The following is a 57,671-nucleotide window of genomic DNA, read 5'->3' as shown; positions in this document are numbered from 1 at the left end:
ACAATTGCTCCGGATTCATTTCCCCCAGCCCTTTATAACGCTGCAGGTTAGGCTTTGGAGTACTTGGCAAACTTGCCATGATTTCTTCAAGCTCGCGGTCATTATAAGCATAATCCACTTTTTTCCCTTGCTGAATCTTGAAAAGTGGCGGCTGAGCAATATATATATATCCATACTCGATGATTTTTCGCATATACCGGTAGAAGAATGTCAACATCAGTGTTCTGATATGGGCACCATCCACATCCGCATCGGTCATGATAACTATTTTATGGTATCTAGCTTTTTCAGTATTGAATTCATCACCAATCCCTGTTCCAAGTGCTGTGATGATCGTTCCTATTTCTTCATTATGCAGGATTCTGTCCAATCGCGCTTTTTCAACATTAAGGATTTTACCCCTTAGCGGCAAGATAGCTTGGAAATGGCGGTCCCGCCCTTGTTTTGCCGATCCTCCCGCAGAGTTTCCTTCAACGATGTATAATTCGCTGATACTCGGGTCCTTAGAAGAACAATCTGCCAATTTACCTGGTAGATTGGATACTTCCAAAGCACTTTTCCTCCGGGTCAATTCACGTGCTTTCTTCGCTGCCAATCGGGCTCTCGCTGCCATTTGCCCTTTATCTACAATTTTTCGGGCCACGGCAGGATTTTCGTATAAGAAGGCATCAAGTCGTTCCGAAAGAATGGAATCAGTAACCGTTCTTACCTCAGAGTTTCCGAGTTTGGTTTTCGTCTGACCTTCAAATTGTGGATCAGGATGCTTAATCGAAATGATTGCCGTTAAACCTTCCCGGACATCTTCACCTGAGAAATTGGCATCAGCTTCTTTTAAAAGACCATTTTTCCGTGCATAATCATTGATGACACGGGTCAAAGCAGTCTTGAATCCTGATTCATGTGTACCGCCTTCATAGGTATGGATATTATTGGCAAAAGAAAAGACATTACTGATATAACTGTCATTATATTGCAAAGCCAATTCAACGGAAATTCCATCTTTCTCGCCTTCCATGAAAATCGGTTCCTCATGCAATACCTCTTTAGAACGGTTCAAATGCTCAACATAAGATTTGATACCGCCCTCATAGTGGAACTCCCTGATTTTTTCTTCTTCTTCACGTTTATCTTCAATGATCAGCTTCAACCCTTTATTCAGGAATGCAAGCTCACGGATTCGTGTGGCTAATGTATCGAAGTCATATTCCAGGGTATCCGTGAAGATTTCACCATCAGGAATGAAGTGTACAGTCGTTCCGGTATGATCGGTTTCCCCGATGATTTTCAAATCTTCTTTTGGGATACCGCGGTTAAATTGCTGATAATGGATTTTACCTTCACGATGAACGTAAACTTCCAATACCGTGGATAAGGCATTAACTACTGATGCCCCCACACCATGCAGACCGCCGGAGACCTTATAACCTCCGCCACCAAATTTACCGCCCGCATGAAGGACCGTCATGATTACTTCTACAGCTGGGCGTCCCATTTTTTCATGGATCCCCACAGGAATTCCCCGACCATTATCGACTACGGTTATGCTATTGTCTTCTTCGATCGTCACTTTGATTTCCGTACAGAAACCGGCTAGTGCCTCATCAATACTATTATCGACAATTTCCCAAACAAGATGGTGAAGTCCTTTTGCAGAGGTAGTGCCGATATACATCCCCGGACGTTTACGAACTGCTTCTAAGCCTTCTAAAACCTGTATCTGATTCTCATCGTATGCCTGAGCTTGTACTTCTTTTTGTTCCATTGTCATACGTATCACCTACACTTTTCTTTTGGCATTATCAATTTTAAGGAGTAATTATAACGTTTAGCTACAATTCAAAGAATATCTATATCATCGATTAAGAGCGATGGCTGCAGTGAACGCTTTTTCAAAGTGGACGACGCAAGCGGTGAATAATATACCTGTTTGTCCGTCACTACAATCGATTTAACCGAGTTTTTTGCTAAATGGGAAGTTACATCAGATTTTTTCTCCAAAAATTCACTCATGATTGGAGAGGCCTGGAGCAGCTTCTTATCTAAAATGGCTATGACATCGTCCGTTTTCACAAGAATGTCTTCACCAATATGGAGATACATACATTCACCTCATCATTTAACCTTTTTTATACTTCCTTGACTAACATAAAAGGTGGACGCTTCTCTTAGGGTTTGATGATCGATTCCATCAACGGAGGGTGTCGTCACGAATGTTTGCACTTTCCCTTGTATCGTATTCAGTAAATGGGATTGACGGAAATCGTCAAGTTCCGATAACACATCATCCAATAATAAAATGGGATACTCGCCGATTTCTTCATGGATCAGCTCAATTTCGGCAAGTTTCAAAGACAGGGCCGTTGTGCGCTGTTGTCCTTGTGAACCGTATGTCTGGACATCACGGTCATTCACAAAAAAAACCAGGTCGTCACGATGAGGACCTACCAGTGTTACACCCCGTTCAATTTCCCTTGTTTTTATTTTATCAAATTTTTCTGTGTATACTTCTATCATTTTCGTCAAATCCATAGATTCTGATACATCAAGCGACGGTTTATATTGGATTTTCAATACTTCTAGATTTCTGGAGATCCCCGAATGAATCGGCTCTGCCCATTGCTGGAGCTTTAAAAGAAACTCGTATCTTCTTTCGACAATTTTCGCTGCATACTGAATAAATTGGTCGGTCAGCACGTCAAGCATCGTCGTATCCGTTTGTTTCCGGGTCTGCAGAAGCTTTAAGTAATGATTTCTTTGTTGAAGTATTTTATGATATTGGCTCATATCATGAAGGTATACGGGAGAAACCTGGCCAATTTCCATATCTATAAAACGGCGTCTGACTAGAGGACTTCCCTTTACAAGGTTTAGATCCTCAGGCGCAAACATGACCACATTCATATTTCCGACATATTGACTCAACTTTCTTTGTTCAATATGGTTGCACTTCGCCTTTTTCCCTTTTTTTGAAATGGTCAGCTCAAGTGGTATTGAGGTATTTCTCTTTCTAACTCTTCCCTCTATTTTAGCATACTCTTCATCCCAGCGAATAAGTTCTTTATCATTTGAGGTGCGATGAGATTTTGCCATTGCTAAAACGAAAATAGATTCCATGACGTTTGTTTTTCCTTGAGCATTTTCGCCGAGGATTACATTGACTTTATTCTCAAAAGTCAGATTCAATTCGGTATAGTTGCGGTAATTTTTCAAACTTATATTTTCAATATACATATTCCGCTCTTCCCTTATGTTTTAGCTTGTAATTGTGTAGGTGCCAAATCCAGGAATCTCTATTTTATCACCTGATCTTAATTTTCTGCCTCTTCTCACGTCTAATTCGCCATTAATGTAAACTTCGTATTCACTTAAGAACCATTTCGCCATTCCGCCGCTTTGGATTAAATCGGCCAATTTCAGGAATTGTCCAAGCGTAATATATTCAGTATTGATTTTTATGGAGTCCATTTCATGCCTCACTCATTTCTAAGTAGTCTTTAATATTTCATTTTACTAAATTAATCCCATTAAGACAAAGTATAGCTTTTTCAGTTCTTATTTTTAACGATTCAGCGTTCCGTACATCATTTAAAAAACGCCAAAAACCCTTTGGAAATCTATCTTTAAATATAAAAAAATTAAAGACCTGCTACACAAGCCTTTAATTTTTTTGAAATATTATTTTAGCTTAGTAAGTTCTTACCGGGAGAATTAATTGCAGCATGGAATCGTCATGTAGCGGACGAATGACAAACGGACGCATTGCACCTGTGAAATTAATTTTTATATCGGAACCTTCCAATGCCTTTAGAGCATCCATTACAAATTTGGCACTGAATGAGATCTTCAGGTCTTCACCTTCAATGGCTTCTGCCTGAACTTCCTCAATTACTTTACCAATTTCAGGAGTATTGGAAGAGACTTCGATTATACGGCCTTCCAGGGTTGTCAATTTAACGACATTATTTCTTCCTTCTCTGGCCAATAAAGAAGCCCTGTCGATCGCTTGAAGGAAATCCTTGGTGTGAACAGTCACATCGGTTTTGCTATCTGATGGAATCAATCGTGATGTATCGGGATAATTGCCTTCAAGAAGTCTTGAGAAGAATAATAAATTTTCAGCTTTGAAAAGTACTTGGTTTTCGGTGATGACGATTTCAATGAGTTCATTTGTATCATCAAGGATTTTACTTAACTCATTCAGACTTTTACCTGGGATGACAACGCTATAGGTCCCGTTAATTTTATTTTCTATTTTGGCTGTTCTCATTGCAAGCCTATGACTATCTGTTGCAATACAGGTCAATTCGTCATCTTGAACCTTCAAGTTTACACCTGTTAAGATGGGGCGTGTTTCTGACGTGGACACTGCAAAGCCAGTTTGGCGGATAAGGGTCTTTAAAAGGTCCGTTGGAAGTTTGAAAATATTTTCTTCTGCAATGATCGGAAGATGCGGATATTCCTCAGGATCCAGTCCATTTAGATTAAATTCAGCTTTACCCGAGCGAATAATCGTTTGAAAGTTATTCTCCACTTCAATTTCTACAGTATCCATCGGCAGCTTTTTGACAATTTCACTGAAAAAACGGGCATTCAGGACAATACCGCCGCTGCTTTTAACTTCAACAATCTCATCACCGTCAACCTCAGCGGGAATGAATGATTGGATGGAAATATCTGAATCACTACCTGTTAGAGTGACCCCCTCACTAGTAACGCTTATCTTTATCCCTGTTAGGATCGGAATCGTCGTTCTTGATGTGACTGCTTTCATTACTTCTTGGACACTATGAACTAATCGATCTCTTTGGATTATAAATCTCATGTTTCATCCTCCAATTTTTTTATTGCCGAATAGGCATATTTATTAATAATTTTTATTAAAAAAGATAGTAGTAATAGTAGTAGGTCCTGTTGATATGTGGATAAGTCCACTCAACCTAAGGAAAAACAGTCTATCCACATGTGGACAGACTGTGTGTAAGTAGTCGCCAGTTATTCACATTATCCAGAATCCATTATACCCTCAGCTGGTCCTGGATTTCTTTAACCTGACGTTGAAGCTGGGTGTCCGTTTGCATGAGTTTAGAGATTTTTTCATGCGCATGGATGACGGTCGTATGATCGCGGCCTCCAAATTCATCACCTATCTTGGGCAGGGAAGAGTCCGTCAATTCCCTGGAAAGATACATGGCAATCTGTCTTGGAAAGGCCACGGATTTAGTCCGTTTTTTCGCCTTGAAATCCTCAAGTTTGACACTATAATGTTCACCGACCGTCTTCTGGATTTCCAAGATGGTGATTATTTTAGGTTTTGAGCTAGGAATGATGTCTTTTAATGCTTCAGCTGCCAAATCGGCATTTATATCTTTATTGATCAATGAAGAATAAGCGACGACACGAATAAGTGCACCCTCAAGCTCACGAATATTGGAATCGATTTGGTTGGCTATATAGAGCATGACTTCGTTCGGGATATCAAGACCCTCAGCTTTTGCCTTTTTACGCAATATGGCAATCCGCGTTTCCAGATCAGGCGGCGTGATATCCGTGATCAAGCCCCACTCAAACCTTGAACGGAGGCGATCCTCTAGTGTAGGTATCTCTTTTGGCGGGCGGTCACTCGAGATGACGATCTGTTTGCTTTCTTCATGCAGCGCATTGAATGTATGGAAAAACTCTTCTTGAGTTTGTTCTTTTCCCGCAAGAAATTGAATATCATCAATTAATAAAACATCCACGCTTCGGTATCTATCACGGAATTCCCCAGCTTTATTGTCCCGGATCGAGTTGATGAATTCATTCGTGAACTTTTCAGACGATAAATAAACGACCTTCGCATTCGGATTATGCTCTAGAACATAATGCCCGATTGCATGCATTAAATGAGTTTTTCCAAGGCCGACGCCCCCATATATGAATAAGGGATTATAGGCTTTGGCAGGAGCTTCTGCGACAGCGAGAGACGCGGCATGGGCAAAACGATTGCCGGAGCCGATGACAAATGTATCGAATGTATTTTTCGCATTAAGCATATGCTGTGGAAATGCAGCATGCTCTTTATCCTGTTTTTTTATCTTTTTAGGCTGAACAGGAACGGCAAAATCATCATCTTCTTGATTGGGGGGAATGATGAATTTTGCTTCCAATTCCTCACCGGTAAGTTCAAACAATACATCGGAAATAAGATGGGAATAGCGTTCTTCAAGCCAATCCCTGGCAAATTCATTGGGAGCGGTGACTGTTAATGTATCACCTTGCAGTAAATAAGCCTTGGTTGATTTAAGCCAAGTTTCAAAGCTTGGTTTACTGATTTTCTTTTCGATTTTTCCGAGCGCCTGGTTCCAGAGGCTATCGATGTTATCCAAACTTATCCCTCCTTTGCAAAAAAAATTTTAATCATTTTATTTAAATGTATAGGCACAAATAAACTCATCGATTGCCGTCTTCATATTAATTTTGACAGCAAAGGTTCGGTGAGCTGTATTAAGGAATTTTTGTGTTGTGTAATGTGAAGTGCCCAAAACTATATCTTGCGCTGTACAACCTTTGTACAGACTACATCTGGTGAGCCAGTGTAGATTTGAATGTTTATTCATCAACAGGTATTTTAAGAAATATATAATAAAGAAGAAAAAAGGGTTTTCGACAATATCCACCATCTGTGGACAGATTAATATACACAGGTCGGATAAACTATCCACAAGTTATTCACAGTCTGTGGATAAACGTTACCTGTTGATAAAGTTATTCAGAGTGAAAACACAAATATAATATCAGAAATTCAGGCGTCTTGCAATGGGTTAGAAAACTTTATCCACAACTTACCGAGCTTGTGGGAAAAACTTTTCCACAGGCCATTGTTATGTGCAAAAGTCTCTAAAATGAGATGTGGATAGAAAAAAACATGTCGAATTTTATCCACAGACGGTGATTATAGGCTCGAATTAATCTGATATGAACCAGGTGTTCAAGCCGGAAGACCTCCATGGGGAAAGATCGAAAGTGATTCAGGGTCATTCTTATAATTTGTCGAATGTTGTGTCGGAAAGGAGGATTACTTGCGAATCTCATATTCGTGCTCATGGATAAAATGATGGAAATTTCCCTTTCCCCAAAAATTTCTATATCAGTTCGGGGCAAAATCATTTACAATAGGCTAGGTAGTAAAAAAAGGCCTACTGGACATTGAGCATTAAAAAAGAAATTTTTTATGGATGAGGTTGACAAGTAGAAACCTCCATCTATATAATTGTAAAGACTGTCTTTAACTGTTATTCCTCAGGGAGGTGTCATATAATGAAAAGAACTTATCAACCGAATAACCGCAAACATAGTAAAGTTCACGGTTTCCGTGCACGTATGAGCACGAAAAACGGACGTAGAGTAATCGCTGCACGTCGCCGTAAGGGCAGAAAAGTATTATCTGCATAGACCACTGAAAAGTCTCAGTGGTCTTTTTTCGCAAAATAAGGGATTTACTGAGACTCAATTCATGTAATGAAGGTGTAAAAATGAAAAAAAAGTTAAGGATTAAGAAAGAGGATGAATTTCAGCTTGTGTTTAAAAAAGGTGAATCTTCTGCTAATCGGCAATTCGTTGTCTATGTCCTTGAAAAGCCGGGTCAGGATCATTTTAGGATCGGCCTTTCTGTCAGTAAAAAAATCGGGAACGCCGTTGTAAGGAACCAAATCAAAAGATACATACGGCAAGCGTTTTTGGAATTGAAAGAAGATATAGAAGAGGGTAAGGATTATATTGTGATTGCTCGAAAACCAGCGGCGGAGATGGACTTTTTCCAGGTGAAAAGCAGCTTGATTCATGTCCTGAAGCGTTCTAAATCACTAAACTTTAAAATGAAAAAACAATAAAGTCCCCTTAATATCGAATAAGCACTCCTCGTATCATATTGTTACTTGAGTAAGATGACATAGAAAATTCCGATTGTAACTGTGGTAAAAGTGGATTACTTTTCCTTGAAATCTTCTTATAAACAGTTCACAATTGTTTCAAAAAAGATTGATTGCAGTTAGGAGGAAATTACGGTTGAAAAAACGAATATTACTCATTATTGGACTAGCCTCGATAATGATGCTGTTGGCAGGGTGTACGGAAATTAAAGAACCTATTACTGCGGATAGTGAAGGTTTTTGGAATTCATACATTGTCTATCCATTATCAGCCCTGATCATCTGGCTTTCTGAAGCATTCGGCGAGAACTATGGTTTGGGAATCATCGGCGTTACACTAATCATTCGCCTGGCATTACTTCCATTAATGATCAAACAGGTGAAAAGCTCGAAAGCCATGCAGGCCATTCAGCCTGAAATGAAAGAACTTCAAGCTAAATACAGCTCAAAAGATGCTGCCACACAACAAAAACTACAGCAAGAAACAATGGCTCTATTTTCGAAATATAATGTGAATCCATTGGCGGGATGTTTGCCGATATTGGTGCAAATGCCGATTTTGATCGGATTTTACCATGCAATCAGCCGTACGGAAGAAATTGCTTTACATAGTTTTCTTTGGTTTGATTTAGGTTCCCCGGATCCTTATTATATTTTACCGGTCGTTGCAGGTATCACGACTTTCATCCAGCAAAAGATGTCCATGGTTGGAATGAACTCCAACCCACAAATGGCTGCACAAATGACGATGATGCTTTACATCATGCCAATCATGATTGTTGTATTTGCTATTAATTTCCCCGCTGCTCTTTCTCTTTACTGGGTAGTTGGTAACATCTTTGGTATCGTGCAAACATATTTCATCAAAGGTCCGGATCTTAGAAAAGCAGCTGCGGAAAACGCGGGAGGGGCAAAGAAAAAGTGAAAAAAGTGACTGCTACAGGACAATCTGTCGAAGAAGCAGTAAATTTAGCTTTAGCTCAATTGAACAGCACGAAGGATCGCGTGGAAATTGAAGTAGAAGATGAAGGCAAAAAAGGGTTTTTTGGTTTATTTGGTGCAAGGAAGGCAATCGTCCATGTTACATTGCCTCCGGATCCCATTGAAGAGACACTTGGATTTTTGAAGAATGTCTGCGTCGAAATGGAAGTCAATGCACAAATAGACGTCACCCGTAAAGGTAAGAACGTAACATTCCATTTATCAGGTGATAAAATTGCATTATTGATTGGAAAAAGGGGTCAAACACTAAATTCACTTCAGTATTTAGCACAGCTGGTAGCTAATCGATATTCGAAGCAGTTTTTGAATATTACCGTAGATGCAGAAGATTATCGAAGCCGCCGCAATGACACCTTAATCCAATTGGCTGAAAGAATGGCAAATAAAGCCACGAAAACAGGTAAAGCTGTTTCATTGGAGCCGATGCCATCCTATGAACGTAAGGTCATCCATAATGCTCTCCTGGATTATCCAAAAATAAAAACAACCTCAAGTGGGACGGAGCCATATCGTCACTTGGTCATTACTCCACTAAAATGAACCTTCTGCTTTTAAGCAGGGGTTCTTTTTTTTAGGCATTGTATGTCGAATATTTTTTTTGCGAATTTTCCATTCAACAATAAGTGACAAACTTTTTATATTTTCTTGATCCGTAAAGGGGATGGAAGAAAATGAAGCGGGCGATATTTGTTATTCACATGTGGATAAGTTAAAATGGTTGTTACAGAATATGGATTAATGGCGTGTGGATAACTCTTGGAAGGAAGGAGTATCTACTTTTTTTCATGAATATACTGTGGTATTGTAGTAATTTAGGGATTCGACGATTTTATTATCAGAAAAAAATAGAACCATCAATATATAAGAGGTGAAAGCATGGAATTCGATACAATCACCGCTATCTCTACTCCCTTAGGGGAAGGGGCAATCGCCATCGTTAGAATCAGCGGTGATGAGGCCATAGAAATAGCCGATAGGATCTTTAAAGGACCAGGTGGAAAAGGATTGCTTGAAGTGAAATCACATACGATTCATTATGGCCACCTTATCCAGCCTAAAACAGGTGAAATCATAGAGGAAGTCATGGTTTCGGTCATGATGGGTCCAAAGACATTTACAAGGGAAGATGTAGTTGAAATAAATTGTCACGGTGGAATCGTTTCGGTCAATCGGGTACTGCAGCTTATTCTCTCACAAGGTGCTCGTTTAGCGGAACCTGGTGAATTTACGAAACGGGCCTTTTTGAATGGCAGGATCGATCTTTCCCAAGCTGAGGCCGTTATGGATTTAATCCGTGCCAAAACGGATAAAGCCATGAATGTTGCATTAGGTCAAATGGAAGGCCGGCTTTCGAAATTAATCCAAAATCTGCGTCAGGAAATTTTACAGACCCTCGCTCAAGTCGAGGTAAATATAGATTATCCGGAATATGATGATGTCGAAGAAATGACGCATCGTTTATTTTTGGAAAAAGGCAGTTATGTGAAGAATGAAATAGAGAAACTGCTTCACACGGCCCAACAGGGGAAAATCCTTCGGGATGGGCTTGCGACCGTTATCATAGGTCGTCCTAATGTCGGAAAATCTTCATTGCTTAACAGCTTAGTTCATGAAAACAAAGCGATCGTCACTGATATTCCAGGTACAACACGTGATGTTATTGAAGAGTATGTCAATGTTCGCGGTGTACCGCTTAAACTTGTCGATACAGCAGGAATTCGCGAAACGGAAGATATCGTTGAACGAATTGGAGTTGAACGGTCTCGTGCAGTATTAAAAGAAGCGGATTTAATATTGCTTGTATTGAACTATTCCGATGATTTCACTACTGAAGATGAGAAACTATTCCAAGCGGTTGAGGGAATGGATGTTATCGTTATCATCAATAAAACAGACCTTCCACAAAAAATCGATATGGCAAAGGTTAAGGAAAAGGCGGCATCCCATAAAGTTGTTACGACTTCATTACTGGAAGATCGAGGGGTCGATGAATTGGAAGAAGCGATCGCTTCTTTATTTTTCGAAGGTTCTTTAGAAACGGGAGACCTGACCTATGTTTCCAATGCAAGGCATATAGCTTTGCTGGGACAGGCATTACAGGCAATCGAAGATGCAATTGATGCTATTGAAATGGGTACACCGGTTGATTTGGTTCAAATCGATTTCACGAAAGCATGGGAGTTACTTGGAGAAATCATTGGCGAAAGCGTTCAGGATAATTTGATCAACCAATTGTTCTCTCAATTTTGTTTAGGAAAATAAACGTAAAAGGAGGAAAAGGATATGCAATACGAAGCAGGTAGCTATGATGTCATTGTTATTGGTGCCGGTCATGCTGGCAGTGAAGCAGGCCTTGCAGCTGCAAGAGTCGGAGCTAAAACGTTGATGATCACCATTAACTTGGATATGGTCGCCTTTATGCCATGCAATCCCTCCGTCGGCGGGCCGGCAAAAGGGATAGTCGTTAGGGAAATTGACGCTTTAGGCGGGGAAATGGGAAGAAATATCGACAAGACCCATATTCAAATGAGGATGCTCAATACGGCAAAAGGTCCGGCCGTTCGTGCTCTACGGGCGCAGGCAGATAAATTTCTTTATCAGCAAGAAATGAAAAAGACGATAGAAGACCAAGAAAATTTGACATTGATTCAAGGAATGGTAGAGGAATTAATTGTTGAAAACGACGTATGTACGGGTGTCATCACTAAAACAGGTGCGGTGTACCGTGCGAAAACTGTCGTAATCACGACGGGAACATATTTACGCGGTGAAATCATTTTAGGGGAACTGAAATATTCAAGCGGCCCTAATAATCAGCAGCCCTCCATCAGGCTTTCCGAACACTTGGAGCAGTTAGGATTTGATTTGGTCCGTTTTAAAACAGGAACGCCTCCACGTGTGAATAGTTCTTCTATAGACTACAGCAAAACGGAAATTCAGCCTGGCGATGAAGTGCCTCGTGCCTTTTCTTATGAAACAACAAAGTTCATAACGGATCAATTGCCATGCTGGTTAACGTATACGAATGAGGGTACACATCAGCTCATTGATGAGAATCTACACCGTTCACCAATGTATTCCGGAATGATTAAAGGAACCGGACCGCGTTATTGTCCATCGATAGAAGATAAAGTCGTTCGTTTTAATGATAAACCACGGCATCAAATCTTCTTGGAACCTGAAGGTCGCAATACAAAGGAAGTTTATGTGCAAGGTTTATCCACCAGTCTGCCTGAAGATGTGCAAGTGAAAATCCTGCAAACAATTCCGGGACTTGAAAAAGCGGAAATGATGCGTGCTGGATATGCAATTGAATATGATGCCATCGTTCCTACGCAGCTATGGCCTACACTTGAAACGAAGAAAATCAAAAATCTATATACTGCTGGCCAAATTAACGGGACATCCGGCTATGAAGAAGCAGCAGGACAAGGATTGATGGCCGGTATTAATGCAGGATTGAATGCAATGGGTAAGGAAGAACTGATTTTAAGCCGTTCGGATGCCTATATTGGTGTTCTCATTGATGACCTTGTAACGAAAGGCACGAATGAACCATACCGATTGCTGACTTCACGTGCAGAATATCGTTTATTATTGCGTCATGATAATGCCGATCTACGCTTAACGGAAATTGGATTCAATATCGGAATGATCAAAGAAGAACGCTACAAACGTTTCCTTATGAAAAAAGAAGCGGTTGAAATGGAAAAGGAACGATTGAAATCAAACTTCATCAAACCGACCAAAGAGGTGCAAGAAGTCATTACTGCAAGTGGCGGCAGTGAGTTAAAGGATGGAATCCGTGCCTCCGATTTATTGAAAAGGCCTGAAATGGATTATTCCCATATTCAGAAGTTGGCGCCAAGTGATGTCGAACTGAGTGAAGAAGTGACGGAACAGGTCGAAATCCAGATCAAGTATGAAGGATATATCGAAAAATCCTTGCAGCAAGTCGATCGCCTGAAAAAAATGGAGAACAAAAAGATTCCAGAGAATATCGATTATGATGCAATTTCTGGTCTTGCAACGGAAGCACGTCAAAAATTAAAGCAGGTCCACCCGCTATCAGTAGCTCAGGCTTCAAGAATTTCCGGTGTGAATCCCGCTGATGTTTCCATTCTGCTTGTTTATTTGGAACAAGGTAAGATTGCCAGAGTGTCTCAGTAACGGAAATACCCGAAAAGGATTGAAAAAATATGAATATTGAACAGTTCCAACAAGCACTGCTGGAGAAAGGGATCGAGCTTTCTCCTCAACAGCTTGATCAGTTTGACACATATTATCGATTATTGGTGGAATGGAACGAAAAGATGAACTTAACAGCCATCACAGATAAAGAAGAAGTTTATCTTAAGCATTTTTATGATTCAATCAGTGCAGCCTTCTATTTTGACTTTAACGAATCCTATCGAATTTGCGATGTTGGGGCTGGAGCTGGATTTCCGAGTATTCCATTGAAGATATGTTTCCCTGATATCCACGTCTCGATTGTGGATTCCTTGAATAAGCGAATTTCTTTTTTGAATCACCTTGCGGATTCATTGCAATTAAAGGGAGTATCTTTTTATCATGACCGGGCGGAAACCTTCGCCCAAAAACCGGAGCATCGCGAATCCTATGATATTGTCATGGCGAGGGCGGTAGCCAGGATGTCGGTTTTAAGTGAACTATGTTTGCCGCTTGTTAAACTGGATGGGACGTTCATTGCCATGAAAGCGGCTAGTGCACAAGATGAAATGGACACAGGGAAGAAGGCCATTTTTACATTAGGCGGAGAAATCGAAGAAATTCATCCTTTCACATTGCCAGAGGAAAATAGTGAAAGAAACATCATTACTGTAAAAAAAGTGAAGAAGACTCCAAAAAAATACCCAAGAAAACCAGGGACACCGAATAAGCAGCCTATTGAATAACCTCTGTACGATGAGTATGATTTCATAGTAAGAGCAGAGGATTCAGATATATATGGCTGGTACTTGCCCTTATTTTCTTTTACTATAAATGTATGACCTTATTATTTTCACTTAATACTGCATTTGCCAACAAGAAGGCATTTTCGGTACAGGTTAAGACGTGTGCCCTTAGCTGGCTGATTCAGGGAAATAATTTTGGGAAAGCCGGCCGATATTTATAAAAACTGGCCGTCGACCCTCATTATTGCCTTGATGGCGCCAGTCGACATGTTTTTTACAGTGAAGGGCCATATGTATAACCATGTCGGGAAATGTATGCAGGACTTGTCCTTTAAATAGAGAATATGTTATTTGGGAGTTTTAAAAGGTGGTGTAGGAAGATGAAGCATCCTTTTTCGCGGTTCTTTGGGTTTGGCGAAAAAGAAGAAGAGCAACTAGAGATGGAGACACCTAGCAATAATAATGAAGAAATAAGAAAAATTTCCATTTCTGACATTGTGCCTAATCGATTTCAACCAAGGACCGTTTTTAATGACGATAAAATTGCCGAATTGGCTCAAACGATCCATACACATGGGATCATTCAACCAATTGTAGTAAGGGCTTATGGTCAGGGAAAATATGAAATCATTGCAGGTGAGCGTCGTTTCCGGGCCATGCAAAAGCTTGGCTGGGAATTGGCACCTGCTATAATCAAAGATTTCACCGATACAGAAACGGCTTCCGTTGCGCTGATAGAAAACTTACAGCGTGAAGAACTGACACCGATTGAAGAAGCTTTGGCTTACGGAAAACTATTGGAGCTGCATAGTTTAACCCAAGAAGCCCTGGCACAAAGACTGGGAATCGGTCAATCTACCGTGGCGAATAAGCTGCGGCTGCTTAAGCTGCCGCAGGAGGTTCAGGATGCACTTCTTCAAAAGCAAATTACGGAACGCCATGCCCGCTCGTTGATACCGTTAAAGAGTCCTGAAAAGCAGTTAAAACTGCTTTTGGAAATCATCGAAAAAGGGTTAAACGTCAAGCAGACCGAAGAGCAGGTCGTCAAGCTCTTAACGGGTACTGTGCAGAAGCCGAAACCTAAGCGAAAAGCGTTTAGTAAAGACATGAGGATTGCCGTGAATACCATCCGCCAATCACTCAGTATGGTTACAGACAATGGAATAAATCTGGATGCAGAGGAAGAAGAATTCGAGGAGTATTATCAGTTCACGATTAAAATACCCAAGAAAAAAACTTGATTCCCCATCCTTAGCCCGCTTGGTAGTCTCCGATTACCAAGCTTTTTTTATTTTCTCTCCAAAACTGGCATTTTCCACTTTTAAAACATTCAACTTTTCCTGGATTTTTAATGCTTTTAGATGTATTTCAAATTTTAAGAGGAATTTCAGAAAACGATTTCTTCCAGTAACATTCATGATAAAATAGAAAGAAATAATTGGATTCACGGTAAAAATCAATAGATATAGCGTCATGAAGATAGTTGAAAGCGGGTGAATTCGTGGGTAAGATTCTCGCCATTGCCAATCAAAAGGGCGGTGTTGGAAAAACGACAACTTCTGTCAGTTTAAGTGCTTGTCTTGCATACATTGGACAGAAAGTCTTAATGGTCGATATTGACCCGCAGGGAAATGCGACAAGCGGTGCAGGTATTGACAAAGCAGATGTGGAACAATGTATTTATGATGTATTGGTTGATGATGTTGAGGCCAGTACCGTTATCATGGAAACAAAGGTAGAAAACCTATATGCTATACCTGCGACAATCCAACTTGCGGGTGCAGAAATTGAACTTGTTCCAACCATCTCAAGGGAAGTCCGATTAAAAAGGGCGTTAGAAGAGGTGCAAAGCCAGTATGATTACATTGTGATTGACTGCCCTCCATCATTGGGTTTGCTGACGCTTAATGCCTTAACGGCCGCCGATGCTGTTTTGATCCCGGTACAATGTGAATATTATGCATTGGAGGGTTTGAGTCAACTATTGAATACGGTCCGCCTCGTCCAAAAGCATTTGAACCATGATTTGAAAATCGAGGGTGTGCTATTGACGATGTTGGACGCAAGAACAAATTTAGGTCTCCAGGTCATAGAAGAAGTCAAAAAATACTTTCAGGATAAAGTCTACCAAACCATCATTCCCCGCAATGTCCGTTTGAGTGAAGCACCGAGCCATGGAGAACCGATAATTATATATGATCCAAAGTCACGAGGGGCGGAGGTCTATCTAGAATTGGCAAAGGAAGTGGTATCAAATGGCTAAAGGGCTTGGCAAAGGACTTAACGCACTACTTTTCAACGGTGGGGAGATCAGTAAAGATGAAATCGTGCGCGAAATCAAATTAAGGGAATTAAGGCCAAATCCTTATCAGCCCCGAAAGAGCTTTCGGCTAGAAGCTATAGAGGAATTAAAGCAATCCATCATGGAGCATGGGATATTACAGCCGATTATTGCCCGGAAAAGTATTAAGGGATATGAAATCGTGGCTGGGGAAAGGCGTTATCGTGCTGCCAAGGAAGCTGGCTTAGAGACAGTTCCAGTCGTTGTGAGGGAATTGAGTGAACAGCAGATGATGGAACTGGCCATTTTGGAAAACCTGCAACGGGAAGATTTGAATCCGATCGAGGAGGCTGCCGCTTATCAAACGCTTCTTGAAAAATTGGAATTCACCCAGGAGCAGTTGGCCAACCGGCTGGGAAAAAGCAGACCCCATATTGCCAACCATGTTAGATTACTATCTTTGCCTGAAGGAATTAGGAGATATATCTCCGATGGGGAAATTTCCATGGGACATGGCCGGGCATTGCTGGGTTTAAAGAAAAAAGAGATGCTCAAGCCGGTAGCGGATAAAATCCTCAAGGAAGGTATGAATGTCAGACAGCTAGAGCAGTATATACATCAATTGAATGATACCGTTTCACGTGAAACCAAACCTAAGAAACAAGAGAAAAAAGATATCTTCATAAAGCAAAGGGAGACAAGTCTGCGTGAAAGACTAGGAACGAGCGTAACGATAAAACAAAGCAAGAAAAAAGGAAAAATAGAAATAGAATTCTTTTCAAAAGAAGATTTAGAGAGAATTTTGAACTTGATCGATCAAGAGAACCTTTCCTCTTAGATCCCCTTATGAAAAGATCATGAAGACTTATGCAGAAAATTAGGTGGATGAGATGGTATTATTAGGGGCTTTGGTGAATGGTGCCTGCATTTTAATCGGCTCGATTTTAGGAAGGTTTTTACAACGTATACCTGAAAAGATTAAAGAAACGGTCATGAGCGGTATCGGGTTAGCCGTGATGGTTTTAGGTTTGCAGATGGGGTTTAAAAGTGATAATTTCCTTGTTGTCATTTTAAGTATTGTCGGCGGGGCGGTCCTCGGTGAATGGATGAATCTTGAGGGCAGGCTTAATTCTTTAGGCAATTGGATTGAACGCAGGATGAAAGCGAAGGAAGGAACCTCGATATCTCAGGGGTTTGTAACGGCTACGCTCATATTTGGGATTGGGGCGATGGCCATTATCGGTGCCCTGGATAGCGGTATCCGGAATGATCATGACGTTTTGATAACAAAAGCGATAATCGATGGATTCACAGCACTTGTCCTCGCCAGCACGCTAGGCATAGGGGTACTTTTTTCAGCATTTCCGATCATTCTTTATGAGGGATTCCTGGCGGTTTTTTCAAGGCAGATCAATACGATGATCCCATCTGCATTAATGGATTCCTTCATATTGGAAATGACGGCAGCTGGTGGAGTCATGATTTTGGCGATTGGTTTGAATATTATCGGTGTCACCAAAATCAGGGTGGCGAATCTGCTTCCGGGCATAATGATCACTGCCATTCTGGTTACTTTCATGTATTATGTATAAAAAAAAGGAAGGGGCTGGCCCCTTCCTTCTTTTTTATGAAAAAACCGATCAAAGGGTTTTTTCTTGCTTGAATGACCATGTGAAAGGAGTGATGGAAGGTTTTATTGGATAATGATTTTGCGCTTCATAAATCCCCTCGGCAATGGTTTTGGCCATTTTTAGCACAAGATTAAGACGCGTGTTCTGCAAGACCATGAACTCCATGAATCCACTTACATTCACGATTCCTGTAATATGGGCATTTCCGACTGAAGGAAGATCTTTATTGACCCCGGCACCCGGCTTAACTGGTCCCTGGCCGATCTGAACGATGCCGACGCTTTTCATTTTCCCCAAGCAAGCATCGATTCCGACTATAAAGGCATTGGCATGCAGCTTTTTAATTTCATTTAATTTTTCCTGTAAATTCATCGCATGTATAGGGTCATCCAGAGTACCATAAACATGGAATGAAGAAGAACTGTTTTCAGCCTTTTCACTAAGCAGAGTGCCGACAAGTGGTCCGAGTGAATCGCCTGTGGAACGGTCTGTGCCTATGCAGACGATGACGATTGGTTGAAGCTTTCCTGTTGGGAGGAGGTTGATTAATTCCTGGGAAATTTGTTTGGATGCATCCGTATCTTCATGCAGGATGCGACTTAATCTATTTTTATTATTATTAAATAGACTAGAATTCAGATTCATCGGCTCAACTCCTTTACTTTATTTGGTATTACAGTATACGGATAAAAAGAGGAAAATATACGGTATTTAACATGATGGGTGAGGGAATTTTTTGCAAAACATGCAAACAGGTGAAGGGGATATGAATCGACGTTATCCTCTACCAATTGCTTTCATCTATACTTTCTAGTAAATAATCATTTGAATGTTCGGGAAAAAATTTCTAAATTCTATTAACTATATACCCATAATTTTTTTGTACAGAAACCATTATTTATTGATAAAATAGAGAAAATCTCTCTATTTCATGGTTACCTCCATGCATGGAGGGTAGAGGAATACGTCGAAGATATAATAGTTTTGCTGTTATTTGCATTAGGCAGGAGGAAAATATGGATCGCATTTATGATAACGTTGCAAAAGAGATATTGGATGAAAAGATATGGCTGCTGATGGGGGAGGGCATTATTAAAATCTTCCTTGTTCTGCTGTTATCGCGTATTATTATTACAATAGGAAAGACTATTCTGAATAAATTTTTCAAAGCACGTTTAAGAAGTCCTATTCGGGTAACGGAACGCAGGGAAGCGACACTCATTAAATTGCTGGAAAATATCATTACCTATGTCATCAATTTCATTGCCTTGTTGATGATTCTGGAGATTCTTGGTCTTCATGTAATGCCATTACTCGCTGGTGCAGGTGTTCTCGGTTTGGCCATTGGATTTGGCGCACAAAGTTTGGTCAAGGATATAATTACCGGGTTTTTCGTTATCTTTGAAGATCAGTTCTCGGTTGGGGATTATATTAAAATCAATACTTTTGAAGGGGAAGTCATTGAAATCGGGCTTCGTACGACGAAAATTAAAAGCGGTGCAGGTGAATTGCACTTCATACCCAACGGCAGCATCATCCAGGTTACGAATTATTCCATTTTAAATAGTGTGGCAATAGTTGATGTGACCATACCTAACGATGGATCGACTGAGCGTGCTGAGAAGGTGCTGATTGATCTTTTAAACAGTATGGAAGGCAAATACGAAGCCTTGATCAAGGCTCCTGAATTTTTGGGAATTGAAAAAATCAGTCCTGAAGAAATCGTCTTTCGGATTAAAGCGGAAACAAAGCCGATGCATCACATTGAAATCAGTAGGATATTAAGAAAAGAAATAAGTGCTGCACTTGATGCAAGTGGGATTAAATCTACGTACAATGGCAGCGAGTCATAGGAATTGGGGGGCTCATGATTATGGAAGAAAAGGAATTTGCACTTAAGGATATTGTGGAAATGAAGAAACCACATCCCTGTGGAGTGAATAAGTGGAGAATTATACGGCTCGGAATGGATATCCGGATAAAATGTGAAGGATGCGGCCATAGCGTGATGCTGCCTCGACGTGAATTCGCGAAGAAAATGAAAAAAGTTCTGCAAAAGCATGAGGAGTGATCATGCTTTTTTTTTGGGAGTGAAAGTAGTCCGGCGTTTCTCATGATTTACTTGTCTTTTTAGGAAGCGAAATCTATAATTGGGAAAGGTTTAGGTAATTGGATGGTCTTTATAGAAGATCAGTCCTTTTCCCATATGTACGAATCATCTTGAAGGAGTGAAATATAAATGGCTTTAACAGCTGGTATAGTCGGTTTGCCTAACGTAGGTAAATCCACTTTATTTAATGCAATAACTCAGGCAGGTGCGGAATCTGCCAACTATCCTTTCTGTACGATCGACCCGAATGTAGGGATTGTGGAAGTGCCAGATCACCGTCTGCAAAAATTGACTGAATTGGTAAAACCGAAAAAAACGGTTCCGACAGCATTTGAATTCACGGATATCGCCGGGATCGTAAAAGGAGCAAGTAAAGGAGAAGGATTAGGTAATAAATTCCTTTCCCATATCCGTCAAGTGGATGCAATTTGTCAAGTCGTCCGTTGCTTTGCAGACGATAACATTACCCATGTTTCCGGAAAAGTAAATCCAATCGATGATATCGAGGTCATCAATCTTGAATTGATCCTTGCCGATTTGGAATCTGTTGTCAAACGCATCGACCGTGTCGGAAAAATGGCCAAGCAAAAAGATAAAGCCGCTGTAGCAGAACATGAAATCCTTGTGGCTTTAAAAGAAGCATTGGAAGATGAAAAGCCTGCACGTTCCGTCGAGTTTACCGAAGAACAGCAAAAAATCGTGAAGGGCATGCATTTACTTACAGCTAAGCCGACGCTTTACGTGGCGAACGTGAGCGAAGATGAAGTGGCGAATGCTGACGATAATGAATATGTACAGCAAGTTCGTGAATATGCCGCTAAGGAAAATGCCGAAGTAATCGTGATTTGTGCCAAAATCGAAGAAGAAATTGCAGAGCTTGAAGGTGAAGAAAAGGAAATGTTCCTATCTGAACTTGGCATCGAGGAGTCAGGTCTAGATCAGTTGATCCGTGCTTCTTATAATCTGCTTGGATTGGCAACATACTTTACAGCTGGTGTACAGGAAGTGCGAGCTTGGACATTCCGCAAAGGAATGAAAGCCCCTCAATGTGCCGGCGTCATTCACACGGACTTCGAACGCGGTTTCATCCGTGCCGAAACGGTATCTTATACCGATTTACTTGAAGCGGGCAGTCATGGTGCCGCAAAAGAAGCGGGTAAAGTTCGTTTGGAAGGAAAAGAATACATCGTTAACGATGGCGATGTTATCCATTTCCGTTTCAACGTATAAGAATCAAAGACCCTACCATTCCATATGTAGGGTCTTTTTTTTAGACTTAAATCATTAGATTACATTTAATTGTAATAAGTCGAACCGTTCGTTGCAAAGCCTCTTTAACTATGCTATAATTTTATCTTGTGAGTAATTATAAATAATTGCTCCTTGCCCAATTGGGCCGCTTAGACCAAAAGGAGGTGACAGTGATGAGAAAATACGAAATTATGTATATCATCCGTCCAAACATTGAGGAAGAAGCTAAAAAAGCTTTAGTTGAACGTTTCAACACAATCCTTTCTGATAATGGTGCGGAAGTAGAAGCAAAAGAATGGGGTAAACGCCGTCTTGCATATGAAATCAATGATTTCCGTGATGGTTACTACATGCTTCTTAAAGTTAACGCTGAAAGTGCTGCGATTCAAGAATTCGATCGTCTAGCTAAAATCAGTGAAGACATTATTCGCCACATGGCTACTAGAGAAGAAGTATAATTCGATATTTAATATAAATTCTAATCTTGTTTCACATGAAACAAGCTTGAAACCTAGGGGTTGATTCTGATGATGAATCGCGTAGTTTTGGTAGGACGCTTAACTAAAGATCCTGAATTACGATATACACCTAATGGAGTTCCCGTAGCTACCTTTACTTTAGCTGTGAACCGTAGTTTTACGAATCAGCAAGGTGAACGTGAAGCGGATTTCATTAACTGTGTAGTTTGGCGTAAACCGGCAGAAAATGTAGCTAACTTCTTGAAAAAGGGCAGTTTAGCTGGCGTGGATGGACGTGTCCAAACACGTAATTATGAAGGACAAGACGGCAAACGCGTATATGTGACGGAGATTCTGGCTGAGAGCGTTCAATTCCTTGAACCACGAAGCAGTTCAGCGGGTGAAAGAAATGAAGGCGGTTCTTACGGTGGGGGTCAAAGAAGTTATGGCAATAATAACGGAAATGACAACAATTCGTATGGACAAAATCCTAATCAGAATCAACGGAGCAATAACAACTACACTCGTGTAGATGATGATCCATTTGCAAATGACGGTAAGACAATCGACATTTCAGATGACGATCTTCCATTTTAAACAGCCGTTTGAAATGAAAATTCAAAATGCAGGGAGGGAAATTTATTATGGCAATGGGTGGACGTAAAGGACGCGGTAAGCGTAAAAAGGTTTGTTATTTCACATCTAACGGAATCACTAAAATTGATTACAAAGATGTAGATCTTCTTAAAAAATTCGTCTCAGAACGCGGTAAAATTTTACCACGTCGTGTAACTGGCACAAGCGCTAAATATCAACGTAAATTAACGATTGCTATTAAACGCTCACGTACTATGGCATTACTACCATATGTATCTGGTGAATAATAAATTGGCACATTGAGGAGCAATCCTTAATGTGCCTTTTTTAATAAGTTGTCACTTATGCCTGTAAACCGCTGAATGGCGTTTTTTTTATTTCAGAAGAAATTTATCCGGGTGTTTTCCTCAGAAAAAATAATCATATCCCAAAAAAGACTGTGATGTTTGAAATATCCTGGCCGTAACGGATACAATATAAAGATGGAGATAAGACATCAATCATAACAGGGGGTGAAATAAAGATGAATAGCGGGAGACGAATTGCCGAGGGCGGAGCACTTCTGGCACTATATTGCATTTTATTGTTCATCACCATTCAAATCCCACTATTGGGTATTTTCACTACTTTCTTTTTACCCATTCCATTCATACTGGTCACAATCAAACAAAAGTTATCGTGGAGCCTTGGTTACTTATTTGTAGCCTCGTTATTGTCGATCCTCATCGGGACGATATTGTCTGTACCGCTGACCTTGCTCATGGGGGCAACGGGAATTGCGATCGGCTATTTTTTGAAAAAGGACAAACCGATGGCACCTATGTTCATAAGCGCAGTCCTTGTCTTCCTGGGAGGCATTTTATTAATATATGCAGCTTCAGTGTTGATAACGGATGTTAATTACATAGAGGAATCGATGAACATGGCCGAGGAGTCCCTTGAAAATACAATCGGCATCATGGATTCTTTTGGACAGGCACCGACGGAACAAGTCCAAAAGCGGATGTATGAATCGATCGATATGATGAACACGCTGATGCCAAGTTTGTTCGTCTTGATGTCCGTCATCATGGTTTTATTGATTTTCTTTGCAGCGCATCCCATTGTGAAGAGGTTCAGTGATAAGGCGTTAAAGTGGCCTCATTTTCGGGATCTGCGACTCCCGAAAAGCCTTTTATGGTATTATTTAATTACGATGCTTCTTGCTCTTTTTGTGAATACGGACAAGAACAGTTTTGTATATATGGCCATAACGAACCTATTTTTCATACTGCAGTTCTTCATTTTATTACAAGGATATTCCCTGATATTCTATATCGCTCATGTTAAGTCATGGGTTAAGGCGATACCTGTTTTAATTGTGGTTTTTTCTTTGCTTCTGCCGATTCCGATTATAACGACGGCCGTCCGATTTTTAGGTATAATAGATTTAGGCTTTCCTTTTAGGGAGACAATCAAGAAAAAGGAATAGAAGACTTTTTTGTAAAACAGATGCTTTTAGGAGCTGAAACTATGCCATCTTATTTGAAAGAATACTCGATTAAGTCCCCATTGTATGGGGTGCTGGCCGCAGTCGTTTTACTTTTGGGCGTACTGGCTTATTATAATTGGGTTATTGCACTTGTTGGACTTTTGATTCTTGCTGGTTTATTTTATTTAACATTAAGAATGGTAGAAAAAAAGCAACGGAAGACAGAAGAGTATATAACGACTTTATCCTACCGTTTAAAGAAGGTGGGCGAGGAAGCGTTATTGGAAATGCCGATTGGGATCATGCTCTTTAATGAGGATTATTACATTGAATGGACCAATCCATTCCTGGCTTCTTGTTTTAGTGAAGACTCCTTGGCAGGAAGATCGCTATACGATGTTGCGGACTCGATAGTACCGTTAATCAAGCAAGAGATCGAGACAGAGACACTTACGCTCCACGATCGGAAATTCAAGGTGGTCCATAAGCGTGATGAAAGGCTTCTTTACTTTTTTGATGTGACGGAGCAAGTGGAAATTGAGAAATTATATGAAGATGAGCGAACGGCAATTGCGATCATTCTTCTTGATAATTATGATGATTTGACACAGGGTATGGATGATCAGCGTAAAAGCAGCATTAATAGCTTGGTTACCTCACTTCTCGATAAGTGGGCAAGGGATAATGGCGTTTTCTTCAAACGGGTTTCCTCGGAACGATTCATCGCTGTCTTTAATGAGCATATCCTTCAGCAGCTTGAAAAGGGGAAATTCTCGATTTTGGATGAAATCAGGGAAACGACGGCCAAGCAAAATGTACCACTTACCTTGAGCATCGGGGTCGGCTCGGCCGTATCATCCTTGCCGGAACTAGGTACGCTTGCCCAGTCCAGCTTGGATCTCGCTTTAGGGCGGGGCGGTGACCAGGTGGCCATAAAGCAAGCGAATGGAAAAGTGAAATTCTATGGCGGCAAAACCAATCCGATGGAAAAACGCACGAGAGTCCGTGCCCGTGTGATTTCCCATGCATTGAAGGATATAGTCCTTGATAGCGATAAAGTCATTGTCATGGGCCATAAAAACCCGGATATGGACGCAATCGGTTCAGCGATCGGCATCTTGAAAGTTGCCCAAATGAATGAACGTGAAGGCTATATTGTCATAAACACCCAGCAGCTCGACAGCAGTGTCCTTCGTTTAATGGAAGAGATCAAAAATAAAGAAGAGCTGTATGCCCGGTTCATAACACCTGATGATGCATTAGAAATGATTACGGATGAGACCTTGCTGGTTGTGGTCGATACCCATAAACCTTCCATGGTGATTGAAGAGCGGTTATTGAATAGAATCGATAAGGTTGTGGTCATCGACCATCATCGGCGGGGTGAGGAGTTCATCAAGAACTCATTGCTCGTCTATATGGAGCCATATGCATCTTCAACGGCAGAACTTGTGACGGAACTGCTTGAATATCAGCCGAAACGCTCAAAAATTGATATGCTGGAGTCGACGGCGCTTCTTGCAGGTATCATCGTCGATACGAAAAGCTTCACCTTAAGAACAGGATCACGTACTTTCGATGCTGCCTCTTATCTAAGGGCGCATGGAGCTGATACGGTACTTGTCCAGAAATTCTTAAAAGAAGACGTGGACACCTATATCAAACGTTCGAAGCTCATTGAAGAAGTCATCTTTTATAAAAAGGGAATTGCCATTGCCGCGGCAAAAACCGATCAGGTTCATAATCAGGTGCTCATTGCTCAGGCTGCGGACACCCTATTGACGATGGATGGCGTTGTCGCTTCCTTTGTAATGGCTAAGCGTTCTGATGATACGGTGGGCATAAGTGCGCGTTCTCTTGGTGATATCAATGTACAGGTGATCATGGAAATGTTGAATGGAGGCGGACATCTAACGAATGCCGCCACTCAACAGGTATGCTCCATTGATGAAGCCGAAAGTCGATTGAAAGCAGCTATTGATGAATATTTAGAAGGGGGATATAAAGAATGAAAGTGATATTTCTTAAAGACGTTAAAGGTAAAGGGAAAAAAGGGGAAGTTAAAAATGTTGCGGATGGTTATGCACATAATTTCCTGCTTAAACAAGGATTGGCCGTTGAAGCAAATAATTCAAATGTGAAAACTCTGGAAGCACAGAAAAATAAAGAAGAATCACTTGCAGCAGAAGAGCTGCAGCAGGCTGAAGAATTGAAAGTGCAGCTGGAGAAATTAACGGTTGAACTATCTGCCAAAGCCGGTGAGGGCGGGCGTTTATTCGGTTCCATCACGACTAAACAAATTGCATCTGAGCTTCAGAAAAAACACGGTATCAAGGTTGATAAACGTAAAATGGAGCTTGCTGAAGGCATCCGCACTTTAGGGCATACAAAGCTTCCAGTCAAGCTTCATCCTGAAGTCACTGCGACACTGACAGTGCATGTGAAAGAAATTAACTAATTTTAGCTGTTTCATATCTGTGAAAAATTGATAAAATAGAGATAGACGAAAAATGTGATTGGGCACGTTGTCCTTTCACTTTTTTCTTTTTTACTAGAAACATATAAAAGGTATCCTCTTAGAATGGGAGGTTTTAAGATATGATAGAACAATTTCAGGATAGGATTCCACCTCAAAATATAGAAGCCGAACAGGCTGTGCTTGGAGCCATTTTTCTTGAGCCCTCTTCATTGACCGTTACATCGGAAGTTTTGATTCCAGAGGATTTTTATAGAAGCTCTCATCAAAAAATCTTTAATGTGATGCTTAAATTGAATGACGAAGGAAAAGCTGTCGATTTGATTACGGTGACAGAGGAATTGGCTGCGACAAAAAACCTTGAAGAAGTTGGCGGGGTTTCTTATTTAAGTGAATTGGCCGGATCGGTGCCTACCGCGGCCAATATTGAATATTATGCCCGCATCGTCGAGGAGAAGTCATTGCTGCGCCGTTTGATCCGGACTGCGACGAACATCGCTCAGGAAGGCTACAGTCGCGAGGATGAGGTCGAGGAGCTGCTCGGTGAAGCAGAAAAAACGATCATGGAAGTGGCCCAGCGTAAGAATTCCGGGTCTTTTCAAAATATTAAGGATGTATTGGTTGCGACTTACGATAACATAGAAATTTTGACTACCCGTAAAGGGGATGTCACGGGAATACCGACAGGGTTTGCTGAACTAGATCGAATGACAGCGGGGTTCCAACGTAATGACCTCATCATAGTTGGTGCCCGTCCTTCGGTTGGTAAAACCGCTTTTGCATTGAACATCGCTCAAAACGTTGCGACCAAAACGGAGGAGAATGTAGCGATTTTCAGTCTTGAAATGGGTGCAGAGCAGCTCGTTATGCGTATGCTCTGTGCTGAAGGGAATATCAACGCCCAGAATTTACGGACAGGTTCCTTAACTGATGAGGATTGGCGTAAACTGACGATGGCGATGGGAAGCTTGTCGAATGCCGGCATTTATATCGATGATACGCCAGGTGTCAGGATTGGTGAAATCCGTTCAAAATGCCGTCGTTTGAAGCAGGAACATGGCCTTGGCATGATATTGATCGATTACCTGCAGTTAATTCAAGGCGATGGCCGTTCAGGCGACAACCGTCAGCAAGAGGTATCCGAGATTTCACGTTCACTCAAAGCGCTGGCTCGTGAACTTAAAGTGCCCGTCATCGCCCTTTCCCAGCTATCGCGGGGAGTGGAGCAGCGTCAGGATAAGCGCCCGATGATGTCTGATATCCGGGAATCCGGGAGTATCGAGCAAGATGCTGATATCGTCGCATTCTTATACCGTGATGATTATTATGATAAAGAATCCGAGAATAAAAATATCATTGAAATCATTATAGCGAAACAGCGTAATGGTCCGGTGGGCACGGTTTCGCTTGCATTCGTAAAAGAATATAATAAATTCGTTAATCTCGAACGCCGCTTCGATGATGATTCGATGTCTCCCGGCGCATAGGGGACTGCCTGCCATTCATGCAATGGCGGGCTTTCTCTGTTTCAGGAAAAAGAAAGGCCCTAATGATAATAGAAAAAGAAATCAGAGGGTACAATAATGTTTGACAATCCTAAAAAAACCGGAAAGAAATTTCTCATATTTACGAACAAAGAATTTTTTAAAAAGTGTATTGTTCGGATTTTGTATTGACTTCCAGTTTGGATTATTGATAAAATAGGTTTGTTTGATAAGAACCGGTTAATGATCGGTATTACGTGAACCTTTGGAGGTGCTTTATTCAGATGTCATCAGTTGTAGTAGTCGGTACACAATGGGGAGACGAAGGTAAAGGTAAAATAACAGATTTTCTATCCCAGAATGCGGAAGCCATCGCTCGTTATCAAGGTGGGAATAATGCAGGGCATACAATTAAATTTAACGGCGTTACCTATAAACTGCATTTAATTCCGTCAGGGATTTTTTATAGTGATAAGATTTGTGTCATTGGAAACGGTATGGTAGTTGATCCAAAAGCTCTTGTAGAGGAGCTTGCTTATTTACATAGCCATGGGGTGAGTACGGATAATCTTCGTATCTCGAATCGTGCACATGTCATTCTTCCTTACCATATCAAATTGGATGAAGTCGAAGAAGACCGTAAAGGCGCCAACAAAATTGGAACGACTAAAAAGGGAATCGGCCCTGCATATATGGACAAAGCTGCTCGTAACGGAATCCGCATGGCAGACCTTTTGGACCGTGAAATTTTCGAGGAAAAATTGTCTCAAAATCTTGTCGAAAAAAACCGTATGTTCGAACGTTTCTATGAAACGGAAGGTTTCAAAATCGAAGATATCTTGGAAGAATACTATGAGTACGGACAACAAGTGCAGAAATATGTATGTGATACATCCGTTGTATTGAATGACGCACTTGATGAAGGAAAACGGGTATTATTCGAAGGAGCACAAGGTGTCATGCTTGATATCGATCAAGGAACATACCCATTCGTCACTTCTTCCAACCCGGTTGCAGGTGGAGTTACAATCGGTTCGGGTGTAGGTCCTACGAAGATCAACCATGTGGTTGGAGTATGTAAAGCATACACAAGCCGTGTGGGCGATGGTCCTTTCCCTACAGAATTGCATGATGAAGTCGGTAACCAAATCCGGGAAATTGGCCGTGAATATGGTACAACTACAGGCAGACCGCGCCGTGTAGGCTGGTTTGACGCTGTTGTCGTTCGCCATGCTCGCCGTGTCAGCGGGATTACCGATTTATCATTGAACTCGATTGACGTATTATCAGGTCTTGATACGGTCAAAATTTGTGTGGCCTATGAATACAAAGGCGAAATCATTCATGAGGTACCAGCGACTTTGAAAGCGATTGGCGAATGTAAACCAGTCTATGAAGAGCTGCCAGGCTGGTCAGAAGACATCACAGGCTGCAAATCATTGGATGAGCTTCCAGAGAACGCTCGCCACTATGTAGAGCGCGTATCTCAATTGGTAGGCATTCCTTTGACCACTTTCTCTGTCGGTCCTGACCGTAACCAAACAAATGTCGTGAGAAGCCCTTGGCGTCTAGCGTAATTCATGAAAAAGGAGCTGGCTTTTTTTGCCGGCTCTTCTTTCATTTTTAAGATCGATGCATTATATGTCACGTTCGGGAGGTCCGGGATACCGAGTGAATGTGGATAAAAACTATAGGGAAAATAAAAAAAATAAGAAAAAAATAATTTTATTTCAAAAAACTATTGCCTAAACTATAAGAACCATGATATTATCAAAAGCGTCGTCACAATAGAACAAGCCATTAACAAGCTGCAGATGGTAAGTTAACATCCAGCAAAGAAACATTTCATTAGAACGAGCCATTAGCTCAGTTGGTAGAGCATCTGACTTTTAATCAGAGGGTCGAAGGTTCGAATCCTTCATGGCTCACCATTTTTTTCGGCCCATTGGTCAAGCGGTTAAGACACCGCCCTTTCACGGCGGTAACACGGGTTCGAATCCCGTATGGGTCACTTCTTTATATATATGCTTTACTGGTCCCGTGGTGTAGCGGTTAACATGCCTGCCTGTCACGCAGGAGATCGCGGGTTCGATTCCCGTCGGGACCGCCATTTTATTTTTATTCTAAAATAGAATATTTGGCTCAGTAGCTCAGTCGGTAGAGCAAAGGACTGAAAATCCTTGTGTCGGCGGTTCGATTCCGTCCTGAGCCATCCTTGTATAAACGCCTTTCCTTTAGGGCGTTTTTTTGTTATGCGTCTAGAGGATTCTGAATGAAATCTTGTAATAGATTGTTAACGTTTTGTAACATACCATTTTCGGCCAATTCGGGATATAACCCTCTTTTACCCTTGCTGGGCTTAGGCCCACTCCTTTTTCTGCAGTTTATTGAACTGTCCCCATTACCATATCTATTGGTACAAGTTGTCACCATTTATACAGTTCTATTACATTATGAAGTCTGTTTCTTGTTTTTTTTCTTAATATGGTAGAGTTATGAGTGATAAAAATCATTATAGAAATCAGTCATAAGTATCTGGATATTTAAATTGGACTAATAAATCTCAAATAAATTTGATTAGTTTCTTAATTGGTGACTGAGCCGTTAAGGAGGACAATATATGTTTAGCTCAAAAGGCAAGGGGATCATCCTGTTGATGGTTTCCGTCATTTTGGTGCTTGCGGGCAATCGGGTAACTGCTGCTGGGATATCGGAAACTACAACCATACAGCATGTTTATCTTAACGATGAGTTCGTCGGCAGTGTAACGGATGAAACGGAAATCGAAAACATCGTAGCCGAAAAGGTAGAGGAAGCACAGGAAGATTATCCTGATTTTACATTCGATAAGGAGACACAGCTGAAGTTCGTACCTGAAGAGGTATTCGATGAAGATGTTAAAGAGGATCAGGCTGTTAAGGGAATTCAAGATCAGTTGAATGTGAAGGCCGAGGCGTATGAAATCGACATAGATAACCAGGCGGTCGCTTATGTTGCGTCAAAGGAAGATGCAGAGGATGTTCTGGAGAAAATCACTTTATTATATGTAAATGAAGAGGAATACGCTGAATACGAATCAGGTAAAAAAGAAAGTGAAAAAGAAGCCGATTCGTTAAAAGAGCCAGGAAGCAGAATTCTCGACATCGAATTTTCACTTCCCGTTACGTTTAAAGAGACAATGGTATATCCAGACGAAATCAAGAGTGTCGATAAAACCCTTTCCATGATAGAAGAAGGGAAGGAAGAAACGACGATCTATGAGGCTAAGGAAGATGAAGATCTTGAAGCCATTGCCACTAGCCATGATATGGACCTGGATCAACTGCTGGAGCTGAATCCGGGACAGGATGAGGACAAAGGTGTTAAAGAGGGCGAGCGTCTCTATGTGACCCAGCGTACCCCCTATGTGAACGTAATGGTAGAAAGAGAAGTATTAAAGGAAGAGAGGATTCCTTTTGAAAAGAAAGTGAAGGAGGATGACGAACTTCCAAAGGGCGAACTCATTACTGAACAAATGGGGAATGAGGGGATTCTTGCGTTCACCTATAATGTATCTGAAACAAATGGAAAGAAAATCAGTGAGTCGATCGTAAAAAAAGAAGTCACGGAAGAAGCTAAAACGGAAATCACCAGAAAAGGCACCAAGGTCATACCTTCACAGGGCAGCGGTACATATTCATGGCCTGCAGATGGGGGCTATATTTCCAGTAAGCAGGGCCAGCGCTGGGGGAAACTTCATAAAGGTATCGATATTGCACGGCCAGCCACCATGACCATAACTGCAGCAGATCATGGGATAATCGAAACTGCCGGGAATTCCGGAGGATATGGAAATAAGATAACGATCAATCATAATAATGGGTATAAGACAGTGTATGCCCATTTGGATTCAATAGATGTAAAAGCGGGACAGAAGATTGAAAAAGGCATGAAAATTGGCATGATGGGTTCAACAGGTCACTCGACCGGTGTCCACCTCCATTTTGAAATATATAAAAACGGGTCCCTCGTTAATCCGCTAAACTATATAAGTCAGTAATCGATGGAAGTCTTCGAAAATTATTCGAAGACTTCTTCTGCTTCATTAATAGATGAGAATAATAGGAAAAAGGTGATTTAATGCCTATAAAATGATAAAGTAGAATAGAGACAATTTGCTTTCATTCCAGTGTTCAGCCCCTTTTATTGGGTATATATATGTAACTTTGCTGAAACTAGGTTGCGAAGCTTTGTGCAAGCAGAAGGAAAAGTGAATAAGGTCCCGGATAAGGACACGGTTTTTAATAGATTCAGTTCAGTTATTAAAAAGGAGATAAGTACATGGATAAAAAGATTCTGGTAGTGGATGACGAAAAGCCAATTGCTGATATATTACAATTCAATCTAAAAAAAGAAGGCTACGAAGTTTTTTGTGCTTATGATGGCAATGAAGCCCTCAAAATGGTGGAAGAACGGCAACCTGATTTGATTTTACTTGATATCATGCTGCCGCAGCGCGATGGGATGGAAGTATGCAGGGAAGTAAGGAAGAAGTATGAGACGCCGATCATCATGCTAACGGCAAAAGACTCGGAGATAGATAAGGTGTTAGGATTGGAGCTTGGTGCAGACGACTATGTGACAAAGCCATTTAGTACCCGGGAAATAATTGCCCGCGTTAAGGCGAACCTTAGACGTCAGCAAGCTGTTCCGGTTCCCGATCAAGAAAATGAACCGAAGGAAATTACGATAGGCACGCTCACTATCCATCCGGATGCCTATGTGGTATCCAAGCGTGGCGATACGATAGAATTGACGCATCGTGAATTTGAGTTGCTTCATTACTTAGCGAAGCACATCGGTCAGGTCATGACAAGGGAGCACTTATTACAAACCGTGTGGGGCTATGATTATTTTGGTGATGTGCGGACGGTCGATGTAACGGTCAGACGTCTTCGTGAGAAGATTGAAGACAATCCAAGCCATCCTGGCTGGATTGTAACTAGAAGAGGGGTCGGTTATTACCTGCGTAACCCTGAACAGGAGTAGTTTCTATGAAAAAGGTTGGTTTTTTTCGCTCAATTCATTTTAAATTTGTTCTGATTTATGTACTGCTCATTTTCGTGGCGATGCAAATAATCGGGGTATATTTTGTTGGGGAATTGGAAGAAAATCTTGTCGGGAACTTTACGAAATCAATAAAAGGTCACGTTAACCTGCTTACCTACAGTATTGGTGAAGAAATGGAAAAAGAGAGGGGAGAGGAAGATCCGACCCTCGAAGAAGCGATTGATGCGATATTGAAAGACCGGGATAATTCATCGAATGATATTTCGGAAGTACGTGTCATCGACACCCGCAGCAGACGCGTGATCGGAACTTCAGCCCGAGGTAACCAGGATATTGTAGGGAAGAAGACGACAGAGGTCCTCATTAAGAATACGCTCACTTTTGGAAAAGAAGATAGTGATATATTTCGCGATAAGAAAACAGGCAGGCGGCTCTGGGTCCTTTCGACACCCATTGAAGCAAATGGGGAGGTCATTGGCGCCGTCTATGTAATAGCCGAGATGGAGAATGTCTTTGAGCAGATGGATGAAATCAATAGCATCTTCATGACGGGTACGGCCATCGCTCTGGTCATTACGGCCATCTTGGGGATCCTGCTCGCACGAACGATCACTAGACCCATGTCTGATATGAGAAAACAGGCCCTTGTGATGGCAAAAGGGAATTTCTCCAGAAAAGTCAGGGTATATGGCGATGATGAAATTGGCCAGCTTGCCGTCACTTTCAATAATTTGACCAAAAAACTCCAAGAGTCACAATCAAGCACAGAAGGAGAGCGGCGAAAGCTATCATCTGTCCTTGCCAATATGACGGATGGCGTAATTTCAACGGACAGGCGCGGTCGGGTGAACTTGATTAATGAACCGGCGGCACAATTATTGAATGTCTCGAGTGAAACCGTCATGAACCAACCGATCATTGAGGTTTTGGGTCTTGAAGAAGAATATAAATTTGAGGATTTACTGGAAGAGCGAGAGTCCATTATCCTTGATTACAGCAAAAAAAATCATCCTTTCGTTTTGAGGGGGAACTTTTCGGTCATTCAAAAGGAAACGGGATTCGTTAATGGTTTGATCACTGTTTTGCATGATATAACAGAGCAGGAAAAAATCGAGAGCGAACGCAGGGAATTCGTTGCCAATGTATCACATGAACTGCGAACTCCGCTAACGACGATGAGAAGTTACCTGGAGGCGTTGGCTGAAGGTGCATGGAAGGACGAGGAAATCGCTCCATCGTTTTTAAGTGTGACCCAAAATGAAACGGAGCGAATGATCAGGCTTGTTAATGATCTGTTACAGCTTTCGAAAATGGACAGTAAAGATTATAGGCTTAAAACAGGCTGGGTGAATTTCAATAAATTCTATGACCACATCATCGATCGTTTTGAAATGTCGAAAAATGATGACATCACGTTTAAGCGTGATTTGCCGAAGGAAGCTTATTTTGTGGATATTGATGAAGATAAAATCACCCAGGTTCTCTATAATATAATCTCCAACTCATTAAAGTACTCACCTGAAGGGGGTCAAGTGACTTTCCGCGTCAGGGCATCTGATGGCTTTATCATTGTGAGCATTACAGATCAAGGAGTGGGTATCCCGAAAAACGTCATTGATAAAATATTCGACCGCTTCTACCGTGTGGATAAAGCAAGGGCCCGTAACTTAGGCGGGACAGGGCTTGGTTTAGCGATTGCAAAAGAGATGGTCGTGGCGCATGGAGGGAAAATATGGGCGGAAAGTGTGGATGGAAAAGGAACTACCGTGTTCTTTACACTTCCTTACGAACAGGAAGAAGAGGATGATTGGTCATGAATTTTGAACGTGCAAAAAGTATAATACTGATTATTTTGGTTGGGACAAGCATATTTTTGACATGGAGCATTTGGACGTACGAGCCTGAGTATGATCCATTTGAACAATCGTCGGAATTCATAAAGATTAAAAGCGATGTCCAGATTGTCAGTGATGTCATTAAACCAGTCAGTATCCTTTTCCATGGCAATGGGCAGCATTTCCAGACTTCCAATCCGGCAGAAATCAATGAAATGGAAAAAGAATTTTCGCAATGGCGTTTTAGAGGCATAAAAGAGATATCCGTAAACAGGCTGCAAAGGAAATTTGACGATTTTGTCCATGAAGATGGATCGATTGAAATCGAATTTTCCGATGATATTCCCATCTCTCTTTATAAAACGGTATTGAATATAACGGATAAGGAAGTGCCTGAATTTTGGTTTGATCGAATCATCATTAAACAAAAGAACATCAGTGGTAATGAATCTGCCGTTTATTTTGTTTCTTACGATCAGAGGAAGATTTATCAAGGTATGGTCGACTCTAAAAAACTAAGGAATTTCATGGATTCATTTTATCGGGGTTCTTACGATAAGCACCCTGAATACACGGCCGAAACGATAAACAGCAAAAGGACGCTGTTCGTCCCGGAAAACCCAGTGGAGATCAATAGACTTGAATATTATATCGACTATTTGGATATTGGAGACCTTAAAAGCGCTCTATTTATTAATCCGAAGTATGTACGACAGGAACCCGTTTCGGTCGGTGAGGAATACACGGATGGAACAAGACTGATGACGGTCAATAAAGACAATTACCTAATTTCTTATATCAATCCGGCACAAAAGAGCAAGTCATTTGGCAGTTCCAGTGACCTTTTGCAAAAAAGCATTGATTTCATCAATGAACATGCAGGTTGGGAAAATAACAATTACCGCTTTGCCTATATGTCGGAGAATGAACAACGAGTGGTATTCCGCTTATTCGTGAATGGTTATCCGGCCTTCAATGAATCTGGAATGACGGAAATCGAGCAAATTTGGGGGAAAGAAGAAATTTATAGCTATGACCGTCCATATTTTAAACTTGATTCAGTCCTCCCGTCAGTAGGATCGGCAAAGACTTTACCAAGCGGTAAAGAAGTAGTGAATCAGCTGAAATCGAAAGATAATGTCGATTTCAATAGCGTGGAGGACATCTCGATAGGCTATAGATTGGATAAATCCCTGGATTCCAAACTTGTAACTCTAGTTACACTCGAGCCCACTTGGTATTATCGTATCGGCGATAAATGGTTTATTGTGCCTTTTGATGACACGGGAGGCGATCGAAGTGGATTGGAATAATACAAAGTCAATTTTCATCATGGTTTTCTTCGTTTTGAATATTTTTCTTCTTTATCAATTCCTGGAAAAGATTAATGACTCCCAATATGAAAGTTTCACGGAGTCCACTACGGAAGAACTGTTGAAAGAAGATGAGATTTCAATAGAAACCCAACTTCCGAAACAAAAGTTGAAGGATCAATTCCTGATTGCCCAAAGCAAGACTTTCGAGAAGAAAGATATTCAGCACCTGAAAAATCAAAATGCAAAAATCATCGATGATAAGAAGCTTGTTGGTACATTTAAAACACCGGTTGGCATGAAATCGGAAATTCATGCTGCAGACCTTGATATATTCCTGAAGGAGTATATATTAAATGGAAATGAATATCATTTTTGGAGCTATGATGAAATCAGCCAGACCATCATCTGCTATCAAGTGGCAGATAAAAAGATGTTTTTTAATAATAGTAAAGGGAAGGTCACTCTATATCTGAACAAGAAGGGTGAAATCGTTTCCTATGAACAGATGTATTTAGAGGGGATCGAAAAATTCAATAAACCTAAAGAATTGGAATCTGCTATAACTGCTATTGGAGCATTGTATGACAATGGTGATATTGATCCCAAAAGTAAAGTCACGAATGTAAAATTGGGATATTACAATTCGCTGCAGACGACATCTGTGTCACATTTACTTGTGCCAACATGGTGGGTGGTCATTGATGACGAAACGGATCTCTTCGTGAATGCTTTTGATAAAGAGGTCATTGAATTGAATACAGAAGAAAAAATACTGGAGTGAGTATAGATGACAATGCATTTTAGTGTTCTCGCAAGCGGGAGTACAGGAAATGCCTTTTTCGTGGAAACGGAGGATCAATCATTCCTCGTCGATGCCGGCTTAAGCGGTAAAGCCCTGGAAGCATTATTTCAGGATATAGGCCGTGATATGTCCAAGCTATCCGGTATCCTTGTTACCCATGAACACAGCGACCATATTAAAGGTCTTGGCGTGGTTGCCAGAAAACATAAACTCCCGATATATGCGAATGCAAAAACATGGAATGCCATGGAGCGATCGATCGGTGAAATTGCAACCGAACAAAAATTCACATTTGAAATGGAACAGGTCAAAACGTTCGGCAGCCTTGATATAGAATCTTTCGGCGTTTCACATGATGCGGCAGAGCCAATGTTTTACGTCTTTCATCATGAAGATAAGAAACTTGTGGTCATTACCGATACAGGGTACGTAAGCGATCGGATGAAAGGAATCATCTCAAATGCCGATGCCTATGTATTTGAAAGTAACCATGATGTGTCCATGCTGAGGATGGGAAAATATCCATGGAGCATCAAGCGCCGGATTTTAAGTGATGTCGGACATGTTTGTAATGAAGACGCTGCCCTTGCAATGAGCGAAGTGGCCGGTGATAAGACCAAGCGGATTTACTTGGCCCACTTAAGCCTTGATAACAATATGAAGGATCTAGCAAGAATGTCGGTGGAACAGACGTTAAAGACAAAGGGGATCATCGTGGGTGAACAATTTTCCTTATATGATACTGACCCGAAAAGACCAACGGAACTTGTTACATTATAAATGAAAGGAATGGATGAGGGATACCTTGTTCATTCCTTTTTTATTTTTAAAAAATTTCGATTCGTAAGTTACGAATCGGATTAAAAGGGGTATCGTTTGGTTAGAACTGTATAGGTAAAAGGAAAAGGGCTGATACTAGTCAATTTTATGTTGCCCCTTAAATTAAGCATGCATTTTTTTAGAAAAATTTCGGTAATTGAGTATAATTGAGGGAGGATACCAAACAATAGAATTGCTATAATACATTCCTAAAATGAGAGGATGGGGCGGTCTTGGGTTATTATGATCAGAATGATGAGAACCAAAATAAACGGAAAAAAAGCCATACGAGCTATTTTCTAGCAGGCTTGGGGGGCGCCATCATCGGGGCCTTACTTATTTTATTAGCCTTTCCGGGAAGCGGACTGTTAAATAACGATGAAAACGAAATAACAACGGAAAAATCAACGGAGAGAAAGACCACGGAGCAGTCCCAGCAAAACCTTACTCTTGATGTAACAAGTGCCGTCACCAATGCCGTTGATAAAGCCAGCGACGCAGTGGTCGGCATCACTAACATTCAGGAAACGAACTTCTGGGGTCAAGGGAGCAACGCCGAGGACAGTTCGGCAGAAGCCGGCACAGGATCTGGAGTCGTCTACAAGAAAGATGGGGGCAAGGCCTATATCGTCACGAATAATCACGTCATTGAAGGAGCTAATGAACTTGAAGTGACATTAAGTGATGGCACTAAATTGCCAGCTGAACTACAAGGCAGTGACCCATGGACAGATTTAGCCGTCATTGTCGTTAATGGTGAAAAAATCAAAACCATAGCTGAATTCGGAAACTCCGGCAAATTGAAACCTGGCGAGCCCGTCATTGCCATTGGTAATCCATTAGGCCTTCAATTCTCCGGGTCGATCACACAAGGGATCATCTCCGGTTTGGAGCGCACGATAGAGGTGGATATCAATGAGGACGGACAAGTGGATTGGAATGCAGAGGTCATCCAGACCGATGCGGCGATTAATCCAGGTAACAGCGGAGGGGCACTCGTTAATATGTCAGGGCAGGTCATCGGAATAAATTCGATGAAGATTGCAGAAAATGCAGTGGAAGGAATCGGTCTTTCCATTCCGATCGATTCAGTGATCCCGATTATTAATGATATAGAGGAATTTGGTGAAGTGAAACGTGCTTTCTTGGGTGTTAACCTGGCATCTGTAGAAGAAATTTCCCAATATCATCAACAAAATACATTAAAGCTGCCAAGGAAAGTTACTTCTGGCGTTGCGATAACAGGCGTTCAAAGCAACTCTCCAGCATCCAAAGCAGGATTGAAGGAATTTGACGTCGTAGTTGGAATGGATAATGAAAAAATCCATGATGTCGTGGAATTAAGAAAATACCTTTACAATGAAAAACAAGTCGGTGATAAAGTTAAAATCATTTATTACCGTGACGGAAAGAAAGAAACAACGGAAGTCACGCTTTCAAGCAGCGAAATTTAAAGCACAAAAGGACAGGGGGTAGAAAATGCCTCCTGTCCTTTCTATTTCCTTGCGCTTTTCTTATTTTTTGTTACGATTACCTGTGGATATAAACTGAAATTAAAGATCTCAAGTGACTTGTGGATAATTGGGAATGGAAGTACTGGGAATAATGAATGGGAAAGGAGATATGAAAGATGAAATTATATTGCTGTCAGGAACATGTGGACATGGCGCTGGATGAAGTGGTATACGAATGTGAAACCTATCCTGTTTTAACGCTTGTTCCCGAAGAAAATCAGTTATCAACAACCTGTGAATATTGTCGAAACGTGGCAATATATCTAGTAGGGAACTAATATTCCCATACAAGATGTGGATAGATTTTGTGGATATGTGGATAACTTTTGTGGATAACATGTTTGTAACCTGTTCTTAACCTGTTCTTAACATTTTCCGAAGAGTAAAGCGGCGGGTGGAATGGTTTAGATCCAAGCATTTGGTAGTACGAATAATCAAGATAATTGTTCGGATTGGAACTAAGTCCAGCCGAATTTTTCAATAATGAAAGTTACCGTTGCCGCTTTCAGGGGCAGCGGTTTTTATTATAAAAGCATTAAAAATTGGAAAGGATATGCTTGTTTTGCTTATAGGTCACTGTAAGGTATGATAATAGGTAGGCAAATCCAACAATTGATAGTAAAAACATAATGAAAGCTAGAGGATATATATGAAAATAACGATTATTACTGTTGGCAAGCTAAAGGAAAAATACTTAAAGCAAGGAATTGCTGAATATACAAAAAGGTTAAGCGCCTATGCTAATATAGAACTTGTGGAAGTACCGGATGAAAAGGCTCCGGAGAACCTGAGTACAGCGGACATGGACATTGTAAAGCAAAAGGAGGGTGAACGAATCCTGGCCAAAGTCAGCCCGGACACCTACGTAATAACGCTTGAGATCAATGGAAAACAGCTTACTTCAGAACAGCTGGCCACTCATATGGATCAGCTCGCCACCTATGGAAAGAGCAAAATTGCCTTTATTATTGGCGGGTCGCTTGGACTTGGCACAGAGGTGTTATCAAGAAGCGATTATGCCCTTTCCTTCTCGAAAATGACCTTTCCGCATCAATTAATGAAATTGGTTCTTGTGGAGCAAATATATCGGGCTTTTCGGATAAATAGAAATGAACCATATCATAAATGATAGAGACTGATTCCGGGGGAGCTCCCCTTAATGTAATGGGTTAAAGTATTAAATCTTACTGTAATGAAAAGAGGGTAACGAATGAATAAAGAGTCCATTTATGGTTTAACATTCGAACAATTGACAGCGTGGCTTTCAGACCATGGCCATAAAAAATTCAGAGCTTCCCAAGTCTGGGAGTGGCTTTATAGAACACGTGTGACGAGTTTCTCTGAAATGACGGATGTTAATAAAGAGTGCATAAAATTACTTGATGAGCACTTTGTCATCCAGACTTTGACTGAGCACGTCAAGCAAGAAGCAGCGGATGGTACGATCAAGTTTCTGTTTAAATTACAGGATGGCAACCTTATCGAAACGGTTATGATGAGACATAAATACGGAATTTCGGTTTGTGTCACCACCCAAGTGGGCTGTAATATTGGCTGCAGTTTCTGTGCCAGTGGATTATTGGCCAAAAGCCGTGATTTATCCAGCGGGGAGATAGTGGAACAAATCATGAACGTTCAACTGCATCTGGATAAATTGGAACAAGGTGAGGTTGTAAGCCATGTTGTTGTAATGGGCATTGGCGAACCGTTCGATAACTTTGAAAATATGTTAGACTTTTTGAAAGTGCTCATGGACCATAAGGGTCTTGCTATCGCGGGCAGGCGCATTACTGTTTCGACAAGCGGCCTTGCCCATAAGATCTATGAATTCACCGATACCCAATTACAGGTGAATCTGGCCATCTCATTGCATGCGCCGAATAATGAGCTCAGGACGCAAATCATGAAGATAAACCGAGGCATCCCGATAGAAAAATTGATGAAATCTCTTGATTATTATTTAGAGAAAACGAATAGGAGAATTACGATCGAATATATCCTATTGAAAGATGTCAATGACCATCAAGAAGAAGCCGAGCAACTTGCCGATCTTCTTGATGACAAAAAACATCGTCTCTATGTCAACCTGATCCCATATAATCCAGTAGATGAGCATAGCCAATACCAAAGAAGTGATAAAGAGTCCGTTCTTTCGTTTTATGATACGCTGAAAAAGAGAGGCATCAATTGTAAAATCCGCCAAGAACATGGAACGGATATTGATGCGGCTTGCGGTCAGCTTAGAAGTAAACAAATCAAAAAAGCCGAAGCTAAGTAAACTCATTAAGAAAAAACAAAAAGAGGACGCATATTTTGCGGCCTCTTTTTTGTGTAATTTCATTATTTAGCTATTTCCTTTACCGAGGCGACTTCATACGTTGTAAGCTCGCTGCCTAGAATTGGAGATTCTTTTTTTGCTTCGCCGGAACCTGATTCAGGCCGTTTATGTGCAGATTTGAATGCATCGCTATTTCTCCAAGCCGTAAAGTTATCAAGGTTTTCCCAGTACATATTAACGCTCAGTTCATCGTGATCCGTCAAATTCTGCGTTAATAATACTTCAACTTTTACGAAGCCTTCCATCGTATCAAGTGGTCCTGGTGCAGTAAATCCTGGGGCCATGACTGCACCCATCCCTTTTTTGACTCTGATTCTATTCGTTACGATTATCATAAATGAGTCCTCCTTTTGGCCATCGGTTTGGAATATACGCCCTTTATTTCCGCAATTTCATACATATTTTAGCATATTGAAAGAAGCAGGGTCCATTTTGATTAACTCCAATCATGGGGCCCTGAAGACATTGTTTTAATGAAGACGGATGTTTCATTATATTGAAATAGAACAATTGAATTTGGATATTACAAGGTTTATCGATTCATATCGCGTATAATAGAACTCTGTATAAGGAAATTACGATTATGGGAACAATAAAGCAACATACTAAACAACAAAAGAGGCTGTTATATGAATGAATTGAGTTTTACTGATTATACATTAAGCGATGAAATTGTTAGGGCATTAGAAAGCTTGGGATATCAACGTCCAACCGAAGTACAGCGTGAAGTGATTCCAGTGGCGCTGAAAAAGCGGGATCTTGTCGTTAAATCGCAAACAGGAAGCGGCAAGACCGCTTCATTCGGCATACCGATCTGCGAAATGGTCGATTGGGAAGAGAATAAGCCTCAGGCGCTTATTTTAACACCGACACGTGAGCTCGCCGTGCAGGTAAAAGAGGATATTACGAATATTGGCAGATTTAAGAGGATAAAGGCTACTGCCGTTTATGGAAAACATCCATTCGCACTGCAAAAAGCGGAATTGAAACAAAAAAGCCATGTAGTCGTCGGAACCCCGGGGCGTGTTCTGGATCATATTGAGAAAGGGACATTCGCCTTGGAACGCTTAACTCATTTAGTTATTGACGAAGCGGATGAAATGCTGAATATGGGCTTCATCGAACAAGTGGAAGCCATTATTAAGGAGCTTCCGAAAGATAGAGTAACCATGCTGTTCTCTGCTACATTACCTGAGAGTATAAAAAAACTATGCAAGCAATATATGAAAGATCCTTTGGATATTGAAATCAAAGCAAAGGGTTTAACGACGGAGAAAATTGAACATGCCCTTATAGAAGTGAAAGAAGATGATAAGTTTTCCCTGCTTAGAGACGTAACCATCACGGAAAACCCCGATAGCTGCATCATTTTTTGCCGGACGAAAGATAGGGTGGATCAAGTATGTGAACAGCTGCTGGAACTGGAATATCCGTGTGATATGATTCACGGCGGCATGCTTCAGGAAGATCGCCTTGCAGTGATGAATGAATTCAGAAGAGGTGAATTCCGCTATTTGGTTGCAACAGATGTTGCTGCCCGTGGAATTGACATCGACAATATAACCCATGTAATTAACTATGACCTGCCATTGGAAAAGGAAAGTTACGTACATCGAACGGGAAGAACGGGCCGTGCCGGTAAAAAAGGAAAAGCCATTACTTTTGTGACGCCGTACGAAGACAAATTCCTTACCGAGATCCAAGAATATATCGGTTTTGAAATCCCTAAGATGACTGCTCCATCTAAAGAGGAAGTCTCCAATAAAAAAATGGAATTCGAAGCCAAATTGGAAGCCCGTCCAAAAATCAAGAAAGATAAAAGTGAACAATTGAATAAACAAATCATGAAGCTGTATTTTAATGGCGGCAAGAAAAAGAAACTCAGGGCTGTGGATTTTGTCGGAACCATCGCAAAGATTGATGGAGTGAATGCAGAGGACATCGGGATCATTACGATCCAGGATAATGTTTCTTATGTGGAAATATTGAATGAAAAGGGACCGCTTGTCTTGAAAGTGATGAAAAATACTAAAGTGAAAGGCAAGCTTTTGAAGGTTTCAGAGGCCTTTAAGAACTAAAGGTGTCGAATGAAAGAAGCGGGAAGACCGAAAATCGGTCTTCCCGCTTCTTTTTTATATGACTTGGGACAGGAACTTTTCGACCCACCGGGGGGAAATTCGACCTACACACAGATAATTCGCCCTCCCCCTACATGATCCGTCCTCACTGAAATAGTAGTTTTTTTGTTTATGAGGAGGTTAAGATTCTTTCTCCAAATTCTGTTTAACCGTCAAAACAGAGTGGTATATGAGGAAGGATCATGCAATTATTTCGAAACAATAAATACATCTGTTTGTAGAAAAAAGGGGTTTATCCAATTTTAAAACAAAGTTGATTGGAACGTAAGGTGCGAGACTCCTGCGGGAAAAGCGAGTGCCTGAAGTGGAAGTCAACGATCCTGTAGACAAACAACACGATTTAATCTGAATTCTTAGACATGGAGGGATTGAGTGGGATGACGAAAGCAAATGAAAGCGGAAGAATCGATGAGCAAAGTAAGCAGCGGCAGCTGGATCAATATCGAGTGGACGATAATGGGAAAAAGATGACGACTAACCAAGGTTTGCGAGTTTCTGAGGATGAGCATTCTTTGAAAGCGGGAACCCGTGGTCCAACTTTGATGGAGGATTTTCATTTTCGTGAAAAAATGACTCATTTTGACCATGAGCGTATTCCTGAGCGGATTGTCCATGCGCGTGGATCTGGTGCACATGGATATTTTCAGGTATATGAACCGATGACCGAATATACAAAAGCCAAGTTTCTTCAAGACCCTTCAGTGAAGACACCAGTATTCGTTCGTTACTCCACTGTGGCAGGTTCCCGCGGATCGGCAGACTCGGTCCGTGATGTAAGGGGATTTTCCACAAAGTTTTATACGGAGGAAGGAAACTATGATTTGGTCGGAAATAATATTCCGGTATTTTTTATCCAGGATGCCATTAAGTTCCCGGATTTAATTCATGCGGTTAAACCGGAGCCTCATAACGAAATACCTCAGGCGGCATCTGCCCATGATACGTTTTGGGATTTCGTCGCCAACAATGAAGAAACGGCACATATGGTCATGTGGCACCTATCTGATAGGGCCATACCTAGAAGCTTCCGTATGATGGAAGGGTTTGGTGTCCATACATTCCGTTTTGTAAATGAACAAGGCGTGGCCCATTTTGTTAAATTCCATTGGAAGCCTGTACTGGGAGTAAAATCACTTGTCTGGGATGAGGCACAGAAAATTGCAGGGAAGAATCCCGATTTTCACCGCCAAGATCTGTGGGAAGCGATAGATACCGGGAATTATCCTGAATTTGAATTTGGCGTCCAAATGATTAAGGAAGAAGATGAATTCAAATTCGACTTTGATATCCTTGATCCTACTAAACTATGGCCGGAAGAACAAATCCCGGTTAAAATAATCGGAAAAATGGTTTTGAACCAAAATACGGATAACTTTTTTGCAGAGACGGAACAGATAGCTTTCCATCCGGGGCATGTTGTACCGGGTATTGATTTTTCAAATGATCCGCTGCTTCAGGGACGTTTATTCTCATACACCGATACCCAGCTATCCAGATTGGGAGGACCGAACTTCCATGAGCTACCGATTAATAGGACGGTTGCCCCCGTTCATAATAATCAGCGCGATGGCATGCACCGGATGTCAATAAATCCAGGGCCGGTCAGCTACCACAAAAATTCCCTTGCAGGCAACTCTCCTGAACCTGCTGCGGAAGGAGAAGGCGGCTATGCACATTACCAGGAGAAGGTCGATGGCAGGAAGGTCCGGCAGCGCAGTGAAAGCTTCAAGGATCATTACAGCCAAGCTAAACTATTTTGGAATAGCATGACGGAAGTGGAGAAGGAGCATATTATTCAGGCTTTCCACTTTGAAGTGGGAAAAGTGAAAAGTAAGGATGTTCAGCAGCAAATTGTCGAGATGTTCAGCAATGTGGATGTTGAACTGGCCAAAACGATCGCCATGGGAGTGGGCGTGAATCCTCCAGCCAACAAAAGTGAGGTTCAAATGGACTTGGCTTCTCCAGCTTTAAGCCAGGAGCAAATGAAAGTGAACACGGCCGCAACAAGAAAAGTGGCTATCTTGGCTGCAGATGGTTTCAACGGTTCAGAGGTTAATCAAGTCTTGGAATCATTTAAATCGGCAGGTATAACGGCTGAATTCATCAGTCATAATCGTGGAGTGGTTACAAGTTCTGAAGGGCAGCAGGTCGAGGTGAACCAGACATTCCTGACAGCCGATTCGGTACTTTTCGATGCTGTATATGTGGCAGGGGGGCAGGGGAGTGTCGATGCTTTAATGGCATCCAAGGAACCCATTTACTTTGTTGATGAAGCCTACAATCATTTCAAAGCGATTGGTGCGGGAAAAGAAGGGGCCGAGATCTTATCGAAGGCAGGCATCATTTCCAATGATCCAGCTTCAGGCATTGTAGCTGTTACGGATAAAAATAGCGGTTCTGCCTTTATCGAGGCAATTGCCAAGCACCGTCACTGGAAACGCGCTTAATATCTATTGAAAACCCCCAGACTTGAAGTCTGGGGGTTTATTCAATAGATATTTCGTATCAAGCTACTTTGCTTTTTCTTCAAAAAGTGATGCAATGCCAACGATCACCTTAGTGGCCAATATCATATTATCAACGGAAATAAATTCATATTTTCCATGAAAGTTCTCCCCGCCCGTAAAGATGTTGGGTGTTGGCAGGCCCATATACGATAATTGAGATCCGTCCGTACCACCGCGTATTGGCGAGATTTGCGGTTTTATATCGAGTTTTTCCATTGCTTCATAGGCGATATCCACGATTTCCTTCACGGGCTCAATTTTTTCCTTCATGTTGAAGTATTGGTCGTGTAATTCGAGCTGGATTCGGTTTTGCCCATATTTTTCTTTTAAATCCTCGATTACTTTTGTTATATATTCCTTGCGTTCATTGAATTTTTGGCGGTCGAAATCCCTGATGATGTAAGAAAGTTTGGTCTCTTCCACATCACCATGAAAGGAAAGCAGATGATAAAATCCTTCGTAACCCTCCGTATATTCCGGTGCTTCTGCCGCTGGGAGCTTATTATGGAATTCCATGGCGATTTTTGCCGAATTCACCATTTTTCCTTTAGCCGTTCCAGGATGAATATTCGTCCCTTTGATCAGGATTTTGGCCGATGCTGCATTGAAGCTCTCATACTCAAGTTCTCCAAGCGGGCCACCGTCCACGGTGTAGGCAAATTGGGCATCAAAGGCATCTACATCAAACTTATGGGGTCCCCTGCCGATTTCCTCATCGGGAGTAAAGGCAACACGGATTTTTCCATGCTTGATTTCCGGATGCTGGATCAAATAATCCATGGCAGTCATGATTTCGGCAATTCCAGCCTTATTATCTGCTCCCAACAGGGTTGTCCCATCTGTTGTAATCAAGGTATGCCCTATATAGTTCTTAAGCGAAGGAAAATCATCAGGTGAAAGAATGACATCCAATTTTTCATGTAAAGTAAGATCTTTACCATCATAGTTGTCAACGATTTGCGGTTTTACATCTTTTCCGGTGAAATCCGTTGCTGTATCGACATGGGCCAAGAAACCGATTGTCGGGACATCCTTATTTGAATTGGCTGGCAAGGTTGCCATGACATAGCCGTTCTGATCCATTGTCACTTCCTTCATCCCAATGGATTGAAGTTCCTTGACCAATGCATTTGCCAATGTCAGCTGTCCGGGTGTAGAGGGGCATGAGGGATTTTCCTCATTTGATTGGGTATCCACTTTCACATAAGAAGTGAATCTTTCAATGATTTCATTTTTCACTTTTCCTTCAACTCCTTTCTCCCTTATCTTACCATGATTAATTAAAATGGAAAAATTATCTTTATTTCAAATCTTCAAGGGCGGTGTCATCAGCAAAGAACGGCATATCTGAAAGCGACATGCCGTTCTTTGCCATCCCTTTTTAGAGTGGATTATTCAAGGCCCATACGGAAACGCTTTTCCCATGAACGGGGAAGGTCGCAAAACCATCATCTTCAATGGTAATGTGGTCATCTTTATGACATGTTAAATCAATCCAGATTTCACCAGCACGATGTTCACCGACGAACATCCTTTTTTCACTGTTGTGATCTCCATTGGAGATAATGACGGCACACCCCGAGCCTTCTAGTTCTTCAACTCCGTGCCGGACCCATCCTATCGTATTTGGATCATCAAAGTAGTCGGTCTGTTCTCCGTAAGCTTTTTCATACCTGGCATATAGTAGGCGATCCAGGATATCCTTTTTCCCAGGCACGGGAGAGGGTCCGCCGATTCCATAATAGTCCCCGTAAAAGACACACGGATAACCGCAAAGTCTAAGCAGGGTAAGTGCATATGCCGATGGTTTGAACCAGTCCTTTACCCAAGATTCCAGTGATTCATGAGGCTGGGAGTCATGGTTGTCAACAAAAGTGACGGCCTGTGCCGGATTGGTTTGGACGAGGGTATCATCAAAGATGGTTGAGAGGTCGAAGTCTGCTCCTGCTTTTGAGGCCTCATGAAATTTATAATGCAGGGAAACATCGAACAAGTTGAGGTCATGATTGGTTTGCTCTAAGTAAGTTTGACAAGCTTTAACATCCGCCTTCCAAAATTCGCCGACCATGAAGAAATGTTCCTTTGTATATGGAATGAGTTCTTGGAGAAATTCATTGATGAATTCATAATCGATATGCTTAACGGCGTCCAAACGAAAACCATCACACTTTAACGTATCAACCATCCATTTTCCCCAGCTAATCATTTCCTGACGAACTTCCGGCAGGCTGTAATCGATGTTGGCAAACATTAAATAATCATAGTTTCCGAATTCATCGATGACATGCGGATTCCAGTGCTTATTTTCGCCTGTGATTCGAAATACACCCATTTTGTCGTTTTCGGCATCATAGTCTGTACCATTAAAATGAGTATGGTTCCACTTAAAGTCAGAGTATTTATTTTTACGGCCCGGAAAATCGAATTTTGTCCAGCCTTCCATTTCAAATGGTTCTGAGATATCTTCCATCCGGTTGTCTGGATTGACTTCAATCACTTCAAATTTTTCGGTTCCATCAGCTCCTGCTTTATGGTTCATGACTAAATCAATATAAACGCAAAGTCCGTAGTTATGGCAAGTGGCTATTGCTTGCAGCAATTCATCTTTGGTCCCGTATTTGGTACGAACTGTTCCTTTTTGGTCAAATTCCCCCAAATCGTAACCGTCATATATTCCATATCCATTATCCCCAACGGATTGCCCTTTGGTAACTGGCGGAAGCCAAACGCAGTCAATTCCTATATCCTTTAACTTGGAGGCTGCGTATTTCAATCTGTCCCAATGAGAACCATCTGCCTCAAGATGCCACTCAAAAAATTGCATCATCGTATGATTTCTTTTCATCCGTTTCCCCCCTGACACCGACCCGATTTTAAAAAAAGTGAAACTAATGCAATCGGATAAAGTAATAATGGAATTCTTTACCCACTAAAATCAAATGATAAACAAGTGAATAACCCTCTTGATTGAGGTTCATTTACCTCTCTATTTTACTATTTTATACCAAATAAGGGTATTTTATATTGATTAGCAGTTAAAAATTAATCAAATGTGGAGGAATAACCCGAAAAAGGCTATACGCCAATTCAAAAAAGGCATCCCGAATTTTGGGATACCTCAATTTTTCGTAAGTCTACTATCCTTTTTTACCTCTTCGTTTAAAGAAGTGGGCGAAAGCCATTGCACCGATTAATAAGAGTAGGAGCACGGAAGATAGAATGATCGTATCTTTGGAGGAGCTGCTGTTGTTGCCTGCCCCCTTTTGGCTCATGTTCCCGTCTATACCAGGAGGTGCATCATTCTCTCCGCCGCCCATACTGCTTTCTGTCTCGGCCTCCACAACCAGGTCTCCAGAAAGCTGCGCCAAGATCGATTCAGCACGTTGGACAGCGAAGTCAACCAGGGTTTCCTCGCTTGCCGTTGCTTCTGTATACTCGTCCATTGTATAAAACTTGGTTGGATCCTTTTTCACATATGGTGTGATCAATGTAGAAATTTCAGTGGTCATTGCTGTCATATTTTCTTCAGCGAAAAAATCTGTGGCAATCCGTATCTTCTGCTTAATTGGTATTTTGAAAAGGCTGTTTTTCTAGTATCGATGATGGATAACAATTGTTTGATGATATCCGGAAGAAATTCGTCGAACTTTATTTCCAGGATGACACAATCTGGGTCTAAAGCATCAACCATGATTAATTCGGGATTCAGGAAGTCCGTATCCCGATAGCTCGTTTTCACATTACTGTCAAAGGTGACAAGCACATTTCCATATTCATAGATGAATACCTCCCTTTCATAGTCAACGACGGTTGTCGGCTTGATTTGGAAAAGGGTCATTTGAACATATAAGTCCCTAAGGATATCCCTTGAATCCCCGGACATCCAATGTATGTCCCCTGAACTAATCCCTGTGATAAAATCCCTCTGTTTTTTGCCGCAGGATTTTATTGTCAAAGTTATCGAAATAGACACTTCGAATTAAATATTTCCCATCCAGCCCATGCGGATCAAGCCTCATGAAGTTTTGCAGGTTTTTTCTTAATAAATGACAATCTGCTTTGGTGATTGCATGTTTGAGTTCCCGCCTTCCCTTTAAACCATTCATTGTTGTTCCTCCTTTTCCTTGATTTTTGACTGCATTCAGCTTATAAACAGAATCTTAATAAAACCTTAACAACATTTTTATGTTCAATAGATTAATAGAGAGTAGGCCCCAGTTTTAACCTTTTCTTAATTTTATTGGAATTTACTAGAAGAAAAATGAGTGAATTTACTCATTGAGAATAATTATCATTATCATTAGAATAGGTTACACAATAATGATAATTATTCTCAATTAATTCAGTACATGGAGGTTCACTATGATAACGAACACGCTTACGAAAAATGACCAACTACTGGAACAACAAAATACAAGGGAATCAAATGCCCGATCTTATCCTAGAAGATTACCCATGGCGATCGATCAGGCGGAGGGAATTTACCTGACAGACATGGATGGAAAACGATATATTGATTTTCTTGCCGGGGCTGGAACATTAGCACTCGGACACAATCATCCGGCAGTGCTTGAAGCGATGGAAAAAGTTATTAAGGATAAACGTCCTTTACATACATTGGACTTTACGACGCCGATCAAAGAACAATTCGTCGATGAAATTTTTGAATGCCTGCCAGAGGAATTCAGAAAAAATGCAAAAATTCAATTCTGCGGCCCTACTGGCGGAGATGCCATCGAGGCAGCACTTAAACTGGTTAAGACAGCGACAGGCAACAGAAGCATTTTATCTTTCCAGGGAGCTTACCATGGGGCAACGCATGCAACGATGTCAATCAGCGGCAATACAAAACCAAAGGAAAAAATCCAAGGGTTAATGCCAGATGTGCAATTCCTGCCGTATCCCTATCAATATCGCTGTCCCTTCGGAGTAGGGGGAGAAGAAAGCCATAAAATCAGCAGCCAGTATATCGAAAATCTATTGAATGATCCCGAATCAGGATTATTGGCACCTGCAGGGATGATTTTGGAGGCAGTACAAGGCGAGGGAGGTTCCATACCAGCTCCAATTCCATGGCTTAAGGAAATCAGAAGAATAACGAAGGAGAAGGGCATCCCGCTTATTATCGACGAAGTTCAATCAGGTATCGGCCGTACAGGGAAGATGTTTGCGTTTGAACATGCAGGAATCGTCCCGGACGTACTTGTCCTATCCAAAGCAATAGGCGGAAGTCTTCCATTATCGGTGGTGATTTATAACAAAGAGCTGGACCTATGGTCACCAGGTGCACATATCGGTACGTTCCGCGGAAATCAAATGGCGATGGCAGCAGGAACTGCTACTTTAAAATTCATGAAAGAGACGAATCTTGTGGAGCATGCCGCTAAAATGGGAGAACTCTTAAAGGATATTCTTAAAGATTTGCAAAAAGATATTAAGCAGATCGGCGATGTCAGGGGCCGGGGATTAATGGTCGGAGTAGAAATGATCAATCATGAAGAACCGCAAAATGCGAATGGAAGCCATCCTGCTGATTCGCAACTTGCCAGTGCCATTCAACAGGAATGTTTTCAAAGAGGGTTGATTCTGGAAGTTGGCGGCAGACATGGAAGTGTAGTGAGGTTCTTGCCTCCATTGATCGTAACGGAATCCCAGCTTCGCGAGGCCACTGCAATTTTTGAACAAGCTGTTCGTGCAGCTGTTGCAAGAGGGTGAATGATCAATGATCGAAACGATAAATAAAACGGACTTTGCTTATTCCCGGATGTTCCTGAATAACGAAGAAGGCTTCAATAACTACAGCCAGTCATTGAAAATCATTGAAAAAAAGCTGACCAACTTTTTAAAAGGGAATCATTCACCATACTCTGGGAAAAAACCGTATGAAATCGAAGCAAGATTAAGCGGGCTGCCCCCCGCTTCCCTAAAAGGGGAGACACTGGAAGCAGTGGCGGATGAGCTGGCAGAGTTTGTTATTAATGACAGCATCAATGTACACAGCCCTGCTTGTATCGGACATTTGCATTGCCCGACATTAATACCAGCCGTTGCTGCCGAAATGGTTATCGGTACGTTGAATCAATCCATGGATTCATGGGACCAAAGCTCGTCGGCAACCTTCGTTGAAGAGCGTTTAATAAATTGGCTTTGCAGCCAGGTAGGGTTACCGGAACAAGCGGATGGGATTTTTACAAGCGGTGGAACCCAATCTAATTATATGGGCCTGCTATTGGCTAGGGACGCATATTGTAAGAAATTCTGGGGTGTTGACGTTCAACAGCATGGCTTGCCGGTCGAGGCGAGTAAATTGCGGATCTTATGCTCAGAGGCTGCCCACTTTACGGTTCGGAAGTCAGCGGCACAGCTGGGGCTTGGAGAACAGGCTGTAATCACGATCAAAACGGATGCAAATCACCGTTTGTCCATAGACGAATTAAATCATCAATTGCTGCTTTTGGAGAAACAGGGATTACTGCCATTTGCCATCGTTGCAACTTGTGGAACAACGGATTTTGGTTCAATCGATCCATTACATGAATTGTCCGAAGCTGCAAGGAAGAATGGGATATGGCTGCATGTGGACGCCGCATATGGAGGCGCGATGATTTTAAGTAAGGATTACAAAGACTTAATCAGCGGTATTGAACGGGCCGACTCGATTACGGTTGATTTTCACAAATTATTCTATCAACCCATCAGCTGTGGTGCTTTTCTTGTCTCTGACAGCAACTCATTCCAATATATCCAGCATCACGCAGATTACTTGAATCCACAGGAAGATGAAGCGGAGGGCATGGTTCACTTAGTCAATAAATCGGTTCAAACGACGAGAAGGTTCGACGCACTGAAGCTCTGGATGTCATTGAAGGTCGTTGGACTGGATACCTTTGCCGAAATGATCGATTATACTTGTCACCTTGCACGTGAGGTGGCTGTGAAAATCGATAAAGAGGAAGGATTCACAGTATTGAATAAAGCCCCTGAATTGAATGCGGTTGTATTCCGTTATAATCCCGAAGGAGAAAGCGATCAGTTAGTCAATCTATTAAATAAACAGATTCAGCAGGAATTACTGAAAAGCGGACGGGCATTTTTAGCAAAAACACGTTTTGAAGGACAGGTATATTTAAAAATGACACTATTGAACCCAATGACAAGGCTTGAACACATAGAGGACATTTTAGACGAAATTCGAGTATTAGGTGAAATGTTCAAGATGATGGAGGAATGAAGATGAATGGTAAGCAAATAGCTGAAAGGGCGACGATGCAAAGCTTTCTGAATTGCTATTTCCGGGAAACCGGAAATTGCAGGTTAGAAGAAACGAAAAACTGGCCGAATTTGGAGGGGCCCATTCCGGATTCATTAATGGTCAGTAAGCTCACATCCCAAGACATTGCATTGCTTGTTCCGCTTAAATATTGGTCGGAAACGGGGCGTCATATTTTCCACTTCCCGGTTTACTATCAAACGGGATCCAAACAAGTACATGAATTAGATTACGTGACAATGGTCTCGATTGTTTCTAAAGAATTATTGAATGAGCAGGGCCGGACGGATAGTGAAGATGAATTGATGCTGCGTGTCATCCTAAGCAGCCAAAATATTCAACGGTATGTCGAAGCCAGGACCGAAGACGCTGATGCCCTTCAAAGTCCCGATTTCACCTATATCGAAGCAGAACAGTCGCTTTTATTCGGGCACCTGTTCCATCCGACACCGAAAAGCAAGCAAGGCATTTCGGAAAAAGATGAATGGATCTATTCACCCGAATTAAAAGGCCAGTTTCAGCTGCACTACTTCCTGGCAGATCCTTCGATTGTCATCCAGGATTCCAGTGAAGACCGATCGGCAAGTGAGATCATCAAACAGGAATTAGCCGGTGACTTGGAGATATCCAGTGAATTCCGTCGAACGTATTGCCAAGAGGAAAGCCGATATACCATCATCCCGGCACACCCGCTCCAGGCAAAAGCCCTTATCGAAAAAGAAGAGGTCAAGAAGCTAATCGAGCAAGGGACACTAGTTTATGCAGGGCCGCTCGGGAAAAAATTCACGGCCACTTCTTCATTTAGAACGGTATATAGTCCCACATCAAGATATATGTACAAATTTTCCGTTCCGGTTAAAATCACGAATTCCTTACGTGCTAATCTGCAAAAAGAATTAGATCGCGGTGTCGAAATTGCAAAATTAATGGATTCTAAAGTGGGAGACGATCTAAAAGAACGGCACCCCTCCTTTCGTATCATCAAGGATCCTTCTTACTTAACGATCAAAACGACCGAGCAAGAATCGGGATTCGATGTTGATATCCGGGAAAATCCTTTTTATGAAAACGATAAACAAGCAAGCCTGATTGCCGGCTTATGTCAGGATAATGCTTATGGTGCACCATCAAGGCTTGGAGCGATCATCCGCAAATTATCAGCTGAAGAAGACCGCAGTACCGAAGAAGTAAGTGAGGATTGGTTCAAAACCTATCTGTCCATGACATTGAAACCGATGCTTTGGCTATTTGAAGAGTATGGAATCGTTTTGGAAGCCCATCAACAAAATTCCATCATTCAACTTCAAGATGGGTATCCAGCCGCTTTTTATTATCGTGATAATCAAGGGTATTACTATTGTGAGTCCAAAGTGGACAGGCTGCAGAAGATCATGCCGGAACTAAGTAAAAAAAGCTTCACGATTTGTTCTGATGAAGTCGCTGAAGAAAGACTGCAATACTATTTCTTTTTTAATCACTTACTAGGCTTAATCAATAATTTTGGAACAGAAGGATTAGTATCAGAGAACAAACTGTTACAGCTCGTTCAGGAACAACTGGAAACATGCAGCACGGAAAGCGGAGATGAAGGGGTGAATCGAGTTGTTTCAAAATTGCTTCATGCCCGGGAATTATCTTGTAAGGCTAATTTACTGACACGATTCCATGATATGGATGAGCTTGTCGGTTCACTTGAGACACAATCCGTTTATACAACGATTGATAATCCGTTCGCGCAGGGGGTTATGGCCGTCCATGAAAAATAGTTATGAAGAAATGCTTAAGGACTGTAATAAGCAGCTTTCATTTATCAAAGTTGAATTTGAGAGGGATTTGGATACACTGCATGAATGGATGCATGAAGATCATGTGATACCCTACTGGAATTTGAATTTCACAAAAGAAAAATTCGCTGTTCATTTAAAAAAGGCATTGGCTGATACACACCAAACACTCTATTTAGGCTGTCTGGACTCCATTCCCATGAGCTATTGGGAATCGTATTGGGTAAAAGGCGATATCATCGAAGATTATTATGAATCCGAAGAGGGAGATCAAGGCATTCACTTACTCATTGGTGATCCGGATTACCTAGGAAAAGGACTGGCTTTGCCGTTTTTACGGGCAATGGTGAAATTCCAACTACTGACTTCAACCACAAACAAAGTGATGGCTGAACCGGATATCAGGAATGCAAAGATGATTCATTTATTTGAAAAATGCGGGTTTACCCCAATTAAAGAGATAGAACTCCCTGACAAAACAGCATTGCTTATGTCATGCACACGGGGGAATTTCGAGAGGAAGTGGAACTATGGAGAAGCAACAATCTATCTATGACCTGGTAGGGATAGGGATTGGTCCATTTAACCTTGGACTTGCGGCCCTTTTGGAGAAAACCCCGGAGTTGAATGCCGTCTTTTTTGAGAAAAAGGGGGAATTTAATTGGCATGAAGGGATGCTGCTGGAAGGGACAACGCTGCAAGTGCCGTTCTTTGCCGATCTGGTTAGCATGGCAGATGTGACAAGCCCATATAGCTACCTGAATTATTTACAGCAGCATGATCGGCTTTATCATTTCTACTTCCTTGAAAAATTCTTGATTCCACGAAAAGAATATAACGACTATTGCCGCTGGGCTGCCCATCAACTTGATAGCTGCCGTTTTGGCAAAGCGGTGGAGGCGGTTGAATATATAGGAGATCAAGGTGAACCCTGCTATCAAATCAGTGTAAGGGATGTACAAACACAAAAGATCGAAGTCTATTTTAGCCGCCATGTAGTCATGGGAATTGGCAGTTCCCCGACTGTTCCATCGGCCTTTCAGCCCTATATGGGAGAGAGCATCCTGCATTCGGCCGATTATTTACGGAATAAAGAAAACGTCTTAAAGAAAAAATCCGTAACGGTTGTCGGATCTGGACAGAGTGCAGCCGAGGTCTTTCTGGATTTGCTTAATGAGCAGGAGGAATATGGCTACCAGCTAAACTGGTATACAAGATCCAAGGGATTTTTCCCTATGGAATATTCAAAACTCGGGTTGGAATACTTCACTCCAGATTACCTTGATTTCTTTTATCGGCTGCCGCAGGAAAAGAAGGACGAAATCCTGCCGAAACAGGATTTATTGTATAAAGGGATTAGCGCTACGACCATTGCAGCAATTTTTGACAAGATGTATGAGAAATCGATTGGAAATGCCGAACTTGCCATTGAACTTCGGGCCATGACGGAAGTTGCGGCAGTTACACCCGCCGAAAATGGCTGGCAATTGAAATGCCGACAGTGGGTTGAAGATAGCGAATTTGATGTGGACACAGAGGCGATTGTTTTTGGGACGGGATATAAATCAACCCTTCCGGCATTCCTTGAAACGATGGAAGACCATTTAGTCCGAGATGACTTGGGGCGTCTTGCAATAACGAAAGACTATAAGGTAGGGACGGCCATCTCTACACCGAATCACCTATTTATTCAAAATGGCGAGATACATACACATGGTGTGGGTGCTCCGGATCTAGGCCTGGGGGCATTCCGAAACTCGATTATCATCAATCAATTGGCAGGTAAAGAAGTTTATCCATCGAAGCCAAAGGGTGCATTTCAGTCATTCCGTGTAAAAACACCTGTCATGGCTTACTAAGAAAAGGGAAGGGAGAATTATATGCAGTTCATAAATGAAGTGGAACAGGCAGTTTCAGAAAAAAATTGGTCGATAGTAAACCAAAACCTGCTGGCCAAGATGATTTCTGAGTATATGTATGAAGATATGATCCATCCAGCTGTCCTGAACGAAAACGCAGCAGGAAATCTATATGAGTTAAAGATAAATGAGGGGAAATCTTATCGATTTTTAGCGTCGCCCCGTCTTTTTGACAGCTATGAAGTACAGGCCGAGTCGATCCAGGTATGTGAAACGGAAGGTTTTACACAGGCTAAAGATGCTATTCAATTCATTTTGGACATCCAGCCATTAATTGGGATGACTGCAGAAACAACAGGACATTTAATCAAAGAATTCCATCATACACTGCTTGCGGATCTCCAATTGCTATCCAAACCTGAACAAGATGCGGATGATTTAGTCGAACTGGATTATGCATTACTTGAAGGCGAAATGAGCGGTCACCCTTGGATTGCTTATAACAAGGGAAGAATCGGTTTCGGTTATGATGATTATTTGAAGTTCGCCCCAGAAAACCAGAAGGAAGTTCAGTTATCCTGGATTGCCGTCCATAAAACCAGGGGTGAGTTCAATTCAGTCGAAACGTTATCCTATAAGCAATTGATGGAGAATGAACTGGATGGGGAAACCCAAAAATCATTTGCAAAGACATTGATAGAAAAAGGGCTGAACGCAGAAAACTATTACTACCTCCCAGTTCATGAATGGCAGTGGAAGAATGTAATCATCCAGAACTTTACCGATGACTTGGCTAAAGGGCTGATCGTAGCTTTGGGAAATGGTCCTGATAAATATTTGCCGCAACAATCAATCC

Annotated in this window: 51 protein-coding genes, 4 tRNA genes and 1 pseudogene (2 of these 56 cut by a window edge); 44 read left to right on the top strand and 12 right to left on the bottom strand. The window is 41.5% G+C overall.

The window, feature by feature from the left end:
* The 6 genes from gyrB to dnaA form a co-directional block, all read right to left on the bottom strand.
* Window positions 1-1,762 carry the 5' portion of a DNA topoisomerase (ATP-hydrolyzing) subunit B gene (gene gyrB, locus MKX49_RS25805; protein WP_034316251.1) on the bottom strand. 164 nt of this gene lie to the left of the window's left edge, so the window shows 1,762 of its 1,926 coding nt (coding positions 1-1,762); its start codon is at window positions 1,760-1,762; its stop codon lies beyond the left edge, outside the window.
* A 74-nt stretch (window positions 1,763-1,836) separates the two neighbouring features.
* On the bottom strand, window positions 1,837-2,100 hold the full coding sequence (gene remB / locus MKX49_RS25800) for an extracellular matrix regulator RemB (RefSeq protein WP_034316197.1): 264 nt from the start codon (window positions 2,098-2,100) through the stop codon (window positions 1,837-1,839).
* 12 nt (window positions 2,101-2,112) lie between these two features.
* Window positions 2,113-3,231, bottom strand: coding sequence for a DNA replication/repair protein RecF (gene recF / locus MKX49_RS25795; protein ID WP_048687943.1), 1,119 nt, complete (start codon window positions 3,229-3,231; stop codon window positions 2,113-2,115).
* Between the two features lie 21 nt (window positions 3,232-3,252).
* Complete coding sequence (gene yaaA / locus MKX49_RS25790) at window positions 3,253-3,465, bottom strand: S4 domain-containing protein YaaA (protein ID WP_034316192.1); 213 nt, start codon at window positions 3,463-3,465, stop codon at window positions 3,253-3,255.
* A 220-nt stretch (window positions 3,466-3,685) separates the two neighbouring features.
* A complete protein-coding gene (gene dnaN, locus MKX49_RS25785) occupies window positions 3,686-4,822 on the bottom strand; it encodes a DNA polymerase III subunit beta (RefSeq protein WP_054398443.1) in 1,137 nt (378 codons plus the stop codon).
* Between the two features lie 193 nt (window positions 4,823-5,015).
* A complete protein-coding gene (gene dnaA, locus MKX49_RS25780) occupies window positions 5,016-6,365 on the bottom strand; it encodes a chromosomal replication initiator protein DnaA (RefSeq protein ID WP_034316187.1) in 1,350 nt (449 codons plus the stop codon).
* Between the two features lie 931 nt (window positions 6,366-7,296).
* Between dnaA and rpmH the strand changes: the two genes are divergently transcribed.
* The 11 genes from rpmH (at window position 7,297) to MKX49_RS25725 (ending at window position 17,698) form a co-directional block, all read left to right on the top strand.
* Window positions 7,297-7,431, top strand: coding sequence for a 50S ribosomal protein L34 (gene rpmH, locus MKX49_RS25775; RefSeq protein WP_034316183.1), 135 nt, complete (start codon window positions 7,297-7,299; stop codon window positions 7,429-7,431).
* A gap of 80 nt (window positions 7,432-7,511) precedes the next feature.
* Complete coding sequence (gene rnpA / locus MKX49_RS25770) at window positions 7,512-7,868, top strand: ribonuclease P protein component (RefSeq protein ID WP_048687950.1); 357 nt, start codon at window positions 7,512-7,514, stop codon at window positions 7,866-7,868.
* Window positions 7,869-8,043: 175 nt separating this feature from the next.
* Window positions 8,044-8,832, top strand: a complete 789-nt coding sequence (spoIIIJ, locus tag MKX49_RS25765) for a YidC family membrane integrase SpoIIIJ (protein ID WP_048687953.1) — start codon at window positions 8,044-8,046, stop codon at window positions 8,830-8,832.
* Window positions 8,829-9,449, top strand: a complete 621-nt coding sequence (gene jag / locus MKX49_RS25760) for an RNA-binding cell elongation regulator Jag/EloR (protein ID WP_048687956.1) — start codon at window positions 8,829-8,831, stop codon at window positions 9,447-9,449. Before spoIIIJ ends, jag begins: the two co-directional genes overlap by 4 nt.
* Window positions 9,450-9,785: 336 nt before the next feature.
* Complete coding sequence (gene mnmE, locus MKX49_RS25755) at window positions 9,786-11,171, top strand: tRNA uridine-5-carboxymethylaminomethyl(34) synthesis GTPase MnmE (protein ID WP_063595544.1); 1,386 nt, start codon at window positions 9,786-9,788, stop codon at window positions 11,169-11,171.
* A 21-nt stretch (window positions 11,172-11,192) separates the two neighbouring features.
* Window positions 11,193-13,079 (top strand): tRNA uridine-5-carboxymethylaminomethyl(34) synthesis enzyme MnmG, encoded by a 1,887-nt coding sequence (gene mnmG / locus MKX49_RS25750; protein ID WP_034316172.1) that lies wholly within the window; start codon window positions 11,193-11,195, stop codon window positions 13,077-13,079.
* A 29-nt stretch (window positions 13,080-13,108) separates the two neighbouring features.
* The gene (gene rsmG / locus MKX49_RS25745) at window positions 13,109-13,825 is read left to right on the top strand and encodes a 16S rRNA (guanine(527)-N(7))-methyltransferase RsmG (RefSeq protein WP_034316171.1); all 717 of its coding nucleotides are present in this window, start codon (window positions 13,109-13,111) and stop codon (window positions 13,823-13,825) included.
* A 380-nt stretch (window positions 13,826-14,205) separates the two neighbouring features.
* The gene (gene noc / locus MKX49_RS25740) at window positions 14,206-15,066 is read left to right on the top strand and encodes a nucleoid occlusion protein (RefSeq protein ID WP_034316169.1); all 861 of its coding nucleotides are present in this window, start codon (window positions 14,206-14,208) and stop codon (window positions 15,064-15,066) included.
* A gap of 260 nt (window positions 15,067-15,326) precedes the next feature.
* The gene (locus MKX49_RS25735; RefSeq protein ID WP_034316249.1) at window positions 15,327-16,088 is read left to right on the top strand and encodes a ParA family protein; all 762 of its coding nucleotides are present in this window, start codon (window positions 15,327-15,329) and stop codon (window positions 16,086-16,088) included.
* Window positions 16,081-16,944 (top strand): ParB/RepB/Spo0J family partition protein, encoded by an 864-nt coding sequence (locus MKX49_RS25730; protein WP_340878245.1) that lies wholly within the window; start codon window positions 16,081-16,083, stop codon window positions 16,942-16,944. Before MKX49_RS25735 ends, MKX49_RS25730 begins: the two co-directional genes overlap by 8 nt.
* A 52-nt stretch (window positions 16,945-16,996) precedes the next feature.
* Window positions 16,997-17,698 carry a DUF554 domain-containing protein gene (locus MKX49_RS25725; RefSeq protein WP_340878244.1) on the top strand — a complete coding sequence of 234 codons (702 nt, stop codon included), beginning with the start codon at window positions 16,997-16,999 and terminating at the stop codon, window positions 17,696-17,698.
* Between the two features lie 48 nt (window positions 17,699-17,746).
* On the opposite strand, the gene yyaC is transcribed toward MKX49_RS25725, so the two are convergent.
* Window positions 17,747-18,382: a spore protease YyaC gene (yyaC, locus tag MKX49_RS25720; RefSeq protein WP_053536995.1), complete on the bottom strand. Its 636-nt coding sequence runs from the start codon at window positions 18,380-18,382 to the stop codon at window positions 17,747-17,749.
* Window positions 18,383-18,753: 371 nt separating this feature from the next.
* Between yyaC and MKX49_RS25715 the strand changes: the two genes are divergently transcribed.
* From MKX49_RS25715 to rlmN, 25 genes are all read left to right on the top strand, one after another.
* Entirely contained in the window at window positions 18,754-19,590 is an 837-nt protein-coding gene (locus MKX49_RS25715) for a mechanosensitive ion channel family protein (RefSeq protein ID WP_048687973.1), read from the top strand.
* Window positions 19,591-19,610: 20 nt separating this feature from the next.
* Window positions 19,611-19,808 (top strand): DUF951 domain-containing protein, encoded by a 198-nt coding sequence (locus MKX49_RS25710; protein WP_034316158.1) that lies wholly within the window; start codon window positions 19,611-19,613, stop codon window positions 19,806-19,808.
* 168 nt (window positions 19,809-19,976) lie between these two features.
* Complete coding sequence (gene ychF, locus MKX49_RS25705; protein ID WP_034316156.1) at window positions 19,977-21,077, top strand: redox-regulated ATPase YchF; 1,101 nt, start codon at window positions 19,977-19,979, stop codon at window positions 21,075-21,077.
* A gap of 194 nt (window positions 21,078-21,271) precedes the next feature.
* Window positions 21,272-21,556: a 30S ribosomal protein S6 gene (rpsF, locus tag MKX49_RS25700; RefSeq protein ID WP_034316153.1), complete on the top strand. Its 285-nt coding sequence runs from the start codon at window positions 21,272-21,274 to the stop codon at window positions 21,554-21,556.
* A 69-nt stretch (window positions 21,557-21,625) separates the two neighbouring features.
* On the top strand, window positions 21,626-22,153 hold the full coding sequence (gene ssb, locus MKX49_RS25695; protein ID WP_034316149.1) for a single-stranded DNA-binding protein: 528 nt from the start codon (window positions 21,626-21,628) through the stop codon (window positions 22,151-22,153).
* A 47-nt stretch (window positions 22,154-22,200) separates the two neighbouring features.
* The gene (gene rpsR / locus MKX49_RS25690; RefSeq protein ID WP_034316147.1) at window positions 22,201-22,440 is read left to right on the top strand and encodes a 30S ribosomal protein S18; all 240 of its coding nucleotides are present in this window, start codon (window positions 22,201-22,203) and stop codon (window positions 22,438-22,440) included.
* A gap of 236 nt (window positions 22,441-22,676) precedes the next feature.
* Window positions 22,677-23,624, top strand: coding sequence for a YybS family protein (locus tag MKX49_RS25685; RefSeq protein WP_048687977.1), 948 nt, complete (start codon window positions 22,677-22,679; stop codon window positions 23,622-23,624).
* A 41-nt stretch (window positions 23,625-23,665) separates the two neighbouring features.
* Entirely contained in the window at window positions 23,666-25,636 is a 1,971-nt protein-coding gene (locus tag MKX49_RS25680; RefSeq protein ID WP_034316142.1) for a DHH family phosphoesterase, read from the top strand.
* On the top strand, window positions 25,633-26,082 hold the full coding sequence (rplI, locus tag MKX49_RS25675; RefSeq protein ID WP_034316140.1) for a 50S ribosomal protein L9: 450 nt from the start codon (window positions 25,633-25,635) through the stop codon (window positions 26,080-26,082). Before MKX49_RS25680 ends, rplI begins: the two co-directional genes overlap by 4 nt.
* Before the next feature lie 140 nt (window positions 26,083-26,222).
* The gene (gene dnaB / locus MKX49_RS25670; RefSeq protein WP_034316139.1) at window positions 26,223-27,587 is read left to right on the top strand and encodes a replicative DNA helicase; all 1,365 of its coding nucleotides are present in this window, start codon (window positions 26,223-26,225) and stop codon (window positions 27,585-27,587) included.
* A gap of 281 nt (window positions 27,588-27,868) precedes the next feature.
* A complete protein-coding gene (locus MKX49_RS25665; RefSeq protein WP_034316136.1) occupies window positions 27,869-29,161 on the top strand; it encodes an adenylosuccinate synthase in 1,293 nt (430 codons plus the stop codon).
* 278 nt (window positions 29,162-29,439) lie between these two features.
* Window positions 29,440-29,515, top strand: a tRNA-Lys gene (locus tag MKX49_RS25660).
* A gap of 8 nt (window positions 29,516-29,523) precedes the next feature.
* Window positions 29,524-29,595: transfer RNA gene (locus tag MKX49_RS25655), tRNA-Glu, on the top strand.
* A 23-nt stretch (window positions 29,596-29,618) separates the two neighbouring features.
* Window positions 29,619-29,694: transfer RNA gene (locus tag MKX49_RS25650), tRNA-Asp, on the top strand.
* A gap of 29 nt (window positions 29,695-29,723) precedes the next feature.
* Window positions 29,724-29,796, top strand: a tRNA-Phe gene (locus MKX49_RS25645).
* A gap of 408 nt (window positions 29,797-30,204) precedes the next feature.
* On the top strand, window positions 30,205-31,623 hold the full coding sequence (locus tag MKX49_RS25640) for a peptidoglycan DD-metalloendopeptidase family protein (RefSeq protein ID WP_340878243.1): 1,419 nt from the start codon (window positions 30,205-30,207) through the stop codon (window positions 31,621-31,623).
* A gap of 281 nt (window positions 31,624-31,904) precedes the next feature.
* Complete coding sequence (yycF, locus tag MKX49_RS25635; RefSeq protein WP_034316131.1) at window positions 31,905-32,612, top strand: response regulator YycF; 708 nt, start codon at window positions 31,905-31,907, stop codon at window positions 32,610-32,612.
* 5 nt (window positions 32,613-32,617) lie between these two features.
* Window positions 32,618-34,450 carry a cell wall metabolism sensor histidine kinase WalK gene (walK, locus tag MKX49_RS25630; protein WP_340878242.1) on the top strand — a complete coding sequence of 611 codons (1,833 nt, stop codon included), beginning with the start codon at window positions 32,618-32,620 and terminating at the stop codon, window positions 34,448-34,450.
* The gene (locus tag MKX49_RS25625) at window positions 34,447-35,781 is read left to right on the top strand and encodes a YycH family regulatory protein (RefSeq protein WP_340878241.1); all 1,335 of its coding nucleotides are present in this window, start codon (window positions 34,447-34,449) and stop codon (window positions 35,779-35,781) included. Before walK ends, MKX49_RS25625 begins: the two co-directional genes overlap by 4 nt.
* Window positions 35,768-36,565 (top strand): two-component system regulatory protein YycI, encoded by a 798-nt coding sequence (locus MKX49_RS25620; RefSeq protein WP_340878240.1) that lies wholly within the window; start codon window positions 35,768-35,770, stop codon window positions 36,563-36,565. The genes MKX49_RS25625 and MKX49_RS25620 overlap by 14 nt, the downstream gene beginning before the upstream one ends.
* A gap of 6 nt (window positions 36,566-36,571) precedes the next feature.
* Entirely contained in the window at window positions 36,572-37,366 is a 795-nt protein-coding gene (locus tag MKX49_RS25615; RefSeq protein WP_034316123.1) for an MBL fold metallo-hydrolase, read from the top strand.
* A gap of 272 nt (window positions 37,367-37,638) precedes the next feature.
* The gene (locus MKX49_RS25610) at window positions 37,639-38,859 is read left to right on the top strand and encodes a S1C family serine protease (RefSeq protein ID WP_072272175.1); all 1,221 of its coding nucleotides are present in this window, start codon (window positions 37,639-37,641) and stop codon (window positions 38,857-38,859) included.
* Window positions 38,860-39,035: 176 nt separating this feature from the next.
* Complete coding sequence (locus tag MKX49_RS25605; protein ID WP_065310847.1) at window positions 39,036-39,197, top strand: CxxH/CxxC protein; 162 nt, start codon at window positions 39,036-39,038, stop codon at window positions 39,195-39,197.
* Between the two features lie 371 nt (window positions 39,198-39,568).
* Window positions 39,569-40,048, top strand: coding sequence for a 23S rRNA (pseudouridine(1915)-N(3))-methyltransferase RlmH (rlmH, locus tag MKX49_RS25600; RefSeq protein WP_034316119.1), 480 nt, complete (start codon window positions 39,569-39,571; stop codon window positions 40,046-40,048).
* 81 nt (window positions 40,049-40,129) lie between these two features.
* Window positions 40,130-41,197: a 23S rRNA (adenine(2503)-C(2))-methyltransferase RlmN gene (gene rlmN, locus MKX49_RS25595; protein WP_340878239.1), complete on the top strand. Its 1,068-nt coding sequence runs from the start codon at window positions 40,130-40,132 to the stop codon at window positions 41,195-41,197.
* A gap of 62 nt (window positions 41,198-41,259) precedes the next feature.
* Here the strand turns inward: rlmN and MKX49_RS25590 are convergent, their stop codons facing one another.
* Window positions 41,260-41,592, bottom strand: a complete 333-nt coding sequence (locus MKX49_RS25590; protein ID WP_318291585.1) for a heme oxygenase — start codon at window positions 41,590-41,592, stop codon at window positions 41,260-41,262.
* 294 nt (window positions 41,593-41,886) lie between these two features.
* Here MKX49_RS25590 and MKX49_RS25585 point away from each other — a divergent pair, with 294 nt between their 5' ends.
* Both MKX49_RS25585 and MKX49_RS25580 read left to right on the top strand, forming a co-directional pair.
* Window positions 41,887-43,335: a DEAD/DEAH box helicase gene (locus MKX49_RS25585; protein ID WP_202314933.1), complete on the top strand. Its 1,449-nt coding sequence runs from the start codon at window positions 41,887-41,889 to the stop codon at window positions 43,333-43,335.
* A gap of 437 nt (window positions 43,336-43,772) precedes the next feature.
* Window positions 43,773-45,842 (top strand): catalase, encoded by a 2,070-nt coding sequence (locus MKX49_RS25580; RefSeq protein WP_340878236.1) that lies wholly within the window; start codon window positions 43,773-43,775, stop codon window positions 45,840-45,842.
* Between the two features lie 63 nt (window positions 45,843-45,905).
* Here the strand turns inward: MKX49_RS25580 and pepT are convergent, their stop codons facing one another.
* The 4 genes and pseudogenes from pepT to MKX49_RS25560 all read right to left on the bottom strand — a co-directional run bounded on the left by pepT (window position 45,906) and on the right by MKX49_RS25560 (window position 50,008).
* Window positions 45,906-47,141 (bottom strand): peptidase T, encoded by a 1,236-nt coding sequence (pepT, locus tag MKX49_RS25575; protein WP_340878235.1) that lies wholly within the window; start codon window positions 47,139-47,141, stop codon window positions 45,906-45,908.
* 142 nt (window positions 47,142-47,283) lie between these two features.
* The gene (locus tag MKX49_RS25570) at window positions 47,284-48,747 is read right to left on the bottom strand and encodes an alpha-amylase (protein WP_318291581.1); all 1,464 of its coding nucleotides are present in this window, start codon (window positions 48,745-48,747) and stop codon (window positions 47,284-47,286) included.
* 292 nt (window positions 48,748-49,039) lie between these two features.
* The gene (locus MKX49_RS25565; protein WP_323596442.1) at window positions 49,040-49,420 is read right to left on the bottom strand and encodes a hypothetical protein; all 381 of its coding nucleotides are present in this window, start codon (window positions 49,418-49,420) and stop codon (window positions 49,040-49,042) included.
* A pseudogene (locus MKX49_RS25560) lies at window positions 49,417-50,008 on the bottom strand (VTC domain-containing protein). Before MKX49_RS25560 ends, MKX49_RS25565 begins: the two are co-directional and overlap by 4 nt.
* A 256-nt stretch (window positions 50,009-50,264) precedes the next feature.
* Between MKX49_RS25560 and MKX49_RS25555 the strand changes: the two are divergent.
* The 6 genes in view from MKX49_RS25555 to MKX49_RS25530 are tightly spaced (at most 21 nt apart) and all read left to right on the top strand, a layout consistent with a single transcriptional unit that may run on beyond the window.
* Window positions 50,265-51,617, top strand: coding sequence for an aspartate aminotransferase family protein (locus tag MKX49_RS25555; RefSeq protein ID WP_048685631.1), 1,353 nt, complete (start codon window positions 50,265-50,267; stop codon window positions 51,615-51,617).
* Window positions 51,618-51,624: 7 nt separating this feature from the next.
* Window positions 51,625-53,133, top strand: a complete 1,509-nt coding sequence (locus MKX49_RS25550; RefSeq protein ID WP_340878234.1) for a pyridoxal phosphate-dependent decarboxylase family protein — start codon at window positions 51,625-51,627, stop codon at window positions 53,131-53,133.
* A 2-nt stretch (window positions 53,134-53,135) separates the two neighbouring features.
* Window positions 53,136-54,938 (top strand): IucA/IucC family protein, encoded by a 1,803-nt coding sequence (locus tag MKX49_RS25545; protein ID WP_340878232.1) that lies wholly within the window; start codon window positions 53,136-53,138, stop codon window positions 54,936-54,938.
* The gene (locus tag MKX49_RS25540) at window positions 54,928-55,512 is read left to right on the top strand and encodes a GNAT family N-acetyltransferase (RefSeq protein WP_340878231.1); all 585 of its coding nucleotides are present in this window, start codon (window positions 54,928-54,930) and stop codon (window positions 55,510-55,512) included. Before MKX49_RS25545 ends, MKX49_RS25540 begins: the two co-directional genes overlap by 11 nt.
* Window positions 55,487-56,815, top strand: coding sequence for a lysine N(6)-hydroxylase/L-ornithine N(5)-oxygenase family protein (locus MKX49_RS25535; RefSeq protein WP_340878230.1), 1,329 nt, complete (start codon window positions 55,487-55,489; stop codon window positions 56,813-56,815). Before MKX49_RS25540 ends, MKX49_RS25535 begins: the two co-directional genes overlap by 26 nt.
* Before the next feature lie 21 nt (window positions 56,816-56,836).
* On the top strand, window positions 56,837-57,671 hold the 5' end (the start) of the coding sequence (locus tag MKX49_RS25530) for an IucA/IucC family protein (RefSeq protein ID WP_340878227.1). The gene runs 977 nt beyond the window's last position; only the first 835 of its 1,812 coding nucleotides appear in the window; the start codon lies at window positions 56,837-56,839; its stop codon lies beyond the right edge, outside the window.

Source organism: Peribacillus sp. FSL M8-0224, from assembly GCF_038003055.1.
Taxonomy (GTDB): domain Bacteria; phylum Bacillota; class Bacilli; order Bacillales; family DSM-1321; genus Peribacillus; species Peribacillus frigoritolerans.
Note: the sequence above shows the minus strand (reverse complement) of the source record. Positions and strands in the feature narration are given on the sequence as shown.

Bases quoted from the DNA above. Each gene is read 5' to 3' on its own strand.
- remB (WP_034316197.1), bottom strand. From the start codon at position 2,100: ATGTATCTCCATATTGGTGAAGACATTCTTGTGAAAACGGACGATGTC.
- recF (WP_048687943.1), bottom strand. From the start codon at position 3,231: ATGTATATTGAAAATATAAGTTTGAAAAATTACCGCAACTATACCGAA.
- yaaA (WP_034316192.1), bottom strand. From the start codon at position 3,465: ATGGACTCCATAAAAATCAATACTGAATATATTACGCTTGGACAATTC.
- dnaN (WP_054398443.1), bottom strand. From the start codon at position 4,822: ATGAGATTTATAATCCAAAGAGATCGATTAGTTCATAGTGTCCAAGAA.
- rpmH (WP_034316183.1), top strand. From the start codon at position 7,297: ATGAAAAGAACTTATCAACCGAATAACCGCAAACATAGTAAAGTTCAC.
- rnpA (WP_048687950.1), top strand. From the start codon at position 7,512: ATGAAAAAAAAGTTAAGGATTAAGAAAGAGGATGAATTTCAGCTTGTG.
- mnmE (WP_063595544.1), top strand. From the start codon at position 9,786: ATGGAATTCGATACAATCACCGCTATCTCTACTCCCTTAGGGGAAGGG.
- mnmG (WP_034316172.1), top strand. From the start codon at position 11,193: ATGCAATACGAAGCAGGTAGCTATGATGTCATTGTTATTGGTGCCGGT.
- rsmG (WP_034316171.1), top strand. From the start codon at position 13,109: ATGAATATTGAACAGTTCCAACAAGCACTGCTGGAGAAAGGGATCGAG.
- noc (WP_034316169.1), top strand. From the start codon at position 14,206: ATGAAGCATCCTTTTTCGCGGTTCTTTGGGTTTGGCGAAAAAGAAGAA.
- MKX49_RS25730 (WP_340878245.1), top strand. From the start codon at position 16,081: ATGGCTAAAGGGCTTGGCAAAGGACTTAACGCACTACTTTTCAACGGT.
- MKX49_RS25725 (WP_340878244.1), top strand. From the start codon at position 16,997: ATGGTATTATTAGGGGCTTTGGTGAATGGTGCCTGCATTTTAATCGGC.
- yyaC (WP_053536995.1), bottom strand. From the start codon at position 18,382: ATGAATCTGAATTCTAGTCTATTTAATAATAATAAAAATAGATTAAGT.
- MKX49_RS25715 (WP_048687973.1), top strand. From the start codon at position 18,754: ATGGATCGCATTTATGATAACGTTGCAAAAGAGATATTGGATGAAAAG.
- MKX49_RS25710 (WP_034316158.1), top strand. From the start codon at position 19,611: ATGGAAGAAAAGGAATTTGCACTTAAGGATATTGTGGAAATGAAGAAA.
- ychF (WP_034316156.1), top strand. From the start codon at position 19,977: ATGGCTTTAACAGCTGGTATAGTCGGTTTGCCTAACGTAGGTAAATCC.
- rpsF (WP_034316153.1), top strand. From the start codon at position 21,272: ATGAGAAAATACGAAATTATGTATATCATCCGTCCAAACATTGAGGAA.
- ssb (WP_034316149.1), top strand. From the start codon at position 21,626: ATGATGAATCGCGTAGTTTTGGTAGGACGCTTAACTAAAGATCCTGAA.
- rpsR (WP_034316147.1), top strand. From the start codon at position 22,201: ATGGCAATGGGTGGACGTAAAGGACGCGGTAAGCGTAAAAAGGTTTGT.
- MKX49_RS25685 (WP_048687977.1), top strand. From the start codon at position 22,677: ATGAATAGCGGGAGACGAATTGCCGAGGGCGGAGCACTTCTGGCACTA.
- MKX49_RS25680 (WP_034316142.1), top strand. From the start codon at position 23,666: ATGCCATCTTATTTGAAAGAATACTCGATTAAGTCCCCATTGTATGGG.
- rplI (WP_034316140.1), top strand. From the start codon at position 25,633: ATGAAAGTGATATTTCTTAAAGACGTTAAAGGTAAAGGGAAAAAAGGG.
- dnaB (WP_034316139.1), top strand. From the start codon at position 26,223: ATGATAGAACAATTTCAGGATAGGATTCCACCTCAAAATATAGAAGCC.
- MKX49_RS25665 (WP_034316136.1), top strand. From the start codon at position 27,869: ATGTCATCAGTTGTAGTAGTCGGTACACAATGGGGAGACGAAGGTAAA.
- MKX49_RS25640 (WP_340878243.1), top strand. From the start codon at position 30,205: ATGTTTAGCTCAAAAGGCAAGGGGATCATCCTGTTGATGGTTTCCGTC.
- yycF (WP_034316131.1), top strand. From the start codon at position 31,905: ATGGATAAAAAGATTCTGGTAGTGGATGACGAAAAGCCAATTGCTGAT.
- walK (WP_340878242.1), top strand. From the start codon at position 32,618: ATGAAAAAGGTTGGTTTTTTTCGCTCAATTCATTTTAAATTTGTTCTG.
- MKX49_RS25625 (WP_340878241.1), top strand. From the start codon at position 34,447: ATGAATTTTGAACGTGCAAAAAGTATAATACTGATTATTTTGGTTGGG.
- MKX49_RS25615 (WP_034316123.1), top strand. From the start codon at position 36,572: ATGACAATGCATTTTAGTGTTCTCGCAAGCGGGAGTACAGGAAATGCC.
- MKX49_RS25605 (WP_065310847.1), top strand. From the start codon at position 39,036: ATGAAATTATATTGCTGTCAGGAACATGTGGACATGGCGCTGGATGAA.
- rlmH (WP_034316119.1), top strand. From the start codon at position 39,569: ATGAAAATAACGATTATTACTGTTGGCAAGCTAAAGGAAAAATACTTA.
- rlmN (WP_340878239.1), top strand. From the start codon at position 40,130: ATGAATAAAGAGTCCATTTATGGTTTAACATTCGAACAATTGACAGCG.
- MKX49_RS25590 (WP_318291585.1), bottom strand. From the start codon at position 41,592: ATGATAATCGTAACGAATAGAATCAGAGTCAAAAAAGGGATGGGTGCA.
- MKX49_RS25585 (WP_202314933.1), top strand. From the start codon at position 41,887: ATGAATGAATTGAGTTTTACTGATTATACATTAAGCGATGAAATTGTT.
- MKX49_RS25580 (WP_340878236.1), top strand. From the start codon at position 43,773: ATGACGAAAGCAAATGAAAGCGGAAGAATCGATGAGCAAAGTAAGCAG.
- MKX49_RS25570 (WP_318291581.1), bottom strand. From the start codon at position 48,747: ATGAAAAGAAATCATACGATGATGCAATTTTTTGAGTGGCATCTTGAG.
- MKX49_RS25565 (WP_323596442.1), bottom strand. From the start codon at position 49,420: ATGACAGCAATGACCACTGAAATTTCTACATTGATCACACCATATGTG.
- MKX49_RS25555 (WP_048685631.1), top strand. From the start codon at position 50,265: ATGATAACGAACACGCTTACGAAAAATGACCAACTACTGGAACAACAA.
- MKX49_RS25550 (WP_340878234.1), top strand. From the start codon at position 51,625: ATGATCGAAACGATAAATAAAACGGACTTTGCTTATTCCCGGATGTTC.
- MKX49_RS25545 (WP_340878232.1), top strand. From the start codon at position 53,136: ATGAATGGTAAGCAAATAGCTGAAAGGGCGACGATGCAAAGCTTTCTG.
- MKX49_RS25540 (WP_340878231.1), top strand. From the start codon at position 54,928: ATGAAAAATAGTTATGAAGAAATGCTTAAGGACTGTAATAAGCAGCTT.
- MKX49_RS25535 (WP_340878230.1), top strand. From the start codon at position 55,487: ATGGAGAAGCAACAATCTATCTATGACCTGGTAGGGATAGGGATTGGT.